The sequence below is a fragment of the Williamsia sp. Y712 genome, from assembly GCF_059445525.1.
This window is the reverse complement of record NZ_JCAIUN010000001.1, coordinates 2,100,314-2,155,788: the sequence shown is the minus strand read 5'-3', so window position 1 is coordinate 2,155,788 and position 55,475 is coordinate 2,100,314. Positions and strand designations below refer to the sequence as shown.

General features: G+C 64.2%; 63 protein-coding genes and 1 pseudogene (2 of these 64 running past the window's edge). 17 read left to right on the top strand and 47 right to left on the bottom strand.

The window, feature by feature from the left end:
- A protein-coding gene (locus AC1D75_RS09805) for an imine reductase family protein (protein ID WP_495515049.1) crosses the window boundary here: on the bottom strand, positions 1-771 show its 5' portion. It extends 132 nt beyond the left edge of the window; 771 of the gene's 903 nt are visible here — the first part of the coding sequence; it begins with the start codon at positions 769-771; the stop codon falls past the left edge of the window.
- Between the two features lie 81 nt (positions 772-852).
- Here AC1D75_RS09805 and AC1D75_RS09800 point away from each other — a divergent pair, with 81 nt between their 5' ends.
- The gene (locus AC1D75_RS09800; RefSeq protein ID WP_495515048.1) at positions 853-1,182 is read left to right on the top strand and encodes a winged helix-turn-helix transcriptional regulator; all 330 of its coding nucleotides are present in this window, start codon (positions 853-855) and stop codon (positions 1,180-1,182) included.
- Positions 1,183-1,199: 17 nt separating this feature from the next.
- Here AC1D75_RS09800 and AC1D75_RS09795 read toward each other — a convergent pair whose 3' ends face one another.
- Positions 1,200-1,679, bottom strand: a complete 480-nt coding sequence (locus AC1D75_RS09795; protein WP_495515047.1) for a hypothetical protein — start codon at positions 1,677-1,679, stop codon at positions 1,200-1,202.
- 117 nt (positions 1,680-1,796) lie between these two features.
- Between AC1D75_RS09795 and AC1D75_RS09790 the strand changes: the two genes are divergently transcribed.
- Positions 1,797-2,834, top strand: a complete 1,038-nt coding sequence (locus tag AC1D75_RS09790; protein WP_495516029.1) for a diacylglycerol/lipid kinase family protein — start codon at positions 1,797-1,799, stop codon at positions 2,832-2,834.
- Positions 2,835-3,103: 269 nt separating this feature from the next.
- Positions 3,104-3,358, top strand: coding sequence for a WhiB family transcriptional regulator (locus AC1D75_RS09785; protein WP_023955875.1), 255 nt, complete (start codon positions 3,104-3,106; stop codon positions 3,356-3,358).
- 223 nt (positions 3,359-3,581) lie between these two features.
- On the opposite strand, the gene AC1D75_RS09780 is transcribed toward AC1D75_RS09785, so the two are convergent.
- Positions 3,582-5,090 (bottom strand): sensor histidine kinase, encoded by a 1,509-nt coding sequence (locus tag AC1D75_RS09780; RefSeq protein WP_495515046.1) that lies wholly within the window; start codon positions 5,088-5,090, stop codon positions 3,582-3,584.
- Positions 5,091-5,127: 37 nt separating this feature from the next.
- On the bottom strand, positions 5,128-5,346 hold the full coding sequence (locus AC1D75_RS09775; protein WP_495515045.1) for a biotin/lipoyl-binding carrier protein: 219 nt from the start codon (positions 5,344-5,346) through the stop codon (positions 5,128-5,130).
- A gap of 121 nt (positions 5,347-5,467) precedes the next feature.
- On the opposite strand from AC1D75_RS09775, the gene AC1D75_RS09770 reads away from it, so the two are divergent.
- On the top strand, positions 5,468-5,542 hold the full coding sequence (locus AC1D75_RS09770) for a 50S ribosomal protein bL37 (protein ID WP_369758845.1): 75 nt from the start codon (positions 5,468-5,470) through the stop codon (positions 5,540-5,542).
- 52 nt (positions 5,543-5,594) lie between these two features.
- On the opposite strand, the gene rsrA is transcribed toward AC1D75_RS09770, so the two are convergent.
- On the bottom strand, positions 5,595-5,906 hold the full coding sequence (gene rsrA / locus AC1D75_RS09765) for a mycothiol system anti-sigma-R factor (protein WP_495515044.1): 312 nt from the start codon (positions 5,904-5,906) through the stop codon (positions 5,595-5,597).
- On the bottom strand, positions 5,903-6,637 hold the full coding sequence (locus AC1D75_RS09760; protein ID WP_495515043.1) for a sigma-70 family RNA polymerase sigma factor: 735 nt from the start codon (positions 6,635-6,637) through the stop codon (positions 5,903-5,905). The genes rsrA and AC1D75_RS09760 overlap by 4 nt, the downstream gene beginning before the upstream one ends.
- 129 nt (positions 6,638-6,766) lie before the next feature.
- Here AC1D75_RS09760 and AC1D75_RS09755 point away from each other — a divergent pair, with 129 nt between their 5' ends.
- Positions 6,767-7,249 (top strand): aminoacyl-tRNA deacylase, encoded by a 483-nt coding sequence (locus AC1D75_RS09755; protein ID WP_495515042.1) that lies wholly within the window; start codon positions 6,767-6,769, stop codon positions 7,247-7,249.
- Between the two features lie 10 nt (positions 7,250-7,259).
- On the opposite strand, the gene AC1D75_RS09750 is transcribed toward AC1D75_RS09755, so the two are convergent.
- On the bottom strand, positions 7,260-7,670 hold the full coding sequence (locus AC1D75_RS09750) for a winged helix-turn-helix transcriptional regulator (RefSeq protein ID WP_495515041.1): 411 nt from the start codon (positions 7,668-7,670) through the stop codon (positions 7,260-7,262).
- A 127-nt stretch (positions 7,671-7,797) separates the two neighbouring features.
- On the opposite strand from AC1D75_RS09750, the gene AC1D75_RS09745 reads away from it, so the two are divergent.
- Positions 7,798-8,700 carry an NADP-dependent oxidoreductase gene (locus tag AC1D75_RS09745; RefSeq protein ID WP_495515040.1) on the top strand — a complete coding sequence of 301 codons (903 nt, stop codon included), beginning with the start codon at positions 7,798-7,800 and terminating at the stop codon, positions 8,698-8,700.
- 4 nt (positions 8,701-8,704) lie between these two features.
- Here the strand turns inward: AC1D75_RS09745 and AC1D75_RS09740 are convergent, their stop codons facing one another.
- The 4 genes from AC1D75_RS09740 to AC1D75_RS09725 form a co-directional block, all read right to left on the bottom strand.
- Positions 8,705-10,033 carry a diacylglycerol/lipid kinase family protein gene (locus tag AC1D75_RS09740; RefSeq protein ID WP_495515039.1) on the bottom strand — a complete coding sequence of 443 codons (1,329 nt, stop codon included), beginning with the start codon at positions 10,031-10,033 and terminating at the stop codon, positions 8,705-8,707.
- A 10-nt stretch (positions 10,034-10,043) separates the two neighbouring features.
- The gene (locus tag AC1D75_RS09735; RefSeq protein ID WP_495515038.1) at positions 10,044-10,439 is read right to left on the bottom strand and encodes a DUF5313 family protein; all 396 of its coding nucleotides are present in this window, start codon (positions 10,437-10,439) and stop codon (positions 10,044-10,046) included.
- Positions 10,436-11,176, bottom strand: coding sequence for an SOS response-associated peptidase (locus tag AC1D75_RS09730; RefSeq protein WP_495516028.1), 741 nt, complete (start codon positions 11,174-11,176; stop codon positions 10,436-10,438). Before AC1D75_RS09730 ends, AC1D75_RS09735 begins: the two co-directional genes overlap by 4 nt.
- Before the next feature lie 104 nt (positions 11,177-11,280).
- Positions 11,281-12,030 (bottom strand): hypothetical protein, encoded by a 750-nt coding sequence (locus AC1D75_RS09725; RefSeq protein ID WP_495515037.1) that lies wholly within the window; start codon positions 12,028-12,030, stop codon positions 11,281-11,283.
- A gap of 133 nt (positions 12,031-12,163) precedes the next feature.
- Between AC1D75_RS09725 and aroA the strand changes: the two genes are divergently transcribed.
- Together aroA and rsgA are read left to right on the top strand one after the other, a co-directional pair.
- Complete coding sequence (gene aroA, locus AC1D75_RS09720; RefSeq protein WP_495515036.1) at positions 12,164-13,426, top strand: 3-phosphoshikimate 1-carboxyvinyltransferase; 1,263 nt, start codon at positions 12,164-12,166, stop codon at positions 13,424-13,426.
- Positions 13,423-14,415, top strand: coding sequence for a ribosome small subunit-dependent GTPase A (gene rsgA, locus AC1D75_RS09715; protein ID WP_495515035.1), 993 nt, complete (start codon positions 13,423-13,425; stop codon positions 14,413-14,415). The genes aroA and rsgA overlap by 4 nt, the downstream gene beginning before the upstream one ends.
- A gap of 16 nt (positions 14,416-14,431) precedes the next feature.
- On the opposite strand, the gene AC1D75_RS09710 is transcribed toward rsgA, so the two are convergent.
- Positions 14,432-15,685, bottom strand: coding sequence for a fatty acid desaturase family protein (locus AC1D75_RS09710; RefSeq protein ID WP_495515034.1), 1,254 nt, complete (start codon positions 15,683-15,685; stop codon positions 14,432-14,434).
- 112 nt (positions 15,686-15,797) lie between these two features.
- Complete coding sequence (locus tag AC1D75_RS09705) at positions 15,798-17,105, bottom strand: fatty acid desaturase family protein (protein WP_495515033.1); 1,308 nt, start codon at positions 17,103-17,105, stop codon at positions 15,798-15,800.
- 417 nt (positions 17,106-17,522) lie between these two features.
- Here AC1D75_RS09705 and AC1D75_RS09700 point away from each other — a divergent pair, with 417 nt between their 5' ends.
- Positions 17,523-18,962, top strand: a complete 1,440-nt coding sequence (locus tag AC1D75_RS09700; RefSeq protein WP_495515032.1) for a DEAD/DEAH box helicase — start codon at positions 17,523-17,525, stop codon at positions 18,960-18,962.
- 71 nt (positions 18,963-19,033) lie between these two features.
- Here AC1D75_RS09700 and AC1D75_RS09695 read toward each other — a convergent pair whose 3' ends face one another.
- The 10 genes from AC1D75_RS09695 to mtrA form a co-directional block, all read right to left on the bottom strand.
- The gene (locus AC1D75_RS09695) at positions 19,034-20,155 is read right to left on the bottom strand and encodes a ferredoxin reductase (protein ID WP_495515031.1); all 1,122 of its coding nucleotides are present in this window, start codon (positions 20,153-20,155) and stop codon (positions 19,034-19,036) included.
- A 128-nt stretch (positions 20,156-20,283) separates the two neighbouring features.
- On the bottom strand, positions 20,284-20,823 hold the full coding sequence (locus tag AC1D75_RS09690; protein WP_495515030.1) for a DUF6912 family protein: 540 nt from the start codon (positions 20,821-20,823) through the stop codon (positions 20,284-20,286).
- A gap of 34 nt (positions 20,824-20,857) precedes the next feature.
- Positions 20,858-22,294, bottom strand: coding sequence for a wax ester/triacylglycerol synthase family O-acyltransferase (locus AC1D75_RS09685; RefSeq protein WP_495515029.1), 1,437 nt, complete (start codon positions 22,292-22,294; stop codon positions 20,858-20,860).
- 129 nt (positions 22,295-22,423) lie between these two features.
- The gene (locus tag AC1D75_RS09680; protein ID WP_495515028.1) at positions 22,424-22,999 is read right to left on the bottom strand and encodes an Rv3235 family protein; all 576 of its coding nucleotides are present in this window, start codon (positions 22,997-22,999) and stop codon (positions 22,424-22,426) included.
- 183 nt (positions 23,000-23,182) lie between these two features.
- Positions 23,183-26,029 carry a preprotein translocase subunit SecA gene (gene secA, locus AC1D75_RS09675; protein WP_495515027.1) on the bottom strand — a complete coding sequence of 949 codons (2,847 nt, stop codon included), beginning with the start codon at positions 26,027-26,029 and terminating at the stop codon, positions 23,183-23,185.
- Positions 26,030-26,227: 198 nt separating this feature from the next.
- The gene (gene hpf / locus AC1D75_RS09670) at positions 26,228-26,884 is read right to left on the bottom strand and encodes a ribosome hibernation-promoting factor, HPF/YfiA family (protein WP_495516027.1); all 657 of its coding nucleotides are present in this window, start codon (positions 26,882-26,884) and stop codon (positions 26,228-26,230) included.
- A 440-nt stretch (positions 26,885-27,324) separates the two neighbouring features.
- A complete protein-coding gene (locus tag AC1D75_RS09665) occupies positions 27,325-28,023 on the bottom strand; it encodes a ComF family protein (protein ID WP_495516026.1) in 699 nt (232 codons plus the stop codon).
- A 133-nt stretch (positions 28,024-28,156) separates the two neighbouring features.
- Complete coding sequence (lpqB, locus tag AC1D75_RS09660; protein ID WP_495515026.1) at positions 28,157-29,926, bottom strand: MtrAB system accessory lipoprotein LpqB; 1,770 nt, start codon at positions 29,924-29,926, stop codon at positions 28,157-28,159.
- 49 nt (positions 29,927-29,975) lie between these two features.
- The gene (mtrB, locus tag AC1D75_RS09655) at positions 29,976-31,619 is read right to left on the bottom strand and encodes an MtrAB system histidine kinase MtrB (RefSeq protein WP_495515025.1); all 1,644 of its coding nucleotides are present in this window, start codon (positions 31,617-31,619) and stop codon (positions 29,976-29,978) included.
- Positions 31,616-32,293, bottom strand: coding sequence for an MtrAB system response regulator MtrA (gene mtrA / locus AC1D75_RS09650; protein ID WP_495515024.1), 678 nt, complete (start codon positions 32,291-32,293; stop codon positions 31,616-31,618). Before mtrA ends, mtrB begins: the two co-directional genes overlap by 4 nt.
- A gap of 104 nt (positions 32,294-32,397) precedes the next feature.
- On the opposite strand from mtrA, the gene AC1D75_RS09645 reads away from it, so the two are divergent.
- From AC1D75_RS09645 to AC1D75_RS09630, 4 genes are all read left to right on the top strand, one after another.
- Positions 32,398-33,033, top strand: a complete 636-nt coding sequence (locus AC1D75_RS09645; RefSeq protein WP_495515023.1) for a dTMP kinase — start codon at positions 32,398-32,400, stop codon at positions 33,031-33,033.
- Positions 33,034-33,150: 117 nt separating this feature from the next.
- Positions 33,151-33,663 carry a nuclear transport factor 2 family protein gene (locus tag AC1D75_RS09640; protein ID WP_495515022.1) on the top strand — a complete coding sequence of 171 codons (513 nt, stop codon included), beginning with the start codon at positions 33,151-33,153 and terminating at the stop codon, positions 33,661-33,663.
- Positions 33,664-33,838: 175 nt separating this feature from the next.
- Entirely contained in the window at positions 33,839-34,651 is an 813-nt protein-coding gene (locus AC1D75_RS09635) for an Rv0361 family membrane protein (protein WP_495515021.1), read from the top strand.
- A gap of 45 nt (positions 34,652-34,696) precedes the next feature.
- Positions 34,697-35,404, top strand: coding sequence for a hypothetical protein (locus AC1D75_RS09630; protein WP_495515020.1), 708 nt, complete (start codon positions 34,697-34,699; stop codon positions 35,402-35,404).
- Positions 35,405-35,496: 92 nt separating this feature from the next.
- On the opposite strand, the gene ahcY is transcribed toward AC1D75_RS09630, so the two are convergent.
- From ahcY to AC1D75_RS09550, 16 genes and pseudogenes are all read right to left on the bottom strand, one after another.
- A complete protein-coding gene (gene ahcY / locus AC1D75_RS09625; protein ID WP_495515019.1) occupies positions 35,497-36,972 on the bottom strand; it encodes an adenosylhomocysteinase in 1,476 nt (491 codons plus the stop codon).
- 40 nt (positions 36,973-37,012) lie between these two features.
- Complete coding sequence (locus AC1D75_RS09620; protein WP_495515018.1) at positions 37,013-37,672, bottom strand: TetR/AcrR family transcriptional regulator; 660 nt, start codon at positions 37,670-37,672, stop codon at positions 37,013-37,015.
- A gap of 35 nt (positions 37,673-37,707) precedes the next feature.
- A complete protein-coding gene (locus AC1D75_RS09615) occupies positions 37,708-37,887 on the bottom strand; it encodes a rubredoxin (RefSeq protein ID WP_495515017.1) in 180 nt (59 codons plus the stop codon).
- The gene (locus tag AC1D75_RS09610; protein ID WP_495515016.1) at positions 37,884-38,054 is read right to left on the bottom strand and encodes a rubredoxin; all 171 of its coding nucleotides are present in this window, start codon (positions 38,052-38,054) and stop codon (positions 37,884-37,886) included. The genes AC1D75_RS09615 and AC1D75_RS09610 overlap by 4 nt, the downstream gene beginning before the upstream one ends.
- The gene (locus tag AC1D75_RS09605; RefSeq protein WP_495515015.1) at positions 38,051-39,307 is read right to left on the bottom strand and encodes an alkane 1-monooxygenase; all 1,257 of its coding nucleotides are present in this window, start codon (positions 39,305-39,307) and stop codon (positions 38,051-38,053) included. The genes AC1D75_RS09610 and AC1D75_RS09605 overlap by 4 nt, the downstream gene beginning before the upstream one ends.
- 174 nt (positions 39,308-39,481) lie before the next feature.
- Positions 39,482-41,023: an APC family permease gene (locus AC1D75_RS09600; protein WP_495515014.1), complete on the bottom strand. Its 1,542-nt coding sequence runs from the start codon at positions 41,021-41,023 to the stop codon at positions 39,482-39,484.
- A gap of 142 nt (positions 41,024-41,165) precedes the next feature.
- A pseudogene (locus tag AC1D75_RS09595) lies at positions 41,166-41,330 on the bottom strand (cation diffusion facilitator family transporter); the annotation flags it as partial.
- Positions 41,331-41,566: 236 nt separating this feature from the next.
- The gene (locus AC1D75_RS09590) at positions 41,567-41,851 is read right to left on the bottom strand and encodes a WXG100 family type VII secretion target (RefSeq protein WP_495515013.1); all 285 of its coding nucleotides are present in this window, start codon (positions 41,849-41,851) and stop codon (positions 41,567-41,569) included.
- Positions 41,852-41,894: 43 nt separating this feature from the next.
- Complete coding sequence (locus tag AC1D75_RS09585; protein WP_495515012.1) at positions 41,895-42,233, bottom strand: WXG100 family type VII secretion target; 339 nt, start codon at positions 42,231-42,233, stop codon at positions 41,895-41,897.
- Positions 42,234-42,348: 115 nt separating this feature from the next.
- On the bottom strand, positions 42,349-43,191 hold the full coding sequence (locus tag AC1D75_RS09580) for an ESX secretion-associated protein EspG (protein WP_495516025.1): 843 nt from the start codon (positions 43,189-43,191) through the stop codon (positions 42,349-42,351).
- A gap of 5 nt (positions 43,192-43,196) precedes the next feature.
- Positions 43,197-44,231 (bottom strand): PPE domain-containing protein, encoded by a 1,035-nt coding sequence (locus AC1D75_RS09575; RefSeq protein ID WP_495515011.1) that lies wholly within the window; start codon positions 44,229-44,231, stop codon positions 43,197-43,199.
- 16 nt (positions 44,232-44,247) lie between these two features.
- Entirely contained in the window at positions 44,248-44,553 is a 306-nt protein-coding gene (locus tag AC1D75_RS09570) for a PE family protein (protein WP_495515010.1), read from the bottom strand.
- Positions 44,554-44,572: 19 nt separating this feature from the next.
- Positions 44,573-45,904: a hypothetical protein gene (locus AC1D75_RS09565; protein WP_495515009.1), complete on the bottom strand. Its 1,332-nt coding sequence runs from the start codon at positions 45,902-45,904 to the stop codon at positions 44,573-44,575.
- Between the two features lie 30 nt (positions 45,905-45,934).
- The gene (locus tag AC1D75_RS09560; protein WP_495515008.1) at positions 45,935-46,252 is read right to left on the bottom strand and encodes a hypothetical protein; all 318 of its coding nucleotides are present in this window, start codon (positions 46,250-46,252) and stop codon (positions 45,935-45,937) included.
- A 138-nt stretch (positions 46,253-46,390) separates the two neighbouring features.
- Entirely contained in the window at positions 46,391-46,711 is a 321-nt protein-coding gene (locus AC1D75_RS09555) for a YbaB/EbfC family nucleoid-associated protein (protein ID WP_495515007.1), read from the bottom strand.
- Entirely contained in the window at positions 46,708-47,019 is a 312-nt protein-coding gene (locus tag AC1D75_RS09550; protein ID WP_495515006.1) for a hypothetical protein, read from the bottom strand. Before AC1D75_RS09550 ends, AC1D75_RS09555 begins: the two co-directional genes overlap by 4 nt.
- Before the next feature lie 238 nt (positions 47,020-47,257).
- Here AC1D75_RS09550 and AC1D75_RS09545 point away from each other — a divergent pair, with 238 nt between their 5' ends.
- Both AC1D75_RS09545 and AC1D75_RS09540 read left to right on the top strand, forming a co-directional pair.
- Positions 47,258-48,730, top strand: coding sequence for a MinD/ParA family ATP-binding protein (locus tag AC1D75_RS09545; protein ID WP_495515005.1), 1,473 nt, complete (start codon positions 47,258-47,260; stop codon positions 48,728-48,730).
- A gap of 27 nt (positions 48,731-48,757) precedes the next feature.
- On the top strand, positions 48,758-49,261 hold the full coding sequence (locus AC1D75_RS09540; RefSeq protein ID WP_495515004.1) for a TM2 domain-containing protein: 504 nt from the start codon (positions 48,758-48,760) through the stop codon (positions 49,259-49,261).
- 107 nt (positions 49,262-49,368) lie between these two features.
- On the opposite strand, the gene truA is transcribed toward AC1D75_RS09540, so the two are convergent.
- From truA to infA, 8 genes are all read right to left on the bottom strand, one after another.
- Positions 49,369-50,274: a tRNA pseudouridine(38-40) synthase TruA gene (gene truA, locus AC1D75_RS09535; protein WP_495515003.1), complete on the bottom strand. Its 906-nt coding sequence runs from the start codon at positions 50,272-50,274 to the stop codon at positions 49,369-49,371.
- A gap of 19 nt (positions 50,275-50,293) precedes the next feature.
- Positions 50,294-50,857: a 50S ribosomal protein L17 gene (gene rplQ, locus AC1D75_RS09530; protein WP_495515002.1), complete on the bottom strand. Its 564-nt coding sequence runs from the start codon at positions 50,855-50,857 to the stop codon at positions 50,294-50,296.
- A 53-nt stretch (positions 50,858-50,910) separates the two neighbouring features.
- On the bottom strand, positions 50,911-51,966 hold the full coding sequence (locus tag AC1D75_RS09525) for a DNA-directed RNA polymerase subunit alpha (RefSeq protein ID WP_020109366.1): 1,056 nt from the start codon (positions 51,964-51,966) through the stop codon (positions 50,911-50,913).
- 90 nt (positions 51,967-52,056) lie between these two features.
- Complete coding sequence (gene rpsD, locus AC1D75_RS09520) at positions 52,057-52,662, bottom strand: 30S ribosomal protein S4 (RefSeq protein WP_495515001.1); 606 nt, start codon at positions 52,660-52,662, stop codon at positions 52,057-52,059.
- Between the two features lie 24 nt (positions 52,663-52,686).
- Entirely contained in the window at positions 52,687-53,094 is a 408-nt protein-coding gene (rpsK, locus tag AC1D75_RS09515) for a 30S ribosomal protein S11 (protein WP_020109368.1), read from the bottom strand.
- Between the two features lie 3 nt (positions 53,095-53,097).
- Complete coding sequence (gene rpsM / locus AC1D75_RS09510) at positions 53,098-53,466, bottom strand: 30S ribosomal protein S13 (protein WP_482135384.1); 369 nt, start codon at positions 53,464-53,466, stop codon at positions 53,098-53,100.
- A 180-nt stretch (positions 53,467-53,646) separates the two neighbouring features.
- Complete coding sequence (gene rpmJ / locus AC1D75_RS09505; RefSeq protein ID WP_026917227.1) at positions 53,647-53,760, bottom strand: 50S ribosomal protein L36; 114 nt, start codon at positions 53,758-53,760, stop codon at positions 53,647-53,649.
- A 137-nt stretch (positions 53,761-53,897) separates the two neighbouring features.
- Complete coding sequence (infA, locus tag AC1D75_RS09500) at positions 53,898-54,116, bottom strand: translation initiation factor IF-1 (protein ID WP_020109371.1); 219 nt, start codon at positions 54,114-54,116, stop codon at positions 53,898-53,900.
- Between the two features lie 341 nt (positions 54,117-54,457).
- On the opposite strand from infA, the gene AC1D75_RS09495 reads away from it, so the two are divergent.
- Together AC1D75_RS09495 and AC1D75_RS09490 are read left to right on the top strand one after the other, a co-directional pair.
- Positions 54,458-54,829 (top strand): L-rhamnose mutarotase, encoded by a 372-nt coding sequence (locus AC1D75_RS09495; RefSeq protein WP_495515000.1) that lies wholly within the window; start codon positions 54,458-54,460, stop codon positions 54,827-54,829.
- 112 nt (positions 54,830-54,941) lie between these two features.
- Positions 54,942-55,475, top strand: the start of a protein-coding gene (locus AC1D75_RS09490; RefSeq protein ID WP_495514999.1) for an MFS transporter. It continues 852 nt past the right edge of the window; only the first 534 of its 1,386 coding nucleotides appear in the window; its start codon is at positions 54,942-54,944; its stop codon lies beyond the right edge, outside the window.

The following is a 55,475-nucleotide window of genomic DNA, read 5'->3' as shown; positions in this document are numbered from 1 at the left end:
GGATTCACGACTCGATTCGACGATGTGCTCCAGAAATCCCAGGCACATGTCCAGACGCGCTTGGCCGCCGTCATACCGGCGTCGTTCCCACGACGCCGAAAGGCCGGGTAGCGAGGCGCCGAGCGTTTCGACGATGCCCTGCGCGTAGGGCAGGAAGCGGCCCGGATCGATGTTGTACGCAGCGGCGAGCGCAGTGGCATGCGAGTGGGCGTACATACCGGCGAAGTAGATGTCGAGCATCGCCAGGTCGAGGGCAGGCGGGACGGCGTGATCGGTTCCCACGACATCGCTGGTTCCGCCAAAAGAGTCGTACAGCGGCCCGAGGGTGGCCAGATCTTCGGCGGCCCCCGCGTAGATCACCATCGCTTGTGCACTCCCGACCATCGGGGTGGGAACCATGATCGCGCCGGTGACGTATCGGATGCCCAGCGCCGCGGCCCGCGCCGCGGATGCCTGCGCCTGCGCCGGGGTCGCGGTGGAGAGGTTCACCACCACCCGACCGGCGAGTTCGGGCGCGATCTGTTCGATCACGCTGCCGCTGGCGTCGTGATTTCGTACGCAGATCACCACGATGTCGGAGCCGGTGATCGCAGCGGCGAGGGAATCGGCAATCGTGATCTCGCCGGTGAAATCGAGTTCTTCTCTCGTTCGCATGGTCCTGTTCCAGGCGACCACGCTGTGACCGGCCGGCACCGCGGCACGGGCTATAGCCGCCCCCATCGCGCCGAGACCGAGGACTGAAATGGTTGCAGGAGAATGGTTTTTGTTCATGCCAACCATGCTGCGCGACCGTCTGTCCACGGTCCAGTACGTACAATTTTGTGCGTACGAACTTGTCGGTGAGGAGTGATCATGGCAGATCGGTCGAACGAGCAGTGCGGTGTCAACGTTGTGTTCGAACTCATCGGTTCGAAGTGGAAACCCACCATCATGTGGCTGCTGAGCGAGGGAGACCATCGCTTTGCCGAGTTGCGTCGCGCGATCGGCGGGATCTCCGAGAAGGTATTGGCGGCCCAACTACGCGAGTTGGAAAGCGCCGGACTGGTGATACGGACCGCTGGTGAAGGCTTTCCGCTGCGGGTCGACTACGCACTCAGCGCCCGAGGTAACGAACTCAACGATCTGCTGACTCCGGTCGCCGAGTGGGGCGACCGGTTCGTCGCCGCAGGTGCCCGGGCGTAGCTACCGCGAACAGCGCCTCAGCGACGCTTTTTCCGGCGCCGTTCGAAGGTCTTCGCGACGGGCTTGGCTTCGACGTCCGCTTCGTCTTCCTCACCCGGGTTGATCTCATAGGCCTGCGCAAACCACTTCATCGAAGAGGGGCTGAACAGGAAGTACAGTGCGATCACCAGGATGACCAGCACCGGCGTACCGATGATCGGAAGCTCGCTGTCCGTTATCAAGGCAAACGCCACAGGCACCAACAGCACCTGGGTCATCACCGCGATCGCCCGGCCCCAGCGGCGACCGGTCAGCAGCGCGATGCCGCCTGCCATGACACCACCACCGAGGATCGCGAACCAGGCCGCGGTGCCGTAGCCGCTGATGAAATCGCCGTCTTCATGACCCATCAACTCCCGGACAACCATGTAGATCGCGGCCGCGACGCCCAGAGCGCCCTCGAGTGCGACTATCGCGCCGGCTCGACGAACATTGATCGGTGGAGTGGATTCAGACACCCGGCCAGCCTAATGGTCGTTCGCGCCGAGGTGCTGCCAGGTCCTTTCCGGACGCCGTGACCGGCGCAAAGGGCCAGATCCGCCCTTCTGGCATTAGGCTCAGTTCTCGTGCGCGCGATGCTGATCGTCAATCCCTTTGCCACCTCGACCACCGAGGCCGGCCGGGACGCGCTGCTGCATACCCTCGCCGCATCGCTGCGCCGCCCCGAAGATGGCCGCAGTTCGACAGCGGAGACGCAGCGCAGCGGAGGTCGACCGGAGGCCGCGGAGACGCAGCGCAGCGGAGGTTGGCCGGAGTATTTCGATGTGCGGGTCGAACACACCACCCACCGCGGTCATGCCGGGGAACTCGCCGCGCAGGCCCGTGCCGAGCGATACGACGTGGTGGTGGTTCACGGCGGTGACGGCAGCGTCAACGAAGTGGTCAACGGGCTGCTCGATCCCCCGTCGGCGCCCGAGAGTGGCAATCCCTCCCCGGCACTTGCGGTGGTCCCCGGCGGTAGCGCCAACGTATTCGCGCGCGCACTGGGCATCGACGCAGATCCGCTCAAGGCGACCGGACAGCTCGTCGACCTTCTCTCGACCGGGCAGCGCCGTCGAGTCAGCTTGGGGCACACGGACAATCGGTGGTTCCTGTTCAACGCCGGACTCGGTGTCGATGCCCGGGTGGTGAAGTCCATCGAGGAGCAGCGCAACGCCGGACGGCGTGCGACCTCCACGCGTTACCTGTGGACTGCGGTGCGGACGTTCATCGGTGCAGCACGAAGCAAGCCCACGTTGACCGTCACCATCCCCGACGCCCCGCCCCTCGAGGGCGCCCATTTTGCCTTCATCTCGAACTCCAGTCCCTGGACATATCTGGGTACCCGACCCATCGAAACCAATCCGGACACCAGTTTCGATGGCCGACTCGGCGTGTTCGCCTCGACGTCAATGGCCCCGATCCGCAATTTGCCTCTGGTCCGGCAGTTGTTGTCTGCGAAGGCAAAACCGCACGCCAAGCACTTATTGCGCGCCGACGATGTCGAATATGTCGAGATTCACAGCTCCGAACCCATCGACATGCAGATGGACGGCGAATACCTTGGCACCCGGACGGCACTGAAGTTCGGCTGCCGTCCGGCTGTGCTCGAGGTCATTTCTCCCAAATCGTGAAGTTACGATCCTACGACACCGGAGAGATCCAGGTCACATTGACATTCGTATGTGATTCTCAGGATAAGTTCGCCGCACAGTAGTACAACGGTGTAAGGGCATATATAGGCACCCCCTACACAGTGATGTTGCCCACGTGTTAAGGGAACATCATTGACATCATCTGGATTCGTGAAAGTATTCACAAGCAACAGTGCGGAAACAAAACATACGCACAAATGAACAGACGGTTACGAGCGGCGCAGAGAAGCGCCTGAAGGAGCAGTGGGATGGACTGGCGTCACAACGCAATTTGTCGCGACGAGGATCCGGAGCTGTTTTTCCCGGTGGGAAACAGTGGACCGGCCATCGCGCAAATTGCTGATGCGAAGCTCGTCTGCAACCGCTGCCCGGTTACAGCAGATTGCCTCACGTGGGCACTGGAGTCGGGACAGGATGCAGGCGTCTGGGGCGGAATGAGCGAAGACGAGCGACGCGCGCTGAAGCGGCGTAATGCCCGCAGCCGCACTCGCAGCTCGGTCTAGACCCCGGAATCAAGGCGGTCACAGCCCAGCGACCACCTCGACGACAAACCAACCCGGTGGCTTCAAGCCACCGGGTTTGTGTTGTCTATGGGCACAAGGTGTCACGGGTCACGTCTTCTGATGCGGTAAAGGTCTTTTCGATGCAGCATCCGAACTGATCCCGTCCCGTCACTATCGATTCGGCGCACCGATCAGGGCAGAATCCGTTCTCCCGCCGGGTCTTTCAGCCCAAAGGGACGGTGAGGACCGCATCGGTGCCACCGGCCGCGCCCGGGCGCAGTTCGAGTTCACCGGCCAGCTCGATCCGCACCAACGTGTGAACGATCTGCAGGCCAAGGCGATCGGACTGCCGCGGATCGAAGTCCGGGTCGATGCCGACTCCGTTGTCCTGCACGGTGATCACGAGTTCCCTTGTGCTCCTGGATGTGTCGATCAACACCCGACCGGATTGTTCAGGCGCAAAGCCGTGTTCGACGGCGTTCTGGATCAATTCGGTGAGCACCATCACCACCGGCATCGCCAGATCGGACTTGAGCACACCGATTTTGCCGATTCGTCGCACGGTGACCGCGGTGCCACCTGATGCCACGTCGGCCATCACGGGCACCAACCGGTCGATGACCATGTCGAGATCGACTTCCTCGTCCACACTGCCCGAAAGCAATTCGTGCACAAGGGCGATGGCTGCAACCCGCCTGACCGCCTCCCCCAAGGCCTGTCGCGCTTCGTCATTGGTGGTGCGCCGCGCCTGCAGTCGCAGCAGCGCGGACACACTCTGCAGATTGTTCTTGACGCGGTGGTGGATCTCGCGGATCGTGGCGTCCTTGCTGATCAATGCGAGGTCGCGACGCTTCACCTCGGTGACGTCGCGCACCAGGATCACGGCTCCGACGAGTTCACCACGGGGCCGCAGGGGTACCGCACGGATCAGGACGGTCGCGCGGCGGGCATCGGCCTCGATCCGCATTCCCGCTTCACCGTCGACCGCCGCCCGCAACATGGCGGCGGCTTCCTCGGACTCGAACGGATCGCTGAGGAGGCTGACCGTCACCTCGGCGAGGTCGTTGCCGCTGAGCTCGGACGTCCAGCCCATGCGGTGATACGCCGACAGCGCGTTGGGGCTGGCGTATTGCACAACCCCATGCTGATCGACCCGGATGAACCCGTCGCCGGCCCGAGGCGTCGACAGGCCCCTCGGGTTGCCCTCGTTCTGAGGAAACGTCCCTTCGGACACCATCTGGCACAGGTCGTACGCGCAGTCCTGGTACGCGAGTTCCAGCGGGGACGGCATCCGCGGCTGGGTCAGATTGATAGCGCGAGCGAGGACCGCCACCACCGCGCCCTCGAAACGAACGGGAACGGCTTCACGCCTGATCGCCACGGATCCGACCCAGGTCGGATCTTCTTCGCGAAGGATTCGGCCATGCCCGAGGGCTCCGAACACCTGCGGGTTGTCCGCCTCTGAGATCAACGTACCCACGCCATCGGCGGGGAAGACTGTTGGTGCAGTGTTGGGTCGGCATTGGGCCACACAGACCATCTGGGGCCCGGCAGCACCATCTCTCCCAGGGTCTGACGCCCCGGTCGGGTTTTGCGACTGCACCCACATCTGGAAATCCGCGAAAGACAGATCGGCAAGCAATTGCCATTCGGCCACCACACGTTGCAGGTGTCCGCCTGCGGAGCCGGACAGTTCCGTGTGTTCCGCGAGCAACTCCGAAAGAGTCGACATCAGTGCCGAGCCCGTCTATCCGCCGGTTTTCCCAGCGTCAGTTGTCGATGACCGCGATGAGGTCACCGGCCTGGATCACGTCTCCGACGTGGACCTTGACCTCTGTGATCGTGCCTGCTTCTTCGGCCAGCACCGGGATCTCCATCTTCATGGACTCCAGCAAGACGAGCGTGTCACCGACTTCGACCGTCTGACCGGTACTGACAACCACCTCGAGAACGCTTGCAACGATTTCCGCCACAACTTCTTCTGCCATCGCCATCCTCCAGGTGTTCGGTTACGCCGGGTATCAACCTAGCGCAGCACCTTGCGCCCGGGCGATTCTGATCAACCGCCGTGCTCGTGTCACAATGGAGCGCTGTCGAAAGGAGACTGCCATGGGAAAGCGTGGACGCAAGAAGCGGGCTCGCAAGAAGAATGCGGCCAACCACGGCAAGCGCCCCAACGCCTGAGCGTTGAGGCCCTTACCGGGTTTGGATCCCTGGCAGATTCGTAAGTTAGGTTCTATCCCCGCGTATCGCGGACGATGACCGTCTTCCGAATCTCCAGGGTCAACCGTTCCCGCAACCCTTTCGGTGCCTGATCTCCGCCGCATTTGCGGCTCACCAGAGACTTCAATTGCTGCTCGATCCCGTAGTGCTCGAGGCACGGCGTGCAGCCATCGAGATGCGACTGCAATCGAGCTCGCGCATGCTGGTCACACTCGTTGTCCAGCAACAGCCAGACATCGGCGATGACCGCCGAGCAATCGAGCTGCTGGGTCTCGTCAAATTCCTGTTCGGCGTTCGATCCGCCGGCTACTTCTCCGGTACTCATCCGGCAACCTCCTGTTTGTGACCGGATTGGCCATCGGCCGACCGGCCGGAAGTTCCTCTGTTGAAACCACGCTCGCGAGCGACGTCACCGAGCAGTTCACGCAGCTGTTTGCGGCCACGGTGCAGTCGCGACATCACGGTCCCGATCGGGGTGTCCATGATCTGGGCGATTTCTTTGTATGGCAATCCCTCGACGTCGGCGTAGTAGACCGCCATCCGGAAATCTTCGGGGAGCGCCTGCAGCGCCGCCTTGATCTCGTCGTCGGGCAGCGCGTCGAGCGCCTCGATCTCGGCGGATCGCAGACCCTGCGAGGTGTGCTCGGCCGTGGCGGCCAGCTGCCAGTCGGTGATCTCATCAGTCGGGTACTGCGCAGGTTGACGCTGCTTTTTGCGGTACCCGTTGATGTAGGTGTTGGTCAGAATCCGGTAGAGCCACGCCTTGAGGTTGGTCCCCTCCTTGAACGAGTGGAAGGCCGAGAAAGCCTTCACATACGTCTCCTGGACGAGATCCTCGGCATCGGCCGGGTTCCGTGTCATCCTCAGTGCGCCGCCATACAACTGGTCGAGCAATGGCAATGCATCACGCTCGAACCGCGCATAACGTTCTTCCGAGGTCTCTGGGTGGACTTCGGGTGTTTCGGCTTCGGTCACGACAATCCCTTCGAGACCTGCGGGAAAAACAGGTCTGTCGAGCAAGCCTACCGACCCACGCTGCTGCGAGTTGCTGTACACACCACACCTCCTTCAGCTGAGGTCAACAACGACTCGAAGCGACTTGTTCCGAAACCACATCTCTTTTGCCCACGATGGGCCGATGCTTGCCACCGATCGCCCCGGTCTGATCTGAGAGAATCGACAGCCATGGCAGCGACCGCGGCGATCAGCGCTCTAGAAAAGGCCGGGGTACGGCATCAGGTGCACAAATACGAGACCCGCTCCGATGGCGACTGGGGCCCGGAAGCCGCCGAGCACCTGCGGATATCGGTCGGCGCCGAGCCGGAGCAGATCTTCAAGACGCTGGTGATCGACGTCGGCGGAACCTTGGCGGTGGCAGTCATCCCGGTTCCCGAGCGGCTCTCGCCCAAAGCCGCGGCGAGCGCACTGGGCCTGAGTGGAAAGGCCGCCATGGCCGACCCGGCGGCGGTGGTGCGGGTCACCGGTTATGTCCTCGGCGGGGTTTCACCGGTCGGGCAGAAGAAGCCGCTGCCGACGGTCATCGACGAGACCGTCGATCTGTGGGATTCGGTGTTCTGCAGCGGCGGCAAACGGGGCCTGGAGATCGAACTCGCGCCTGCCGACCTTGTCTCGGTCACCGGTGCGGTGGTCGCGGACGTCCTCTCCTGAGGGCGCCGCCCTAGGACTGCTCTTGCAGTCGGCGGTCGTAGTCTTCACGGGCCTCGAAAACCTCGTCCATGTGTATCTCGGCCCAGTCTTTGACCCCACGCATCAGCTCTCGGAGCGAGTGGCCCAGCGGCGTCAGCGAATAGTCAACTCGCACAGGAACACCCACGCTCACCTCACGCGTGAGGAGTCCATCACGTTCCAAGGTGCGCAGCGTCTGGGTCAGCATCTTCTGACTGACGCCTGCCACTGCCCGTGACAATTCTGAATACCGCATCGTCCGGTCCCCCAGCGCCACGACGATCAACGCGACCCACTTGTCGCTCATCCGATCGAGCAGCATTCGGCTCGGACAGTTCGCGACGTACGCGTCGTACTCCCGCTTCGCCTGCCCGCGGCGATCGGCAGCCGTCATCGTCGGCATCGGACTCCCCTTTCGGATCGTTACGCACCTTCAGGTGCCTACTTTCCATTAGAGAGTGCCATCGGCATCGTGGAGATCGCAAGGCCAAAACACGAAAAAGCCGCGAACACGAGATGGGAACGAACTCATGCGAACGATCATCACCACAGGCACAGACGACTTCACGATCGTCGACCGGCCGACGCCCGAACCAGGTGTTGGTGAGGTCCGGATCCGGATGGGCGCGGCATCGGTCAATCCGGTGGACATCGGTACGGCACATGGCGTCTTCCACCGCCTCGGAATCATTCCAACCGGTACCGCGGTAGGACTCGGCTGGGACGTCTCCGGGGTTGTCGACGCGCTCGGCCCCGGCGTCACCGGACTGACCACCGGGACGGCGGTCGCCGGATTGCGCGTCGGGATCGGACCGGAGATCGGCACCTACAGCGAGTACGTCGTGCTTCCCACCGATGCAGTCACGCAGGTGCCCGCGGGACTCGATCCGGCGAAAGCCGCCGCGGCGCCGCTGATCGCGCTGACGGCAGCCCAGTCGATCGGACTGTTGAATCCCGATGGTCAGCGCTTGCTGATCGTCGGGGCGTCCGGCGGGGTCGGCGGTTGCGCCGTCCCACTGGCCGCCCGCCGCGGAGCCACCGTCACCGCGGTCGGCAGGCCCGACGATGTTGATGACCTGCGCCACCGCGGCGCCACCACCGTGGCGACCACGGTCGCCGATCTGGCAGGCCTGCGCTTCGACGCCGTCTTCGACCCGGCCGGGGTCGGCGTCCCGCTGCTGGATCTGATCGTCGACGGCGGACGTTACTTGGGCACCGCTCCCCGCAATGCACCCGCGCCGACCCGCGGGATCACCAGTGGCTGGATCGAAGTGCAGGCCGACGGCACCGAACTCACCCGGCTACTCGACGACGTCGCGGCGGGTGTGCTGCCCGTCCGTGTCGCAGGCGAGTTCCCGCTCGGGGAGGCGGCCAAGGCGCACCGGGCGTTCGAGGACAAGTCGGTGTCCGGCCGGTGGCTGCTCCGGGCCTGATTTCTCAGAGCCACGCCAACTGACGCAGACGCACCCAGTCGAGCGGGCGCTTTGGCGGCCTGACACCGGGCCGGTGCCGTGGCACGCGAACCCGCAGCGCTTGCGGGCTGATCGTGCACCGCACCGGAGTCGAGAGGACGAGAGCCTCCCCGTCGACCCCGACCGGGATCTGCGGCTGGTCGGCGTCGACGACCACTTCGGACCCGGTGTGCTGCGTCAGACCGTGTTGCCGCGTCCGGTTCAGCAGACCCACCGCTTGCAAAGTGCTGCTCACCGACACCACGACGATCCCGAGGGTGCCGGTGTCCAGGCGGGGCCTGCGCCCCAGACCGGCCAGATCGTGGATCTCGTAGGCGCCGTTGCTGACCAGGACGGCCTGCGGCTCGGTGATGGTCGCATCGCCCGTACGGACGAGCAATCGTGGACCGCGGGAGCCGGAGATCAGGTCCGGGAGCATCGCCAGCATCGTGCCGGTCTTGTCATCGCGGTATGCCGGGCTCTGCACCACCTCGGCGTAGGCACCGAAGGACGCGTTGTTGACGAATGTCCTGCCGTTGACCGAGCCGAGGTCGACCCTGATCTCCACGCCGTCGGTGAGTGCGTCGAGGCAGGTGGACGGATCGTCGCGGTCCAGGCCGAGGTCGAGCGCGAAATGATTGCGGGTTCCGGCGCTGATCACCAGGAACGGCAGGTCGTGTTCGGCCGCGATACCGGCCACCAGCGCCTGGGTGCCGTCGCCACCCGCCACCCCGAGCAGGTCGGCGCCGCGCTCGACCGCCTGCCGGGTCAGTGCCGCGATGTCGACCATCTCGGGACCGTCGAGCATGGCCACCTCGACACCCAATGCCTCGGCACGCCTTTGCAATTCGAACTTCTCCACTTTTCCGCCACCCGAGCGCGGGTTCATCACCACAAACGGATGCTTCGGCGGCGGGACCTCACGCTCGGGCATCATCCAATCGTCACGATCGCGGACCAGCGCAGCCCTGGCACAGGCGCCGGCCAGCAGCGCGAGGGCCAGCACCACCAGCACCACCCACAGAAGATGCTCGCTGATGAGAAAGACCAGCAACGCGATCGGAATCACGATCGACACCGCGAGCGCGAGCCACCGGATCCGGCCGCGCACGCTGAGGAACCAGAAGACCGCGGCAAGCCCGATCACCAGCGCACCGACCGTCGCGATGAACACGATCAGGGTCTTGAGGCCGGCGAACACCACCAGCACGATCGCCGCGGCGACCACTGCCGCGATGGCGGCCCGCGCCAGCCACTGTTCGCGAAGGGTCTCGGCATCGACCTTCGGCTCCGGCTTCTCGTGTTCGTGTGCCATTGCGCCCCGTTCAGTTGGGTGTTCGTGGGTATTTCGCCTCGTACTCACTCTTGGTGATCTCTTGCCGGGCACGACGTTTGACCCCGATCAGATCCCCGTCGACGCCGTTGGTGGTCAGCAGGTGTCTGCGGTAGATGCTCATCAGCGCGATCTCGAAGTACACCAGCGGGATGAGCAACAGCGCGATCATCCCGAGGCGATACACCACCGGCCCGGGCACAAACGAGAAGGCGATGAAAATCGGCAGGAACGGCAGGACCCCTCGAATGATGTAGCGGCGCATACATCCCGGTCCGGTCACATCCCGGATCACCCAGTCCCGCATCGAGTCCGGCAACGGTCGGCCGAGAAGGTACTTGATCAGTTGAAAAGGGTTGGGGCGGGTCTGGCTCCGGTCGCCGCTCACACCGGCTCGATGAGATCGGCGCGGTTGTTGCGAACGCTGTTGACATCGGTTGACACGCGATACGGCACCAGATGGGGCTCTGGTAGGGCTTCGAGCAGGTCCTTTGCCACCGAGGGCTTTCCGCTCGTGCAGTCGAGCCAGTCGTCACGCAGGTCCGGTGTGACGATCACCGGGGTGCGGTCGTGGATGTGGCCGAGCGCGTCGGTTGCCGGACGGGTGATCACGGTGGTGGTCCACAGCCAGCGATCCGGATCGTCTTTGGCCTTGCCCGGGTCGGGCCACAGTTCATAGAGGCCGGCGAAGCCCAGGATCGGGGTGTCGGGGTCGTGCAGGAAGTACGGCAGCTTCTTTCCTTCCGGGTCCTTCGTCCATTCGAAGAAACCGGCAGCAGGAAGGATGCACCGGCGCCGGGCAGCGGCAGCCTTGAAGGAAGGCTTCTCGGTCAGCGTCTCCGAGCGTGCGTTGATCATCCGGCTGCCGATACCCGGATCTTTGGCCCAGCTCGGGACGAGTCCCCATCGAAGCGCGCGCAGCTGTCGGACGACCTCGGGCTCGGTGTCTTCCTGACTGTCGGGATCGGGGCGTGATGGCCGTTCCAGGATCACCGGCACCGCCTGGGTGGGTGCAACGTTGTACGAAGCGCTCGCGAGTTTGCTCGCATCGTCCTCCGCCAACGCGGCGTCAAATGCCGCAACCAGATCTGAGGTACTCGCCGTTGTCGCATATCGCCCACACATGGCGGTCATTATCCACCCAACAGCCCCGGGCACAGCGCCAATCGGACCGCCCCCGGCCATCACCAGGGGCGGTCCAAATCGGTCGAAGCGGTCGGGGTCGATGATTATTGCGCCGCAGCGTCTTGCACAACCGCGATCTGCTTGTTGAGCAACTCGACCAGGAATGCCTCGTCCGCGTTGTTCCAGCTCGAGGCGTTCTCACCGGTGAGGGTGATCTGAACGCTCACCGTGGTGCCATCGACGTAGGCACCGGTGGAACGAATCGTGATCGGGACAGTCTGCTCACCCACGGTCGCCGTACCCGTACTGATGATGGTCTTGGCCGGAACGGTCGAACCCTCGACGTCCTCCACCGAGTTCTCCATCTCGGCAACAAGCTCGGTGCCGTCATCGAGCGGGCCTCGCATGGTCATGGCCGGGCAGGTGTCGACCTGACTCGCAACGGTCTCGAGGTCACTGGTCTCGCCCAGGATCACCTGGGTCTCGATGGAGGTGCCATCTTCCATGTCGAACTCGACCCGGGCGCGGTCGTATTCGTCGGTGCCGTCTTCTTCCTCGACGATCGCCGCACAATTGGCAGGTGTGACCTCGGGGTCGCTCGACTTGTCCGCGTCGATCGCGGCCTTGTCGAGGATGACGTACTCGCCGGTGCCAGGGAAGTCCGATTCGGGCAGCATCAGATCTTCGACGCGCACGTCGAGCTGCGCCGCTGTGGCCTCCGCGGAGGTCGACTCCGCGGCACTCGTGGTGGATTCGGCGCTGTCGTCCGAGTCGTCCGAACAGGCTGACAGTGTCAAAAGCGCTGCCGCGCAGAGCGCAACGGCCGCTCCGCTGCGTGAAAGTCTCATGTTCATGGATCGAACATAGCGACCAAAAGGGCACCGGACACGTGATGTCCATTGATTGACCGACCGCGTGACCGGCCCGGATCCACACCTGGTGAACAGGGGAAACAAGGGGCCCTGGCCAACATGAAAGACTGTCGGGGTGACTTCATGGAACGCACCGTTCGCGCCTGACCCGCTACACGCGACGGTCGCGCTGCCCGGAAGCAAGTCGATCACCAATCGTGCCCTGGTCCTGGCGGCGCAGGCCGACGGCCCGTCCACACTTTCCGGCACGCTGCGCAGTCGCGACACCGACCTGATGCTCGACGCACTGGCCGCCCTCGGGGTCCTGGTCGACGCAGACCCCGACGACGCCACCACGGTGACCATCACGCCCGGCCCCTTGCACGCCGCGAAGATCGACTGCGGACTGGCCGGAACGGTCATGCGGTTTGTGCCACCGTTGGCCGCATCAGCCCGCGGCGAGGTGCACTTCGATGGTGACGAGCAGGCCCGGTCACGGCCGCTGCACACCATTCTCGACGCGCTGCGCGACCTCGGTGTCCGCGTCGACGGCAACGCCCTGCCGTTCACCATCGACGCCACCGGATCAGTGCGTGGCGGAGCCGTCACCATCGACGCGTCGGCTTCCTCACAGTTCGTCTCCGGGCTCCTCCTCGCCGGCGCCGGCTTCACCGAAGGCATCACGATCACCCATTCGGGCAAACCCGTCCCCTCGATGCCGCACATCGCGATGACCATCGAGATGCTTGCGGCAGCCGGCGTTGCCGTGGACACCTCGATCCCCGACCGCTGGCACATCGATCCGGGCCCGGTTCGCGCGGTGGACTGGCAGATCGAACCGGATCTGTCGAACGCGGCGGCTTTCCTCGCCGCCGCTGCGGTGACCGGTGGGAGCGTCAGCGTTCCACGGTGGCCGAGCGCCACCACTCAGCCCGGAGCCGCGATCGTCGACATTCTCGAGGCGATGGGTGCCCGCACCGACCTGACCGACGGACTGCTCACCGTCACCGGACCCCAAGTGTTGCAGGGGATCACGTGGGACATGAGCGCCATCGGCGAGTTGACCCCGACGGTGGCCGCGATGTGCGCGCTGGCCGAGGGCACCTCGACACTGTCCGGTGTGGCACACCTTCGCGGCCACGAAACCGATCGACTTCACGCGCTGCGCACCGAGATCAATCGCCTCGGCGGGGCCTGCCGCGAAACCGACGACGGATTGATCATCGAACCGGCACCACTGCACGGCGGCCTCTGGCAGTCGTACGCGGATCACCGGATGGCAACCGCGGGAGCATTGATCGGTCTGGTCACCGAGGGCGTCGATGTCGACGACATCGAGACGACGGCCAAGACCCTGCCCGACTTTCCGGCTATGTGGGCGAGGATGATCAGCGCTTGAGCAAAAGGGAGTACGACGAAACCGATGTCCGGGTGCGCCCTGGCCGGAGCAGTCGGCCACGCACCAAAACCCGGCCCACCCACGACGACGCGGCCACCGCGATGGTGGTCTCGGTCGACCGGGGCCGGTGGGGTTGTGTACTCCAAGACAACCAGGACATCCGGGTTGTCTGTATGCGGGCCCGTGAACTCGGCCGGACCCCGATCGTTGTCGGCGACGACGTGTCGGTCGTCGGTGACCTGTCGGGTAAGGCGGACACCCTGGCCCGGATCGTGCGGGTCGCACCCAGGCGAACTGTGTTGCGGCGCACTGCAGATGACACCGATCCGTATGAGCGGATCGTGGTCGCCAACGCCGATCAGCTGTTGATCGTCACAGCCCTTGCCGATCCGCCACCACGTACCGGATTCGTCGAACGAGCCCTGGCCGCAGCCTATGTCGGAGGACTACAACCGGTCCTGTGTCTGACGAAGAGCGATCTGGCCGACCCGGAGTCATTCCGTTCATCCTTCGCCGACCTGGATCTGCCGGTGCTCCTCGCCGGCCGCGACGACCCCTTGGAGCCGGCACAGAAACTCCTCGCGGGTAAGGTCACCGCGCTCATCGGCCACAGCGGCGTCGGTAAGTCGACCTTGGTGAATCGCCTTGTGCCCGACGCCTATCGGGCCACAGCCGTGGTGTCCGGTGTCGGCAAGGGACGGCACACGTCCACCCAGTCGGTGGTCCTGCCACTACCCGGTGGCGGGTGGGTGGTCGACACCCCCGGCATCAGGTCGTTCGGCCTGGCCCACATCGGACCCGAGGACGTGATCAAGGCGTTCGACGATCTCAGCGAGACCATCAAGGACTGCCCTCGCGGCTGCACGCACCTCGGGCCGCCCGCCGATCCCGAGTGCGCCCTCGACTCCTTGACCGGCCAACACCATCGACGGGCCATGGCCGTTCGCGAACTCATCAGCGCGCTCAGCGTCGCCAACCATTGGGACTAGCCGGACGCACTCAGAATCAACTGGAGCGCAAGGTCTTTCGACGTGCCTTGACTTCTGCGATCGCAGTCTTCAAGCCCTCACGCCTGCCTTCGCCCGCCGCCACGATCCGCTTTCCACGGTCGGCCGCAGCTGCCCGGAGACCGGCGAACTTCTTCTCCGAGGCCGTTTCCGGGGCGTCGTCAGCGGTGGCGGTCAGGTACTTGTCCGGCAGCGACAGCTTCGCGATCGTCCGGAATGTCTGCCAGTACTGCACCAGGATCGGACCCGTGGTGTACGGCAGGTCGTACTTCTCGCACAACTGCCGCACCCGGACCGCGATGTCGGCGTACCGATTGGACGGCAGGTCGGGAAAGAGATGGTGCTCGATCTGGTAGCAGAGGTTGCCACTCATGAACGCCATCGGACGCCCGGCGTTGAAGTTCGCAGACCCGAGCATCTGACGCAGGTACCACTGCCCCTGCGTCTCGTTGGCGATCGACTCCTCGGTGAACTTCTCTGCACCATCAGGGAAATGGCCGCAGAAGATCACCAGGTAGGCCCAGAGGTTGCGGACCAGATTGGCCGTCAGGTTGGCCGTCAGTGTCTTTCGCGCCGCCCTGCCCGACAGCACCGGGAAGATCACATAGTCCTTGGCCATCTGCCGGATGATCTTCTTGCTGAAGTCCTTGATCTGGGGAACCGCGATCTCCGCCGGTTTCTTACCCTCCAGATAGTCCTTCAGTTCGATGTCATGCAGCCCGATCCCCCACTCGAAGGTCGCGGCCAAGAACAGATTCGCGATGGGCTGATAAGCGTGCTTCCACTGCCATTCCTCGTCGCGGGTGACCCGCAGCAGTTGGTAGCCGATGTCGTGATCCATGTCCATCACGTTGGTGTACTTGTGATGGATGTAGTTGTGGGAGTGCTTCCAGTGGCCCGAATAACACACCATGTCCCATTCCCAGGACGTGGAGTGGACCTCGGGATCATTCATCCAATCCCACTGGCCATGCATGATGTTGTGGCCCAGTTCCATGTTCTCGATGATCTTTGCCGCCGAGAGAAGCGCCGTGCCCGACCACCAGAAGAACCGGTTGCGGCTGCCCAGCAACGCAATCCGGCCACTGACCTCGAGGACACGCTGGGCCAGGATGGTGCGTCGAAGATAGGTGGCATCGCGTAGTCCGCGGTCGGATTCGATCTCTCGGCGCAGCGCATCGAGCTCAGCGCCCAGTGCCTCTACATCCGACTCGGTCAGATGCGTGTATTCGTTGATATCAGTGATTGCCATCGCGCCTGGTAACTCCTTGGTGGCGTTGATCCTCGGGCCGGGTGAGCGCTGAGCTCACGGCCAACCGCCATTGTCCTTCTCCAGAGTACGGTGTTCGGGCGTCGGGAGCCGATCAGGCAGCCCGCGCCCGCACATCCTTCGACTGGCGTTGACCGCCGAGTGTTGCCACCGATGAACGTCGCCGACGGAGTTTGCCGATCGCCGTACGCAGACCTCTCCGACGACCGGTGGCCGGATCGACCGTCGCGGCGAGCCGCTGCTCGGGATCGGACTTGAAGCGTCGCTCCGATGCCGTCTCGGGAGCGTCGTCGACGGTTCCCTTCAGGTACTTGTTCGGCAGTGACAACTTCGCAATTGTCCGCCAGGACTTTGCGTACTGCAGCAGGAACGGCCCGGTGGTGTACGGCAGGTCGTACTTGTCGCACAGAGCGCGGACGCGGACAGCGATCTCTGCGTACCGGTTGGACGGCAGGTCGGGAAACAGATGGTGCTCGATCTGGTAGCTGAGGTTGCCACTCATGAACGCCAGCGGCTTGCCGCAGTTGAAGTTCGCACTGCCCAGCATCTGCCGCAGGTACCAGTGGGCCTGTGACTCGTCTTCGAGATCCTGCTTCGTGAACTTCTCGGCCCCATCGGGGAAATGTCCGCAGAAGATGACCGCGTTGGTCCAGATGTTGCGAATCGTGTTGGCAGCAAACGTCGCGGTGATCGCCCGGGCCCAGCTGGTGCGCGAACGCGTCACCGCACCGACGAGCGCCGGGTACACCACGTAGTCTTTGCCGACCTGCCTGCCGACCTTGATCCCGACGTCACGCAGGTCCTTCTTGAAGGCGACCTTGTCCGGGTGCTTACCCGCGGCCGCACGTCCGAGTTCGAGGTGCTGAACCGCAACGCCGTACTGGAAGAACAGCATCAGCAGGGTGTTGTAGGCGATGTTGCCGAGATTGAAGGGCTTCCACCGCTGATCGCGCGTGACCCGGATCAGGCCGTAGCCCACGTCGTCATCCATACCGAGCACATTTGTGTACTTGTGATGGATGTAGTTGTGGGTGTGCTTCCAGTGCGCGGACGGACCGGTGTTGTCCCATTCCCATCCGGTGGAGTGCACCTCGGGATCGTTCATCCAATCCCACTGGCCGTGCATCACATTGTGGCCGAGCTCCATGTTCTCGACGATCTTGGAGACACCGAGCACTCCGGCGCCGAGCGCCCAGACCTTGCGGTTGGCGGCACCGAACAGCAGCGCGCGTCCAGAAAGTTCCAGCCCACGCTGGAAGCGGATGGCGTTGCGAATGTATGTGGCGTCGTGTTCACCGCGTTCGTTCTCGATGTCGCGACGGATGGCGTCGAGTTCGCGGCCAAGCGCCTCGACGTCGGCCTCGGTCAGGTGTGCGTACTCCGGGATATCGGTAATTGCCACCGCTTCGAACCTCTCGTCGGGGGTAATAATGCGAGGTCAGCGCTGACGACAACCAACCTACGGACACGTAACTTACGCAATCGTAGGTTACGTCCCGGGAGGTGTCCAGCGCTGGGTGAGACTGATCTCACCTGGCTTCGGATGGGCGGAAAACGGGCCGGTCGGGCTATGCTGATTGGGTACTTCGCGCAAGATGCGCGGAACCGTCGTGGAACTGCTTCCTCGTGACGTGGCCCCCAGGGAAACCCGGACCACACTCATTGCGAGTTGATCAACCCCACTGAGCTATTCACACGGCGATCGTTACTGCCCACCGGCCTGCGGTGTCCGACTTCCGTCGGCCAGCAGATCAGGGCAGTCGCGCCACCCAGCGGTGAATCGTGCTCGAGACGCCGCGTAAATCAGAAACGTGATTCTTTGAATTCTGTATCCAGTCCTGCCACAACAACTTTTGCTGATCTCGGCGTACCCCCGAGCCTGGTCAAGTCGTTGACGGCCGGTGGCATCACCTCCCCCTTCCCCATCCAGGCAGACACCCTGCCCGACAGCCTTTCGGGCCGGGACGTACTTGGCCGCGGAAAGACCGGCAGCGGCAAGACGCTTGCCTTCGCCATCCCGCTCGTCGCTCGCCTCGCAGCCGGCTCGTCTGCCGGCGCCGGCCGCCCCCGTGGCCTGATCCTGGCTCCGACCCGTGAGCTCGCCACGCAGATCACCGCTGTGGTGCAGCCGATGGCACAGGCCCTCGGCCTGACCGTGACCACCATCTTCGGTGGTGTCCCCCAGGGTCGCCAGGCTTCGGCACTGCGCGCAGGCGTCGACATCGTCGTGGCCTGCCCGGGCCGCCTCGAAGACCTGATGCGCCAGCGCCTCGTGCGTCTGGACCGCGTCGAGATCTCCATCCTCGACGAGGCCGATCACATGGCCGACCTGGGCTTTTTGCCCGGCGTCACCCGCATCCTGACCGCCACCCCTGAGGGCGGCCAGCGACTGCTGTTCTCCGCGACCCTCGACAACGGTGTCGACAAGCTGGTCAAGCGCTTCCTGAACCAGCCGGTCATGCACTCGGTCGACGAGGCCACCTCGCACGTCTCCGCGATGACCCACCACATCTATGAGGTCGCAGGCGCCGACGCCAAGAAGGGCGTCGTCTTCGCACTCGCCTCGGGCAAGGGCCGTCGAATCCTGTTCATGCGGACCAAGCACCAGGCCCGCAAGCTGGCCAAGCAGCTGACCGACGCCGGCATCCCCAGCGTCGACCTGCACGGCAACCTCTCGCAGGGTGCCCGCGACCGCAACCTTCTCGCGTTCTCCAGCGGAAAGGCGCGCGTCCTGGTCGCCACCGACGTCGCTGCCCGCGGTGTGCACGTCGATGACGTCGAACTCGTCGTCCACGTCGACCCGCCTGCCGAGCACAAGGCGTACCTGCACCGTTCGGGTCGTACCGCGCGCGCAGGCAGCGCCGGTGACGTCGTCACCCTGACACTGCCGGAGCAGCGTCGCGACATGTCGCAGCTGCTGCGCAAGGCCGCCATCAAGGCCACCCCGATCAGGGTGACCGCTGATTCGGCAGAGCTCAAGACTTTGGTCGGCGAGACCGCCGATCTGATCGCTCCGCCCGCCATCACCTCTGTTCCCAACCGTTCGGTGAAGTCGCCGGGCAGCCGCTCCAATGGCGCCCGTCGAGTTCGTCCGACCTCTGATGGCTCGGCTCCGTACGAGGGTCGCGGCCGTGGACAGAGCGCCCGTTCGCAGGGTGGTCGCGCGGCAGCAGGCCATTCCGAAGGCGGCCGTAGCCGTACCGGATCGACGCAGGGCGGCGCACGTCGCAGCCAGCCGCGTGCGAGCACCGCTCGCTAGTCTCCACCAGAGCTGAAATGGGGCCCAAGTGAAAACTTGGGCCCCATTTTTTGTGTCGGTACGCGGCGGGATCAGACCTCCAGGGTGCAGTCCCCGGCCGCGACACTGATACAGGTCTGAATACGTTCTCCGGCAACATGTTCGGCACCACTGCGCAGATCCCGGACAACACCCTTGTCGAGCATCACAACACAGCTCTGGCAGATACCCATCCGGCAACCGAACGGCATCTGCACACCGGCATCCTCGCCGGCGGTCATCAACGTGGTCGCACCGTCGACGGTGGCGGTGCGCCCGGTCTTCGAGAATGTGACCGTGCCACCTTCGGCACCGACCTCACCACGCTCGAGCGCAAATCGCTCGATGTGCAGATGATCCCGCAATCCGGCCTGCGTCCACATCTGGGTCAGCGAATCCAGCAGCGCGGCCGGACCACATGCCCACGTCTGCCGCTGCCCCCAGTCGGGACACAGTGCGTCGAGTGCCTCCGGGTCGATCTTGCCCTCGGCTCGCGTGTGCTGAATGTGCACCCGCAACAGGCCGTCGGCCTCGAACTGCTTGAGCTCGTCGGCGAACATCAGGTCTTTGTCGGTGGGCACCGAATGGATCAGCTGGACGTCGGTGTGCTGTTTGCGCGACGACATCGTCCGCAGCATCGACATGATCGGCGTGATGCCGCTGCCCGCGGTGACGAACAACAATTTCTCGGGCAGGTCCGCCGGAAGTACGAACTCCCCCTGGGGCGCAGCCAACCGCACCACCGTGCCGGGCTCCAGACCATTGACCAGGTGTCCGGACAGGAAGCCCTCGGCCATGGCCTTCACCGTGATCGACACGACCTTGCCATGGGTATCGGAGGTGGTCTGCGGCACCGAGGTCAGCGAATACGACCGCCAGGTCCAGCGACCTTCGACCAGAACGCCGATGCCCATGTACTGCCCGGGGTGGTAGTCGAACGAGAATCCCCAGCCCGGCTTGATGACAAGTGTTGCCGAGTCAGCGGTTTCGGGCCGGACCTCCACGATCTTGCCGCGCAGTTCCCGCGCCGACCACAGCGGATTCGCCAGGTGCAGGTAGTCATCGGGGAGCAACGGTGTGGTGACACGCGCCGCCGCGGCACGGACAAGGTTGACCGCCCGGCTACGGCTCGCGATATCGCGAACCGGCTCCTCGAATCGTTCACGCCAACCCATCAAGTGCCTCCATTCGACAAGCTACGGTCGAGCTTCACCTCAGCTCGGATGCTGCTAACTTACGCTACCGTAGGTTAGGGTCCGGACACAGTGCGAGAGGCCGGGGTCACTGCACAGATACGACGCGCTCAGAGAAGTTCCAGCAGGAACGGGAGCTCCTGGGTGGCGTACCAGCCCAGGTCGAAGTCTTCGACGTCGCCGATGGCCAGTTCTGCGTCCTCGTCGCCCAGATCCGCAGCATCGACGACCTCCATCGCCCGCAAGACCTTCTCCTCGGCGTCGCTGCCATCGACCAGCAGGGATGCGACCGCCGAAAGCGGCACCACCTGAAAGGCTTTCACCACCGCGACGTCGATATCGGGACGAAGCTTCACCTCGTCGATGTCGGCGGCGATCACCACTCGCCGGGGCGGAAGCAGCGTCGTCTGACCTGACTCGTCGTCTTTGTCGACGGAGCCCTCTTCGTCTCGTTCGGCGGCGAGTAGCCGGAGCGAGGCGCGCGCGGCCTCCCGGATCGCGGCCTCGGCAAGCTCCTCGTCGTCGCCGTCGAGATACGACTCGCGTAGCGCAGGTGTCAGTGCAAACGCCGTTCCACCGACGGGCACGAACTCACCGGTGGTATTCAGTTCTGTCAGCATCGACAGGGTGGCGGGTAGATAGATTCTCATCGGGCCTTTCCAGGGTGTGAACGCGGTGGGGATGTCACCGTTGTGGGAGCAATTCTTCGAACGAGTCCGTGAGGTATTCGGCCATGGCGCCGAGATCCCACATCACCCGGCGATCGGCGTTGAAGCCGAAGCAGATTCGGCCGTTGTACGACGTCAGCCCGATTGCCAGTGCACGTTTGCGGACCAGGACCGGGACGGGATAGATGGCCAGGATCTCGTTGCCGCCGAGGTACTGCGCCGAGCGCGGTCCGCGGGCAATGGTGATCGGCACGTTGAACGACCGGCGCGACAACGACGCCGCCGCCCGCGCGCTCATCGCGTGGAACGTGGCGGGCCCGATTTCCGGGATCCACGGTTCGACCGCAGCCGACCAGTTCCGGTTCGAATGCGAGTGCCGTTCCGCCAGCTGCGCGACCTGCGACAGCCGCACGGCCGGATTCGGTTCTCCCACCGGGAGATCGGTGACAAATCCCTGTAGCCCGCCGACCATCCACGACGCCGACGACGATGCCCCCTGCGCATCGAGGTCCGAGTCGAACTCGGGTTCGTCCTCCCCCGCCGGATACGCCGACAGTGGCACCATGACACGCACGGTCTCCACTTGATCAACGGCCAGCGACCGCGAGAGCAGCCAGCGCCGGATCGCGCCTGCGATGGCCGCCAGGAGCACATCATTGGGGGTACAACCGTGGCGCTCGGCGATGTCCACACAGTCCTCGGCCGAACAGGACGCCACGGTGAAACGGCGGGTCGGGGCCGTGGCGCCGTTGAGTGGACTCGACGGTGCGGAGGTGGTGGCCATCTTCATCACCGATTCGACCCGGCGGAATGCGCCGGTCAGGGCCTGACCGGCCGACGCCAGTTGGTTGGACGCCGCCCGCACCTGGTCGACCATCTCCCACGGCCGGGTAAGGACATCGGTGATCGCACCGACCACCAGTTCACCACTGCCCGGTTCACGGTCGGGCAGCCACAGATCCTCGGGCATCGACGGTGACTCGCGGGTGTCGTCGACGATGATCTGATTGATCTCGAAAGCCTCCGACCCGTCGACCAACGCGCGATGGGTCTTGGTCAGGATCGCCATCCGGTCATCGGACAGACCCTCGACCAGGTACATCTCCCACAGTGGCCGAGTGCGCTCGAGTGGGCGCGACATCAGCCTGGCAACAAGGTCATGGAGCTGATCGTCGGCGCCCGGACTCGGCAGGGCAGAGCGGCGGACGTGATAGGTGATGTCGAACTCGTGGTCATCGACCCATACCGGACGGGCCAGACCGAGCGTGACCTCACGAATCTTCTTCCGGTACCGCGGGACCAGCTGCAGCCGGCTCTCGACGGTACGCAGCAGCCCCTGGTAATCCAGACCCCCGGCGCGACGTTCCAGGATCAGCAGCGAACCCACCTGGGTTGTCGACCCGCGGTCATCGAGGTAGTAGTACATCGAATCCTGAGGCGACAGCCGGTTCACAGGGCCAATCGTAACCGCCGGGCCCTCGCCGGGTCGCCGCGAACCGCCCGCGCAGTGCGGCCCGAGCACTCGTCGTCAACCGACCCCCCGGCGGCGCCGGTCGTCATCCCACCCCGGCGGCGCCGGTCGTCATCCCACACTGACCGAGACGAGGACACACCGTCGTGCCTTGCGCCGCGGACCCCCGGGGGTGGCGGGACGAATGGGCATCAGCCGGCGCTCGACGCGGGCGCCCATCGCCTGAACGCGCTCGCCCCTGCGGTAGACGACGGTGATCTCGGCGACGTCAGGGCTCGTGTGCTGAGTGTGCAAGCGCAGCAATGTGCACGCCGGACCCCTCGATTGATCGGCGGCCAGCAACACCCGGAATTGGTCGGCGATCTTCGGTACGGCCACCTCCGCCAGTTGTGCAAACGGCCGCCGACCTCCCATGACCTCGAGCAGCACCGTGGTCGCATTGATGGCAAACCGGCGCAGCTCGACGTCGACGGGCTCGGTCTGCGGAACCGGAGTGCGTTGGGCCGCACGGACTTCGATCCGGGTACCCGATGCCGGCACAGCTGCACTCGACCCGAGGCCGAGCGGCGGTGTCTCGCTGAAGGGCACCCGGCTGATCCGCAGGCCCCCGAGGCCGCCGGCGCCGTCCCCGACAACACCTGCCCCGACCGCGCCCTGGCCGGTCTCGGCGATATCCGTTGTTGTCATGGCGCCCCCCGGCTGTGTCCGCCCATGACCGGCGACGGCCGGCCCGATAGCCGGAAAACCCGGATACCAGCAGTACGACGTGCACTGCCCGGTCCTGGTTCCTTCGGAACCGGGAACGGAGGTATCCGGGTTGTCGAGCGTCCGTGCCGTCAGCGCCGGTTGTTCAGCGCTGCCTTGGCAGGGTCAGTGCTTCTTGCGTGTCTTGGGCGGCTTCGCAGCACCCTTCGATCCCGACCGCGCAGCTGCGCGGCGTTCCTTGCGGGTGCCTGCCTGTCCATCAGTGGATCCGCCCGTGGACGCACTCGACCGGCGCACCGTGGTGCCACCGGTTTCGGATGGACCACTGAACGTCAGACCGGCATTGGCCGACCCGTCATCGATTCCCTTGGCTCGCAACGCTGCCGGAGCCGCCGGTGCTGCCGGACGAGCAGGAGCGACCTGTTCGGTTGGCAGCGGGGCCGGGGCCGCCGGGGCCTTTGTCATCGATGCCGGAGCCGCTGCTGCGGCGGCGGCCGGCTGGGCCGGGGTGGCCTCGACACTGACGTTGAACAGGAATCCGACCGACTCCTCCTTCAGTCCGTCGAGCATGCCGATGAACATGTCGTAACCTTCGCGCTGATACTCGACGACCGGATCGCGCTGCGCCATCGACCGCAGGTGGATACCTTCACGCAGGTAGTCCATCTCGTAGAGGTGGTCACGCCATTTCCGGTCGAGAACGCTGAGCAGGATGGTGCGTTCGAGCTGACGCATCGCGGTGGGACCGGCGATCGTCTCGATCTCCGCCTCACGCTTGTGGTACGCCTCGCGGGCATCGGACACCAGGATCTCGCGCAGTTCCTCGGAGGTGATGTCTTTACGCTCACCGAACTCGTTCTCTTCGAGCAGGTCCTTGTAGTCCAGCTCGATCGGGTACAGCGTCCTCATGGCGGTCCAGAGCTGTTCCAGATCCCAGTCCTCGGTGTAGCCCTCGGACGTGGCGCCGTCGACGTAGGCACCGACCACGTCTTCGATCATCCGCTTGACCTGCTCGCTGTGATCCTCACCCTCGAGGATCGTGCGACGCTCGGCGTAGATGACCTTGCGCTGCTCGTTCATCACCTCGTCGTACTTGAGGACGTTCTTACGGACCTCGAAGTTCTGCTGCTCGACCTGGGTCTGCGCGCTGCGGATGGCCTTGGTGACCATCTTCGCCTCGATCGGGACGTCGTCGGGCAGATTCACCCGGTTCATGATCGATTCGAGTGCGGCGCCGTTGAACCGGCGCATCAGCTCATCGCCGAGGGACAGATAGAAACGGGACTCGCCCGCATCACCCTGACGGCCGGAGCGACCACGGAGCTGATCGTCGATTCGCCGTGATTCGTGCCGTTCGGTTCCCAGCACGTACAGACCGCCGAATTCCTTGACCTTCTCCGCGTCGTCGGCAACCTCCGCCTTGACCGCGGCGAGCACCTCGTCCCAGGCGGCCTCGTACTCGTCCGGGGTCTCCACCGGATCCAGCCCGGCCTTGCGCAGACGGATGTCGGCAAGGATGTCAGGGTTACCGCCGAGCACCACGTCGGTACCACGGCCGGCCATGTTGGTGGCAACGGTCACCGCGCCACTGCGACCGGCCTCGGCGATGATCTGTGCTTCTTGTTCGTGGAACTTCGCGTTGAGCACGTTGTGCGGGATGCCCCGCTTCTTGAGCTGCCGGGCGAGATATTCCGACCGTTCAACGCTGGTGGTACCGATCAGAACGGGTTGGCCCTTTTCGTGCCGCTCGGTGATGTCATCGACCACCGCGTCGAACTTCGCCTCTTCGGTCTTGTAGATCAAGTCGGTCTGATCCACCCGGAGCATCGGCTTGTTCGTCGGGATCGGGAGCACACCCAACTTGTAGATCTGGTCGAGCTCGGCGGCCTCGGTCTGTGCCGTACCGGTCATACCCGACAACTTCTCGTACATGCGGAAGTAGTTCTGCAGGGTGATCGTCGCCAGGGTCTGGTTCTCGGCCTTGATCTCGACCCGCTCCTTGGCCTCGATGGCCTGGTGCAGGCCCTCGTTGAAGCGCCGGCCCTCGAGTACACGACCGGTGAACTCGTCGACGATCAGAACCTCACCATTGCGGACGATGTAGTCCTTGTCGCGCTCGAAGAGTTCTTTGACCTTGATCGCATTGTTGAGGTAACTCACCAGCGGCGAGTTGGCGGCCTCGTACAGGTTGTCGATGCCCAGCTGGTCCTCGACGAACTCCACACCCGCCTCGTGCACGCCGATCGTGCGCTTGCGGATGTCCACCTCATAGTGGACGTCTTTCTTCAAAAGCGGTGCGATGCGGGCGAACTCGGCATACCACTTGCTCGACGAATCGGCGGGACCCGAGATGATCAGCGGGGTCCGGGCCTCGTCGATCAGGATCGAGTCGACCTCGTCGACCACCGCGAAAGGATGGCCACGCTGGACCAGATCACCGAGCGAGTGGGCCATGTTGTCGCGCAGGTAGTCGAACCCGAACTCGTTGTTGGTGCCGTAGGTGATGTCGGCGGCATAGGCCTCACGACGCGCAGACGGGGGCATCCCGGTCAGGATCACCGCGGTATCGAGGCCCAGGAATCGGTGGACGCGGCCCATCCACTCGGAGTCACGCTTGGCCAGGTAATCGTTGACGGTGACCACGTGGACGCCCTCACCCGCCAGCGCATTGAGGTAGGCAGGCAGAACACAGGTCAGGGTTTTGCCCTCACCGGTCTTCATCTCGGCGATGTTGCCGAAGTGCAGGGCGGCACCACCCATGATCTGGACGTGGAAGTGCTTCTGCGACAGCACCCGCCAAGCAGCTTCACGGGCTACGGCAAAGGCCTCGGGCAGCAGATCGTCGAGGGTCTCCCCGGCGGCGATCCGTTCCTTGAACTCATCGGTCTTTGCCCGGAGTTCGGCATCTGACAAGGCCTCGGTCGCTTTGTCGAGCGTCTCCACATGCGTAGCGATTGCATCCAGGCGTTTGACCATCCGGCCTTCGCCGACGCGCAGCAGCTTGTTGAGCACTGGTAATTCCCTCGATCCGGTCGAATACACACGAAATCCGACCTGCAGATTCCCGCAGGTCGGACTCCATGGTAGCGAGCGCCTCGGCCACCTGACTCACGCGAGGCGAATCAAGGCTTACGGCCGCGCCTTCAGAGCAGGCTATTCGAGCCGCCCGTCGTGCTTTCCGGCGAGGCGATCAAGCCCCACCGCCGAGCGTCAGGCGAGGCGGATCAACCCGTAGTTGAACGCATGCCTGCGGTAGACGACGGTCGGTTTGTCGGTTTCCTTGTCATGAAAAAGGAAGAAGTCGTGTCCGACGAGTTCCATTTCGTAGAGTGCGTCGTCGACCGTCATCGGCACGGCGGGGTGCTCTTTGACTCGGACGATGTGTCCTGGACCGGCTGCCTCGGGATTCTCCGCGGCCCAGCGGTCTTCGTCGCTCTGATTCGCCGGGGCCTGGCCGTTCAACGTCGGATCGGCCGCTGCCGTGGCCTCGGCTACGGATATGGGTGTTCTCAGTCCGTGGTGGACCTTGCGACGATCTTTTGTCCGGCGGAGGCGCGACTGGAGTTTTGCCAGTGCGGCATCGAGTGCGGCGTAGAAGTTGTCTGCGCAGGCCTCTCCTCGAACCACCGGGCCTTTGCCAACCGCGGTGATCTCGAGTCGCTGGCAGATCTTGGACTGACGTCGATTTCGCTCGTGGTGAAGCTCGACATCAAATCGGAAGATCGTCGGGTCAAACCGTTCCACCCGGGACAGTTTGTCCATCACGTGTAAGCGGAAGTGGTTGGGGATTTCAACATTGCGGCCGCTGACCTGCACTTCGGCGTCAGGGCGGGAGAGTTCATCGGACGAATCGGTTCGGACGTAAATGCCCGGATCAAACGGATCGGTTCGGGTGATGGTGTCGGGACTCGTGCTGGAATCTGTGCTTTCTTCAGATTCGGAAACGGCTACTTTGCCGACGCTTGTCGTCACTTGCGATACCTCCTGGCTCGGTGAACTAAAGATCCCGGCCACCGCAGCGCACGCGCTCAGGCAACCGGTCTATGAGTTGGGCTCTCACCTCCCCCCGGCCACCACTTGCTTCGGCAACCTTTGTGCGGCTAACTGACGCACCTTCGACCGTAGTCCTCCGGCCAACTGTTCGCCACATATTGGCCGTTGGCCGTTCATCGGTACGTTGACCGGACAATCCGACTCGATGACTTTTCGGAATTCCTGAATGACTTTGGCCACCAGATCGTTTCGACGGGAATGTCGGTGTGGGAAATGTTGGCGCGGGAATTGTCGGGCATGGACTCGCCGATGACTCACGCTGCGGCAACGACGAGAACGAGGTGCACCTCGACGCCGGCGCGGGCGAGGACCGCCACGGACTCCGCCGCGGTCGCACCTGTCGTCAACACATCATCGAGTAGGACAACCGCGGCGTCGCGAGTGCGAGCCGTCGCCGCACCCGGACCGAGGTTTCGGCGGAGCCTGATCGCGCCGTCCAGGTTGTCGCCGCGCTGCCCGGCCGACAGGCGTGCCGAATCACGCGCCCACATCGAGGTGACGAGCATCGGCGTCACCGCCACCGGGCCACCTGATGCCTCGCCACACAATGACCGGGCCGCGGCGACGGCGATCGCCGTCACCGGATCGCCGCCGCGACGACGCGCGGACATCGGCCGGGTAGGCGCCGGGATCAACACCAGCCGATCGGCAGCAGGCAGCTCGGACCAGCGGTCGAGGGCGAGCAAACCGGCGGCGATCGCCCGGCCCAACGGAACGGACAGATCACTGCGGCCACGCTCCTTGAGCTCGAGGATCGCTTGCCTGCGAACGCCTGTGTACCGCCCCAAGGCGTATGCGGGGATCGCCAGGGCCACCCGGGTCCGGACCTCGATCGGGGCATCGGCGATCTGGGCAGCACACACCCGACACCACCGGGTCCCGGGTCTGGCACATCCACCGCAGTGCAACGGGACCACCAGATCCACCAGTGCCGGCCACACCCGCTCGACCATGGTCGGAAATGATGCCACCGGCGCCCGGAACCGGCGCCCGGACGCGGGCCTCGCGCAGCGAAATCATCCACAGTTCGCCACGCCGTCCACAGGTATTGCAGACCTGGTGCGTCAGAACTCGATGTGGCCGAATCTAATGCGGCAGAACGGGTATCGCCGACGAGCCCATCGTCGGCGGCACCTCACTCCAGTACTGATCCGGCTCGTCGCTGGTACCGCCGAGGCGCAGGACACCGCGGCTGTCTGCGGCATAGATGGTCGACGGACTTGCCACCACCGCCGTCACGGGCGGGGTGAGGTTGCCACTGGGCAGCGCTCCGGGCGGCATCCCGTCGATCCGTAACTGCACCACCGGACCTTCGGCAGAACTGCGTCCGATCACCAGCATCTCGCTGCTCAGCCAGTCCAGCGACACCGCGCCGACGATGTTCAGTGCCCCGGCCCCGAGCGGGTTGGCCAGCAGCAGTCTGCCGTCGGCCCGGTCCTCGATGATCGCGAGTACCACCTGTCCACCGACGATCAGCGCTGCGCGAGCACCGTCCTGAGAAACCTGCAATTCGGTGATCGGACCTTGCGCAACCGCGCGGATCGCCGACGAGTCCACTTCCCGCTCGGTGACCTGACTGTTGCCCGACATCTGCGTGACCTGGGTGACCCGGTTGTTGTCGACAACCGCCCACACCGTTTGGGAATCACCGGCAAACGACGGCCGCGTGATGGTGCCGCCCTCGATGACCGGGGTCACGCCGGCACCGTAATCACCGATCGAGAGCGCCAGTGCAGGCGCCGGGCCCGGGGCCGGGTTCTGCGACACCACCGCCACCCGACCACCGTCTGCCGAAAGGTCTGCAGAAACCAGGTTCCGAGACTCCCCCAACGTGCCGGGAACCGGGGTCAGTGCGTCGTCCGCGACCACCTGCAGCGATCCACCCTCCACGACATGCAGGCCGACGGGACTGGCCGGCGGATTCGGATTGAGCGACTCCACGTCGTTGGTCTGCCATCCGTTGGCGTGACGTTCGTTCAGCGGCGCACCATCGGCGTCGATCACATACGGACCACTGATGTCGGCGTCACTGAGCGTCCAGATGATCTGCGCCGCCAGGCGGTTACGTTCGGCACCGCCCAGGCCATTGAGACCGACCAGGTCGATCCGGATACCGCCGCCACTGAGCGACTCGATCGACCCGCGCAACGAGGACCGGGCCGGGAACTCGTTGATGACCGCGCCGCGCAGATCATCGACGGGTCCGGCGATCAGCAGTCCGATCAGCTGGTCCGCCAGCTGATCTCCGCCGGTGTAGAACCACCGGGGATCGGCGACCAGGTGCTGGTCGTCGTAACTCGGGTAGTAGAGCACGTGCGGCCGATACGACAACTCGAACTGCTCGCGATCCATCAGGACACCGGCAGGCAACGGCCCGTTGATCCGCCATTCCCCGTCAACCCGCGTCAACGACAACTGGATCTCGATGCGCCCCGAACTCGGGATCAGTTGTCCGCTCGGCTGCAGTTCGCCGGTGTCTTCCCCGTTGACGCGGACCGTGATCGTGTCGTCGGTGCGCTTGTCGCTCAAGACGTTGATCTCGTCGAGCAACAGGGCACCACCCTGGTCGTCCCAGGAGTCCGAGGCATCCTGGGTCAAGAACTGTCGCGCTGCGAGGTGCCCGGAACCCGGCTGCACCGAGGCTTTGAGGAAGCTACGGACCAGCGACTCCGGGTCCATCCCGGGGCTCGGTGTCGGGACGTTGGTGCTCGGCGGTTTGCGCTCGAGCGAACCGAGCGGTTGCGGACTGGAGTTGTTCGGGATCGAGACACAGGCCGACAACAGGCACACCAGAACCGCCATCACCCCGGCACACAGGCTGCGTCGACCGGCGCGATGCCGTGTCACGCCACTCATCGACAGCTCGCCTCGCCATGCTCGTCCTGCTGCCACATGTCGCTGAACCTCACTCATCGGAGGGCCCCGGATCACGGGGTGCGCGGCGCGACCCCGGCGGTTTGAGCGGCAGCGGGCTCCCAAGCACCTTGTGCCCGCGAACCAGTGGCAGGGTCAACCGGAAGCACGCACCCTTGCCCGGTTCGCCCCACGCCTCGAGACGGCCCTGGTGCAGTCGCGCGTCCTCGACGCTGATGGCCAGCCCAAGGCCGGTGCCACCGGACCGACGGAATCGGGATGGATCGGAACGCCAGAATCGATTGAACACCAACTTCTCCTCCCCTGGCCGCAGACCGATGCCCCCATCGCGCACCGTGATCGCCACCGCGTCGCCATCGCTTCGCATGGTCAGCGTCACCGGCTTCTGGTCGCCGTGATCGATGGCGTTGGCCAGCAGGTTCCGCAGGATTCGCTCGACCCGGCGCGGGTCGACCTCGGCGATGACCGGTTCGTCCGGCAGATCCAGGATCAGTTCGGTGTTGGTCTCTTCGGCGAGATGCCGGACAGTCTTCACCGCGGCGTCGATCGGGATGGTCATGTTCAGCTTGTCGGCCGACAACTCGGCAACACCGGCGTCGTGGCGGGAGATCTCCAGCAATTCGCCGAGCAGGGTCTCGAACCGTTCGAGCTCCATGTCGAGCAGTTCGACGGATCGCTTCAGAACCGGTTCGAGCTCTTCGCGACTCTCGAACAGGACATCGGCTGCCATCCGGACCGTCGTCAACGGTGTCCGGAGTTCGTGGGAGACATCAGAGGTGAACTGCCGCTGCAACCCACCGAACTCTTCGAGGTGGGAAATCTGTTTCGAGAGACTTTCTGCCATGTCGTTGAACGACATCGCCAATCGGGCCATATCGTCTTCGCCGCGGACCGGCATTCGTTCCTTGAGCCTGCCGTCGGCAAAGCGAACCGCGATCCGCGACGCGGAACGGACCGGGATCACCACCTGGCGGGACACCAGGATGGCGATGGCGGCCAACAGCCCGAGCAGCACCAGGAAACCGGTGAAGATCGTTCCGCGGACCAGGGAAACGGTGCTCTCTTCATTGGTCAGCGGAAAGACCAGATAGAGCTCGAGGCCGGGGATGTCGGTGTTGGTCGGAGTACCGATGATCAGCGCCGGGTTCTGCTGTCCGTTCGACCCGGTGACCGACGAATACCGGTACGCCATCTGGCCGCCCTGAACCATCTGGCGAAGGTTTTCGGGGATCTCACCGATCGGCCCGACGCCGGTCGGACCGGTCGGGCCCGAACTCGGCACCAGCAACACCGTGTCGAACGTACCGACCACACCTGAGCTGTCGCCGGAATCGATGCCCCGGTCGGTCAGGATGGATCGCGTCTGGCGCAGGCGGTTGAGCAACGAGGCGTCCGAGTCGGCCCCCGACAGATCACGCTCGACGGCCAGACGGGTGCGCTCGAGCTCTTCGGTGGCGGCCTGGAGCTTGAGGTCGAGCAAACGGTCCGTGATCTGACTGGTCAGCACAAACGCCAGGATCAGCACCACGACAAACGACAGCACAAGGGTCGACACGACCACTCGTAGCTGCAGGGATCGACGCCACAACTGGCCGACAAACTTGCCGACCGAGCCCACCCGACGCATCGCCGGTCCGAAGGTCCCGTTGATGCGACGCCGCGGGCGTCCGATCACGGCGGTCCGGCCTTGTAGCCGACCCCCCTCACGGTCAGGACGACCTCAGGGTTCTCCGGATCTGTTTCAACTTTGGCCCGTAGGCGCTGCACGTGCACGTTGACCAGCCTAGTATCGGCCGGATGCCGGTAGCCCCACACTTGCTCCAGCAGCACGTCACGGGTGAAAACCTGCCGCGGTTTACGCGCCAACGCAACCAGTAGGTCGAACTCGAGCGGCGTCAGAGAGATGGGCACGCCCTCGCGGGTGACCTTGTGCGCCGGGACGTCGATCTCGATGGGACCGATGGACAGCAACTCGGCGGGTTCATCCTCCGTGCGCCGCAACCGGGCGCGTACCCGGGCGACGAGTTCCTTGGGCTTGAACGGCTTGATCATGTAGTCGTCGGCACCGGACTCGAGTCCGAGAACCACATCCACGGTGTCCGACTTCGCCGTCAGCATCACAATCGGCACACCCGAATCTGCACGCAACACCCGGCATACGTCGATGCCGTTCATGCCGGGCAACATCAGGTCGAGCAAAACCAAATCGGGCCGGATCTCCCGCACCGCTGTCAGGGCCTGGGTGCCATCGCCGACGACAAAGGGCTCGAACCCCTCTCCGCGCAACACGATGGTCAGCATCTCCGCCAATGCCGCATCATCGTCCACAACCAGAATCCTGGGTTTCATTGCCACATCGTGTCACCGAATCGTTGCAATGTGTGGTTGACGCGCCGACTTCCCCACGGCCCGGATGCAACACCAGCACTCCCCCGACGGTTAGTCTCGGTGGTGTGGGCGTATTGATAGCAGTAGAGGGCTTGGATGGCGCCGGTAAACACACTCTGGTCACCGGTCTCGTAAACCGTTGGGCCACAGAGGGCTATCGCGTTGCAACCATGACCTTCCCAAGGTATTCCGAATCAGTGACCGCCGACATCGCCGCAGAGGCATTGCACGGCGAACACGGTGATCTGCGGTCCAGCGTGAACGCAATGGCGTTGCTATTTGCGCTCGATCGCCGCGATGCCGACGCCGAGCTGCGGAAGTTGTTGTCCGCCAACGACGCCGTGATCCTCGACCGGTATGTCGCCTCGAACGCCGCCTACAGCGCGGCCCGACTCGGCGAAGCTGCCGACGGCGACGTTGTCGAGTGGGTCACCGCCCTCGAGTTCGGACGGTTCGGACTGGCCGTGCCCGACCATCATCTACTGCTCGACGTCCCCACCGAGCTTGCGATCGGGCGGGCGAAGTCGCGCGCCGAGGCCGACGTCACGCGCAGCCGGGACCATTACGAACGCGATCACGATCTGCAGGAACGCACCGCGCTGGTGTACCGCGGTCTGGCCGAGCGCGGCTGGATGTCTCCGTGGTCACGACTTGGTTCCGAACCCGACCCCACCCTGGCCGATCGGCTCATATCCATCTGATATCGATCGGATTTGGTCACAACCCCATCAAGAGACCGTAACGCCGACCGTGACGTGCACAGATCGACCGCGCCAGATCACTAACGTCGGGTGTAGCCGCGTTGATGGGAGGTTGTGATGATTCATCTCCCGGTCCATGTGGGCCACGGCGGTTCCCACTCCATCCCGCCGATACCCGTGCGCCCCACCGCCGCGATCGCGGCGGGTGTGCTGGTGGTCAACATCGCGCTCCTGTGGCTGGCGTTTGGTCTCCGCACCGGCCCAACGAGTGATGCCGACCAGATCGAGGAACTCGTACATCGGCAGATCACCGCCCTCAACAACCGCGACGCGGCCGGCTTGCAACTCACCTACTGCGCCGAGAGTGGACCGATCGGCGCGCGGATCGTCGAGAGCCTCGGTCCCGCAGACGCCGGCAGCACCATCGCTGTAGCCCAGATAACCGACATTCGGTTCATCGGTTCGCCACCGGCAGATCTGGCGACCGCAAGCATCACGCTGACCGTCGTCGGCGCCGAAAACCCGGCGCTGGCCACACAGCCCCGGAGCGTCTCGTACTTCAAACGCGAGGAAACCGGCTGGAAGATGTGCCAACAGAACGATCAGCAACAGACCACGCGATATCTTTGATCGCCCGAAGCGCCTCAGAAGCACATGGACGACCCCCTGTGATCCGATCAGTGCGGGGCATCGCCGACGGTGTTCGGCGCAGGCCTCCCGACGTAGAGTTCCCAGTCAGCAATCACACCGGTTCAACCACCCCCTGCCCTGGTTCCGCCTGCCCTGATCCCACCCGGAGGCCTCGATGACGCAACCACCCAACGGTCCATACGGACCCGGCGACAATCAGGACGACAAGGGTTGGGGTCAGGGTCCGGGCAGCAACCCGGATCAACCGGGCCGGGGCGATCAGCCGTCACCCGAACCCACCTGGGGCGGAACGGCCGGGCCCGAACCCACCTGGGGTGGAGCGCCGGGCGCCGGGGCCGATTGGGGCCAGAGCCGGCCACCCCGGTACGAGCCGACGACCGAGTACCGACCTGATCAGTACGGCGCCGGCGCGACGCCACCGCCGGCAGGACCGGGTGGAGCCGGACCGGCCGGGTACGGCCCCCCACCCCAAGGTCCGAAACCACCGAACAAAACCCCGTGGATCGCCGGGATCGCCGCCGCCGCAGTGCTCGTGGTGGTACTTGCGGTCGTACTGTTCGTGACCCTCGGCGGCGACGAGGACACCGACCCGATCGTCGACCCCGGGCAACTGACCACCACGTCATCGCAGTCGTCGATGGCACAGGCCGAAGAGCAGATCGAAGACGCGATCCGGACGTACACGATCGCGTTCAGCGACGCCGACTGGGAGACCGCGCTGTCGGTCACCTGTGGCGCCGAGCAGGACATCATCCGCGACCTGCAGTCAGACACCGGCGTCCAGCTGAACGGGATGAAACTGAACTCGGTCACCGGGATCGCGGTCGACGGCAACACCGCCGAGGCAACGGTGTCTCTGACATACGTCGACCCGGCCGACCAGAGCCCGGTCGAGACGAGCCGCTTCACGTTCACCATGGAGAATCGACTGGACACCTGGAAGATCTGCGACACCCGCGAGATCTGACACACCAGGCTCCGACAACACGGTCAACCCTCAGGGGAGGAATTCTTGAGTTATCCGCCGACGGGTCCATCGGGATGGGGGAACCCCGATCCTCGTCACAATCCGCAGCATCTTCAGCCGCAGTACCCACCACCGCAACCACAGCCGGGATCATGGGCTCCGGGTCACGGCGCACAGCAGTGGGGGCAGCCGGGCCCATCCGGCTCGTGGGGCACTCCACCACCGCGTCCGCCGAGAAACCCGACCGGGCTGATCATCGGTGCGATCGTCGCTGTTGTCGTGGTCGTTGTCGGCGTGGTGATCACCGTGGCCGTGCTGGCGGGCCCTGACAACACCGACAGCGGTGTGGCGGCCGATCCATCCACCGCCACCTCGTCCGCGAGCAGTTCCGCTGCTTCGGCCGATGAGGGTGATCTCCAGGCCGCCGCCGAGAAACGCGTCGAGTTGATCAACACCCAGGACGCGGTGGGTCTGCACCGGATGGCCTGTGAGGCCGATTCGCGCACGGAGTCCACCGCCGGATATCAGGATCTGTTCGACGAGAACGGGCCGATTTCGGCGTCGATCGACGTTCAGGACGTGGTCGTCGACGGCTCCCTCGGCACGGTCGAGGGTGTGATGTCGATCGATCGGGACACCGGCGACATCACCTGGCCGTTCAAGAAAGAGGACGGCCAGTGGCGGTTCTGTCCGAGCCTGTCCCAGAGTCCGACCTCGGATACCGGCGGCGACGACGACATCATCACCGGCTGACCCGGCTGCGCCAGCAGAACCGAAAATGGTGGGTACAGGCGTTCGCCCGTACCCACCATTTCAGGTGTTGAAGAACCTTGCGGCCCTAAAACTCAGTAGCGGTAATGCTCGGGCTTGTACGGGCCCTCGACGTCGACGCCGATGTACTCCGCCTGCTCTTTGGTGAGCCTGGTCAGAGTGCCGCCGAGTGCCTCGACGTGGATCTTGGCGACCTTCTCGTCCAGTGCCTTCGGCAGCCGGTAGACCTCGTTGTCGTACTCGTCGCTCTTGGTCCACAGCTCGATCTGCGCGATCACCTGGTTGGAGAAGCTGTTGCTCATCACGAACGACGGGTGGCCGGTGGCGTTGCCCAGGTTCAGCAGACGGCCTTCGGACAACACGATGATCGACTTGCCATCAGGGAAGATCCACTGATCGACCTGCGGCTTGATGTTGATCCGCTTGACCTCTTTCGACGACTCGAGGCCTGCCATGTCGATCTCGTTGTCGAAGTGACCGATGTTGCCGAGGATCGCCTGGTGCTTCATCTGCTTCATGTGATCGAAGGTGATGATGCCGAGGTTGCCGGTCGAGGTGATGATGATGTCGGCGTTGCCGATCGCCTCCTCGACGGTGACGACGTCATAACCGTCCATCAGCGCCTGCAGGGCGTTGATCGGATCGATCTCGGTGACCTGCACGCGTCCGCCCTGGCCGGCCAACGATTCGGCACAACCCTTGCCGACATCGCCGTAACCGCAGATCAGGATCTTCTTGCCACCGATGAGGACATCGGTGCCACGGTTGATTCCGTCGATCAGCGAATGACGGGTGCCGTACTTGTTGTCGAACTTGCTCTTGGTGACCGAGTCGTTGACGTTGATCGCCGGGAACACCAATTCGCCTGCTGCAGCGAACTGGTAGAGCCGCAGCACACCGGTGGTGGTTTCCTCGGTGACGCCCTGGACCGACTCGGCGATCGTCGACCACTTGGTCTTGTCCGTCTCGAAACGCTCGCGCAGCAGCGACAGGAACACCTTGTACTCGGCCGAATCGTTCTCGTCGACCGGTGGCACAACGCCCGCCTTCTCGAACTGCGCACCGCGCAGAACCAGCATGGTCGCATCGCCGCCGTCGTCGAGGATCATGTTGGCCGGCTCACCGGGCCAGGTGAGCATCTGCTCGGCAGCCCACCAGTACTCCTCGAGGCTCTCGCCCTTCCACGCGAAGACCGGCACACCCTTGGGCTCGTCGACGGTGCCGTAAGGCCCGACGACGATGGCCGCGGCGGCTTCGTCCTGGGTGGAGAAGATGTTGCACGACGCCCATCGCACCTCGGCACCGAGTGCCACCAGGGTCTCGATCAGCACCGCGGTCTGCACCGTCATGTGCAGCGAGCCCGAGACACGAGCACCCTTGAGCGGCAGTACATCCGCATATTCCCGACGCAACGCCATCAAACCCGGCATCTCGTGCTCCGCGAGCCCGATCTCTTTGCGTCCGTATTCGGCCAGCGAAAGATCCGCCACCTTGAAGTCGATGCCGTTGCGGCTGTCCGCGGTGAGCGGGCCGTTCTGGACCGATGTCATATACCACTCCTCAAAGTCCCACTGGATATTGCCTACCAGGCTAACCCGTGGTCGAACGAGCGCCACCCCCGGCTGCGGCATCGACAACCGGGTCGAAGATCTCGGCCAGATCGTCTGCGACATCGCGGTCGGCCTCCGGCGGCATGGACACATAGCTCAGTGCCATCCGGACCATCGCGCGAGCGATCCGCACGGCCGCGGTTTCGTCGGCTCCGACCCAGCTGCGCTGCAGGAGTTCACTGATCCTGCTGCTGGCCTGGTCGATCAACGGCCCGGCATCAGTGGTGATCAGCCGCAACAGATCCGGTTTCGCCTGCCCTGTCAACAACGACTGGATCAGCGGGTCCGTGGCAACAGAGGCAAAGAAGTCCGAAAAGCCCTCTGCCAACGCTATTTTGGTCTGTCCCTCGTGCGCGAGAACCGCCTCGGAGATCAAGTCCACCAACTCGTCGGCCAGGCGGAGCGCATACGCGGTCGCCAGTCCCTGCCGGGACCCGAACTCGTTGTATACGGTCTGCCTGCTGACCCCGGCCGCGGCCGCGACATCGGCCATCGTGACCGCCGACCAGTCCTTCGACCGCAACAACTCTCGCATTCCGTCGAGCAGACTGCCTCGCAGTAATCGTTTGGTGGCCTGCGCGAATGGAATTGGCGCAGCCGAGCCCACTGTGGCCGACGTGGGTTCCGAAACCTCTGACATGTCGGCCAGGGTAACGGTCGCGTCGGCCACCGGGGTCACGAGCGGGTGACTTCCTCCATGTAGAAGTCCGCTTTGGCGGCCCCACAATCCGGGCAACTCCAGTCGTCGGGGATGTCCTCCCAACGGGTTCCCGGGGCGATCCCGTCCTCGGGCCAGCCCTTCGCCTCGTCGTATTCGAATCCACACTGCATACAGACGTACAACTTGAAGTTCATGACGACACCGTCTCCTCGAAATCGATCTTCTCCCGGACGCCGCAGTCGGGGCAGGGCCAGTCGTCGGGGACGTCGGCCCATCCGGTCCCGGCCGGAAAGCCTTCGCGCGGCGCGCCGATCGCCTCGTCGTAGATGAATTCGCAGACCGGGCATCGATATGCGCTCATTTCGCGGTTCCGTTCACTTCGCCGAGCATCGACGGGCGGTGCGCGGCAAGTATCTTCTCTCGCCGACGGGGCACGATGTTGGCCAACGACAGGTCGCCGCCATAGTGTTCGACAACCCTGTGGTCCATCACTTTTCGCCACAGCGGCGGGAAGTACGCGAGCGTGATCATGCTGGCGTAGCCGCTCGGCAGAGCGGGTGCGTCCTCAAAACTGCGCAGCACCTGGTACCGACGGGTCGGATTGGCGTGGTGATCGCTGTGACGCTGCAGGTGGTACAGGAAGATGTTGGTGCAGATGTGATCCGAGTTCCAGCTGTGCTCGGGACGGGCGCGCTCATAGCGGCCACTGGCCGTCTTCTGTCGCTGCAACCCGTAGTGCTCGAGGTAGTTCACCGTCTCCAGCAACCCGAACCCGTACACGGCCTGAATGACCATGAACGGCAGGATCTGCCAGCCGAAGATCGCGGTCAGCACGCCCCACCCGACCACTGACATCAACCAGGCGTTGAGGACGTCGTTGCCGATGTTCCAGACCGGACGCTCCAGCCGTTGCATGCGGGTGCGTTCGAGATTCCAGGCCGACTTCAGACTCCCCCACACACTCCGCGGAAGGAACGCCCAGAAGGTCTCGCCGTATTTGGCGCTGGCCGGATCCTCCGGGGTGGCCACCCGTACGTGATGGCCACGGTTGTGCTCGATGTAGAAATGCCCGTAAAAGGTCTGCGCGAGAGTGACTTTCGAGAGCCATCGTTCAAGCGAGTCTTTCTTGTGCCCGAGTTCGTGGGCGGTGTTGATCCCGATGCCACCCATGACGCCGACCGTCAGGGCGATACCCAGCTTCGAGAGGAGTCCGAGGCCGCCATCGATCCCCAGCCAGCTCAGGTCGCTCGCGGTCCACAGGTAGCAGGCGAAGACCAGGCTCGCGAGCTGGAAGGGAATGTACGCGTAGGTGCAATAGCGGTAGTACTTGTCGTTTTCCAGCTCTTCCATCAGCTCCTCGGGCGGGTTCTGGCCGTCGGGCCCGAAGAACAGATCCATGATCGGCAGCAAGCCGTAGACGAGCAACGGACCGATCCACCACCAGACCGGCGCAACAACGCCGGCGCCCAGCCAGTTGAAGCCGGCCACCAACGCGGTCGCGAGAAAGAGCGCGGTCGGCGGAATGAGGCCCAGCAGCCACAGGTGACGCTTTTTGTCTCGCCATTGCGCCACCGACTGCTCGACGGTCGACGATTCCGTAGTGCCCATCATCATCCTCCTGGCCTCTTCAAACTAGAACTTGTTGTGGACACTACCGACGCTGGAGTCGTGTGTCTATACATTGAGTTCGATTTGTAAAGCGACGCACTTCACAAAAAACCCCGATCCGGGAATCAGCCCGGATCGGGGCTTGTCAGATTTCAGGTCAGCCGTCGGCCACCAACGGACTCACTCGGGGGCAACGCCATCCTTGCCTGCCCCTGCGCGGATATCGTCACCGACCTGATCTGGGATCTCACCACGAGCACGCTTCCCGACCATCGAATGGCGCTGGCTGTACAGGAAGTAGAAGGCGACACCGATCACCATCCAGACCAGGAATCGCAACCACGTCAGCGCCGACAGGTTCAGCATCAACCACACGCAGGCGATGATCGCCAGGATCGGGATCACCGGCATCCACGGCACCTTGAATCCACGAGGCAGATCCGGACGGGTCTTCCGCAGCACAATCACACCGGCCGCAACAACCACGAACGCGAACAGGGTGCCCACGTTGACCATTTCTTCCAGCTTGGTGATCGGGAAGAACGCGGCCACCACCGCGACGACCAGGCCCACCAGGATCTGGATCCGGGCCGGGGTCCCGAACCGGCTGGTCTTCGCAAATGACCGGGGCAACAGTCCGTCTCGTGACATCGCGAACAAGACACGAGACTGACCGAGCATCAGCACCATGACAACCGTGGTCAGACCTGCCAGAGCACCGATCGAAATCACCTTCTCGGCCCAGGTCACCCCGTTCAGGCCGAATGCATAGGCAAGGTTCTTGGGTTCCCCGTCGCCGGCTGACGTTGCCAGGTCCTTGTAGCTGACCATGCCCGTGACCACGATCGTGACCAGGATGTAGAGCACCGTGACGATGGCCAGTGAGCCGAGGATGCCGCGCGGCACATCTTTTTTCGGATTCTTGGTCTCTTCGGCGGTGGTCGCGACGACGTCGAAGCCGATGAAGGCGAAGAACACGATCGAGGCCGCCGCCAGGATGCCGTACCAGCCGTAGCTGGAGTCGCCGCCGCCGGTCATGAGCGAGAACAGGGTCGACTCGACGGACCGGCCGCCGGACTCCGACGGCTGTGATTCCGGCACAAACGGCTTCCAGTTGTCGGTGTCGATGTAGAAGAACCCGACAACGATCACCAACAGCACAACCGTGACCTTGACGGCCGTGACCACAGCACTGAACCGGGAGGACAACTTGGTGCCGATGACCAGCAGCACCGTGATCGTGGCGACCACGACCAGCGCACCCCAGTCGACGTCGAGACCAGCGATTTCGGTTGTGCCACCGGAGAATCCGAAGACGGTGCCCAGATAGCTCGACCAGCCCTTGGAGACAACGGCCGCACCGACCGCGAATTCGAGGATCAGGTCCCAGCCCAGGATCCAGGCCAGGAACTCACCGAAGGTGGCGTAGCCGAAGGTGTAAGCAGACCCCGCCACCGGAACGGTCGAGGCGAACTCGGCGTAGCACAGTGCAGCCAAGGCACAGGCCACCGCTGCCATCACAAAAGACAGCGAAATCGCCGGTCCCGCTTTGTCTCCGGCCGTCGACGCGGTGATGGTGAAGATGCCGGCACCGATCACCACCGAGACACCGAAAACAGTGAGATCCCACCAGGTCAAACTCTTCTTCAGCTGCGAACCGGGTTCTTCGGTGTCAGCCATCGATTGCTCCACGGATTTTGTCCGTGTCAGCGGATTGCCCATCACAACTCCTCAAGTGACATGCGTGCATTGCGGCGAATGCAGCCTGCCTGAGAAACTATCCGACCAACCCAGCGAACACTGGTTAATCCACCCGGGATGGCGCGATCATTTTCCGCCCCGGCGAATGACGCAGTCGATCGAGTCAAGAGACCGATCCTCGATCGATATCGGGTTCGAGGTAGATCACCCGCGCGACCGGAACCCGTGCCCGCACGCTCGACTCCGCGGCATCGATGGCAGCGGCGACATCGAGTGCCGAGGACCCCGGTGTGATCGCGATCTTTGCGGCCACCAGCATTTCATCCGGAGCAGTTCCGGATTTCGGGACGTGCGGACGAAGCGCCACCATGAGCCCTCGCCCTTGAGCGGTTTCGATTCCCGGTACGCGGTCGAGAACTGTAGGACTCGAGCGCGATGGCCAAGACTCCCAGCCGCTGACTCCGGCCCGGACAACAAACCCCCTGCGGCACCTCTGAACCACCGAAACCCGCCGGCACTTTCTTCCGGCGGGTCTCGGGTGTCGAGCAGTCGCGGTTGGGCGATCTAGGCGAAGTAACCTGCGGTGCGCTTATCGGCGCCCTGCATCGTCGATCCCGCTTCGCGCACCTTCGTCGACAGGTTGTTCAGCAGCAGACGAGAGTCCGAAAAGCTCGTGTCCCAACGCTGCTGCGCGACGGCGTAAGCTTCGGCACCCTGCGGTGATTGCCAGTTCGAGTGCAGTCGAACGACTTCGGACTTGAGCGTCCCGGCCAGCTCCTCGAGCTGCTTGAAATCCGAATCGAGCTGAGCCGACAGCTCCTCGATCGCGGCAAAGTTGTACTTGATCATGGCATTGTTCCCTTTCAGGCGTTGGTGTTGGAGGGGCCGAGAATCACAGGCTCAGACCGGATCCCCCACCCATGACGGAGCCGATGGTTCCTGCGAGGTCCTGGTCTTCGTTGTCGTAGCCGTTGAATCCACTCTCCAGCGACGCCTTCAGACCGTCGAGAGCAGTCTTGAGCTGAGCCCCCTCGGCCTGCCACGCCGCTGCCGCATCCTGAAACGCCTTGCTGGCGGTGCCCTGCCACATCGCTTGCGCGTCTTCGGCATTCTTGTTCAGGCGTTGCAACACAACACCCATGTCCTCGATGAGCTGCCCCACCGATTTGGTCGTGATCAACGCGTCTGGGACGTCGAGTTTCAACCCGCTGTTACCGCCGTCGGCAGTCATGGTGAATCCCCTTCTTGTGTGATTGCCGCGGTATCGGTTGATATCCGCGGATTTTGTAATCTGCTCCGGTACCACGCCGGTTTGTCACCGGGTGGGCCCCCTCCGGTTGGCCGAATCACGGCAACCACCTCCGAGCCGGCAACGTCTCCATGAGGAGCGTGACAGCCTGGGAGATCCGATGACCGGTACCCGGCGACAATGTCGACCAGACCCGGCCATCGGGAGACATACTGGGGCCGGCGACAATCCGGCCCTTGGCTGTGTCGTAGACCGCCACCGCACCTTCCGAGCGACGCGTCCGTCCCGGCGCGCATTCGATGGCAACGATTTCCGTGTGCGCACAGCAGGTATCGAACGCAACCGCATAGGTCGCGGCATCGGCGGCCGCAACACCCATCGCATGGAGCGCATCGGCGTAATCGGCTGCGGACTGCGCTCCATCGAGCCGATTTTGCAATTCATCGGCGGGCACGCTGACCGACGGAACACTCACCGGAGGAACCTGCGTGGCCTCGGCCGGTTCGAGCAAACGTGCAACGAGCTGACCCACCTCGAGGTCACTGCCGATCGCAATGTCGCGGAGCACCAGACCCGATTCGGTCTTGGTCGCCAACACGTGGTGATCACCACGCCGCGCAAGGCAGATCCGACGAATCGAAGTATCCCGGTGGCAACGGATCTCGAGTAGTACGTCGGGGATCGACAGTATCGTGAGCGCCTCGGCCAGTGCGTCGGTGACACCCACCCCGCCTGCCGGGTCCGGGTCGACGGTCAGCCATCCGGCAGCGCTCAACTCCGCTGCTGCGGCAACACGCGCCTTCTCGCGCTCGTCGACGTACTCGTGACAAGGCCCGATCGCGAGCACCGACGGCCACGTCTGGAGGTCGAGAATGTCTGCCACATAGTCGATCTGATCCTGCGAGAGACTGAACTCGCATACCACCGGAGTAGCCCACATGTCGTTCACCCGCCTTGTTCCGTGGCGCCGAGAACCGCCGGCACCGACATGGCGGGCGGCAGGTCGAGAGTTCCGTTGCGGTACCGCGGATCCGGATGATCGCCGACGTTGACTGCCGCAGCAATCGGCGCACCGTGGAAGTCCTCGTCACCCACCCCCGATACGCCCACTGGATCGATGCCGGCTCCGGCGTGTGCGGGGGCTCGGCGCGAGACTGAATCCCCTCCATGACCGGGAGCACCCATCATGGGTGCCATCGGCGCCGCGGGCACCGACGGCCGCGCGGCGGCCGATGTCGACGCCGGTTGCACCATCACGGGCGACGCCGATGAACCCGCAAGAATGGTTGTGGCATAACGCGTCTGCTGACGCGGAACGGAAACCGGCGCGTATCCACTGATACCACCGGGCACCGCCCCGGCCGCGGCTTCCGGGCGTGCCGGTACCGCCCGGGCTGCCTCCCGAACTGCCTGTTCGGCAACCAGCGCATCGGGTGAGACGATCTCGGCCGGGCGCGGTACCGACCACCCGCGCGAAACGGGTTCGGTGGCTGCCTCGTAGGTTTCCATGACCCGCGCGGCACGTTGCTTCTGGTCAGCCGCTGCCCGCTCGGCATCGGCTGCCACACCGCCGACGGGCGCACCCGTCGCGGCACCGACGGCCACGGCCGTCGTATGGATGTCTTCGGTGATCTGCAGTTCCGGTAGTCCAGGCATGCCGATCCGGGCCACGGTGGTCGCGGCCGCCTGTGCGCCCGCACGTGCTGCACTGTCTGCGGCGGCAGCGGCAGCATCGGAGAACCAACCGGCGAACGAGGCCAGTTTCCCGAAAGCCTCATCACTGGAAGCTGATTCCCAGGAGATGCCGAGCTTGGCCAGGATCCGAACGTAGTCGACACCCGCGTCGGTGAGCAGTGCCGAGACCTGCGCCCAGCCGAGTGCGGCAGCGATCAGCGGGCCGTCACCGGCACCGGCACCCAGATCGGTTGCCAACTGCTTGGTGGGCCTGGCCTCCCACACGACATTCGTGAATCCGGTCATGATCATGTCCCCGGCGTCAGAGCCGGAAGGTCCCCTCGATGTCGGCCTCGACCGTGCCGAAATCACGCGCCTGGGCGCGCAGCACCGCAGCGATCTTTCGGAGTTCGTGCACACCGGCGGCCGCAGTGTCGGTGAAACTCTCCGCGACGGCACCGAATGTGGTGGCAGCGGTGGTCGACACCTCGTCGCGACCTGCCGCCGCCACCACGAGTGCCGGACGGTGAACGGCCACACCCTGTTCGAGCTCATTTGCCAGCCGGTCGAGATCACCTGCGGCTCGCAATAATTCGCCCGAGTCGACGTTCAACTCACCTGTGGACATCGTTTCCCCCATGTTCGTGTCAGGCTTCTTGGTTGTGGTCAGGCTGGTTGCGGTCAGGCGGACCCAACCGCAGACGTACGTCCGGCGTCGGTGTCGCTTCCGGCGTCTGGGTTTCGCCCAGGACCGCGGGAGCAACAGCCGGCATCTCGCCGATGATCCTGGTGCCGTTGAGTTCGGTGACGAGATAGTCCGCGGCCTCGTGCTGATCATCAGACGCACCGGCGCCGCGTCCGGCTCCCATCCCGCCGCCACCCATCGGTGCCATCGGCCCGGTCGTGCCGGCAGGAACCACCGTGTTCTGATTCCTGTTGACCGGTCCACCACCGGATTCCGGTGCCGAGCCGCCGAGCAGTCCCGGCGTTGTCCGTGCACTCAGCGGGCTGGGGCCGCTACCGCCGCCGCCACCGCCTCCACCGCCGCCGCCCCCGCGGCCGGCGGACATCCCACCACCGAGACCCGCCGGAACAGTCTTGGCTTCGTCGATGTCTTTGCTGTCGTACGCGGTTTGCAGTTGAGCCTGATGCGATTTCATGAGTTCGGTCGCGGCCTTTGACGACATGGTGCCGAGTTGTCCCACGCCGGTCATCATCGGTTTGCCGACCGAGTCGAGCACCGTGCTGGCAATCGAAAAGGGTGATGCTCCCGCTGCGGGAGCACCTGTCACCGGCACCGGTTGTCCGGTCGCCATCATGTGCGTTGTCGGCGCCAGCAATTGCGCTCGGGTGGCGGCAACCACCGCGGTCGCCTCGGCCAGGCCATCAGCGGCCGCTGCCAACGCCACGGCCTGGCCGGGCGGTGTGACCAGAAACGGTGCAGAAGCGGTGATGATGCCAACCGTTTTCGCGATGATTCCCTGGACGAGCCCGAGGCCGACGCCAACGATCGCCGCGGCTCCTTGGGTGTCGGCCGTCATCGTGGTGCCCTGTGTGGACAAGGCCGCGGTGTCGGCGCCGGCCTGCACCCCCTTGGCGGTCGCCGCCGTGGCGGACTGCCCGCTCCACACCTGATCGAGAACTTTCAATGCGCCGGAACCCATCGACATCGACGTGTCCAGGATCTGCGAAAGAGCCTCGAAGGTCATGGTGGGGTCGAAGTCGCCTCCACCGAGGTCGCCCGAGCCGAAGCCGCCCAGCAGATCAGTCAACGGTTTGAGCAGGACGTCGAGGTCGAGCGGCGGCAGCGGCGGCAGATCTGGCAGTGGCGGCATCCCCGAAAACACCGGGAGCCCGGGCAGGCCAAGGTCTTTCAAGACCTGACTGACCGGGGTGTCGAGTATCGGCCCGAGTGGACTCGATTCGACCAGTTGGCGGATCGTCGGATCAAGCGGCGGCGGTACAGCTGCCGATGGCATCGTCGGAAAACTCACGTGGCCCGATCCGGTCTACAGCGCAGCCTGCACGGCGGCGAAACCCCGGCCGCTGCCGTCGTCCGCCTCAGCGATCTGCGCGGCCGTGGCAAACGCGGCTGCCGCGCTTCCGGCGTGGACCGCAGCGAGTTGCCCGACCCCGAACAGATGACTCGCCTGCGCCTGTGCGAACGCCAGCAGGAACTCCTGCCCGATCAACCCGAACACCGGCACCATCTGAGCGATGTTCGCGGCGGCGTTGATCGAACCCGCACTGGCAACCGCTGCCGACATCAAGGCAGCCGTGTCCCCATATGCCTCGATTGCCGCCGGTACCGCTGTTACGTCAGACATTTGTCCCCCCGTTTTTCGAAAACATGTGTACTACCCCAACCCCTCGGATTGCCCGACTCTCGCAACCCGCCACTCCCACAGTTCGGCGATAAGACGCCTCCCGGGCCGCAACGGTTCCCTCCCGCGGCGGCGCACCGCTCATGTCGGTCGGCTGTTCACCAGATCGGCAAAAGATTCGTTGAACTCCTCGAGGATCTCACCCCGGCGGGCGAACGCGCGCCCTGCCGCGACACCGGCCGTCGCGACGATCAGGTCCGAAAGCGCGCCGGCCCCGAGCTGCGGAGCCGTTGGCGCGAACCACAACCCGGTCAGCTCACCGATACCATTCACCTCCGCGGTGACATGGTCTCCGGGCGAGGTCTCACGTGCGGAGATGGCGGCCAAACGTTCATTGACCTCGTGTAACCGATCGAGCTGTGCCCGGGCCCTGGCCTCGAGTTCATCCATCGCGGAGCTCATACCGACCTCATCCAGCTGCCCGGTTCGCCTGCGGTGGCGTCGTCCTCGTACTCGGCCCTGGCGAGATCATCGGGCCGAGGCAGATTCATCTGTTCGATGATGTCGGCGCCGACGCCCGCCGCGCGCAACTCTTCCCGACGCGCGACGCCGGCGTTCATCGCCGCCTGCCGGCACAGCCGGAGTACCTCCGCGGCGAGTATCGCCGGGTCCTTGTGCAATTCGGCAGGTTCGATCCGTACCGACATCGGCAGGCCCTGTTCCGTCGTGACGACAGACAGGCCTCCGGTGCGTGAAGTTGCAGCAGCCATGGTTCCCCCTCAAGAACTCCCCTTGGCGACAGATAGTACCCACAACCTGAGACACTGCGGAGATGCGGCACGGCATGGACATCCGCTCCACCCGACCACGGGAGATCGTGGTGGTCTATCATCGCCGGTATCCAGGGGTGGCGGGGTGGATTCGATATATGGAACACCTGGGGCTTTCATCGCTGGCAAGGCGAAATGCAACTGGTTAGACGAAGTGCAACAACGGGGGGCTGTTTCTGTGAGCTACAACAATGCCGACGTGCCGGCGGCACCACCATGGCTTCAGAGCGCGGCGGACATCGATGTCGCAGCGTTCGAGCGCGCCGATCAATCACCAACGGCGCCGCAGGCCCCGGACGTACCGGCAACGCCAGAGGCATCCGTACCCACACCACCTCACGCCGCCGCATCACCGCCGAGCCCACCCGGACCCGAGACACCACCGGTGACGGCGCACTCGGGCCGCCATGGCCATGCGCCCGATGCCGTCGGTGCGGACCCGTCGCAACCCGCTCCCCCGCCACAACCCCCGGTCGAGCAGCAGTTCTGGCCGCCGCACCAACCGCCGGCTGCGCCCACCTGCCCGGCGGGGCCAGGCCCCTATGGCGGCGGCAATCCGTACGGTGAATCCCCTCCGCCCCAGGGCTTTCCGCCAGCAGGCATCCCGCCGCAGAGCAATCCGGCGGGGCCGCCCGGCTACTTTCCGGGACAGCAGCCGATGCCCCCGCACCAGCAGTACGCCCCCGGGCAGCCACCGGCGCCCGCACCGACGAGCCTCGACGAAGTGGCACTGCTCCGAAAAGCTCGCCGCGCACCGGCCAGCGGATGGCGGCGGACCGTACACAAACTATCGGCGGGCACCATCAACCCCGGCGAATCCCCGGACGACCTCGTCTACAAACAACTACTCGAACGCGTGAATCAGCCCGTCCGCGGCGACTATCGAATCGCGGTCCTCTCACTCAAGGGCGGCGTCGGAAAGACCACGACCACAGTCGGTCTGGGCTCGACATTCGCATCGCTGCGTGGCGATCGGGTGATCGCCGTGGATGCCAATCCCGACCTGGGCACTCTCGGGCAACGCATTCCGCAGCAGACCCGATCGACGGTGCGCGATCTGCTCGCCGACGAATCGATCTACCGCTACTCCGACGTCCGCGCGCACACGTCCCAGGCGCCGAGCCGCCTGGAAATACTTGCGTCCGAACGTGATCCGGCCAAGGCCGAGGCCTTCAGTGAAGCGGACTACCGCGGCGTGATGACGGTGCTACAGCGCTTCTACAACATCATCATCACCGATTGCGGCACCGGCCTGAGCCATTCGGCGATGAACGGTGTGCTCGACATGGCCAACTCACTGATCCTGGTGACCTCCCCTGCCATCGACGGGGCACGCAGCGCCGGAGCGACACTCGACTGGCTGCAGGCCCACGGGTTCGGGCATCTGGTGTCAGGAGCGGTCGTGGTTCTCAGCTCGTCACGGCCCGGCGCATCGACCATCGACACCGACCAGCTCAGCGCCCACTTCCTGACCAGATGCCGCGCCGTACAGCAGATCCCGTTCGACGACCACCTCGCCGAGGGCGCCGAGGTCGATCTCGATCTCCTCAGCAAGGACACCCGTCGCGCACTGGTCGAGATGGCCGCGACCGTGGCAGACGACTTCCCCTCCACCACGATGCGACGCGGAGACCCGTACTACACGTCCTGATCACCCGACACCTCAGACAAGGACACCGTGAACCATCCGGGCCCCTTCGACGGTTCTCAACAACCGGATTGGCAGAACCCTGCGCAGTCGTTGCCAGGGATTCCGCCTGCCTACCCGGCGCCATATATGCCACCGGCCGGCACAGACCCGCACGCCGCGGCATATCCTGTCATGCCTTATGGCCAACCGATATACGGTGCACCGGCCTATGGCCACCCCGGTTTCGGATTCGACCCCACCGCACCCTATGGTCGCGATCCGTACAGCGGAGAACCGTTGTCGGACAAGTCGAAGATCTCGGCAGGCTTACTGCAGCTGTTCCTCGGCGGATTCGGTGCGGGTCGCTTCTACCTGGGACACAACGGAATCGCAGTTGCCCAGCTGATCACGCTCATCCTCGGGTGGTTGCTGGCAATCATCCTGATCGGCTACCTCATCCTGCTCGGGCTGAGTATCTGGGTCTTCATCGACGCGATCATGATGTTCACCGGCGGCGTCCGGGACTCGCGGGGATTCAAACTCAGAAACTGATCGCGACCAGGGTCTCAACGATAGGAGCCAATACCGCGAAAGTGTGCCGTTCTGGCGAACAAAGCCCCAGGTGAACACCGCCAGAAGGCCACATCATCGGGGGTGGGTCAGTCTCCGCAGCAGCCGGACGGTTCGATCGCGGCCCGCGTCTCGCGAGTGATCGCATTACGTTGCGCCAGTGCACTATCGGGTGGATAGTCCACACCGATCAGCGTCAAACCACATGCAGGCGCCACCGGGACCTCACTGGAGCGCGCCCGCTGCTGCAGCAGTCCCGCGCACCAGTCCACCGAGCGACGCCCTTCGCCGACGGTCGCCACGGCACCGACCAGTGAGCGAACCATCGACCAGCAGAACGCATCCGCACTCACCTGTGCGACCAGAACGCCATAGTCATCGCGCATCCACGTGAACTGCTGGAGATCCCGAACTGTCGTGGCGCCCTCGCGGCGCTTGCAGAATGCCGCGAAGTCGTTGAGGCCGAGCAGCGTTGAGGCCGCTTCCTCCAGGAGGTCGGCGTTGAGCGGCCGACTCCAGGCGGCTGTGGTGCGCGCGACCACCGGCTCAGCGCCCCAGGGATCGTCGGTCAGTCGGTATTCGTAGTGGCGGCGCAGGGCAGAAAAGCGCGCGTCGAACTCCGCGGGCGCTTCCTCGATGTCCTTGACCCGCACATCGGTGGGCAGCATCTTGGCAAGCCGCCGAACGAGTTTGGCCGGGTCCCCGTCTATCGACCGGGTTTGCAAGGCAACTTCGGGCACATCAAAATGTGCCACCTGCCCGGTGCCGTGAACGCCGGCGTCGGTGCGGCCGGCAACGGTGAGCGTCACCGGTTCCCGCAGCACGGTGCCGAGGGTCTCCTCCAGCACGCCACACACTGTTCGCAGGCCGGGTTGTCTGGCCCAGCCCGCGAAGTCGGTTCCGTCGTAACCGATCTGCATCCGCAGCCGGACGAGCGGTCCCTCGAAATGACGAGACCCGCCACCGGAAAATCCGGTGGCGGGCTCTTGGGTCACTGACTCGCTCAGTGACCGACTACTTCTCGTCGGTCTTGGCGTCAACAGCGGTGGCAGCAGTCGACTCTTCGTCGACAGCCTCGGCCACAGCTTCAGCGTTCTCAACCTCGGCGTCGGTGGCGTCGGCTTCAACAGCCTCGACCACGTTGTCCTCGGTTGCGGCTTCTTCAGACTTCTTCTTCGAGGCCGCTGCGCGGGTGGCGCGATCGGCTTCCGACGAAGCGGTCTTGTCCCGAACCAGCTCGATCACTGCCATGGGGGCGTTGTCGCCCTTGCGCGGCAGAGTCTTGACGATGCGGGTGTAGCCGCCGTCGCGGTCCGCGTAGAACGGGCCGATCTCGGCGAACAGGGCATGCACGATGTCCTTGTTGCGGATGACCTTCAGCACCTCACGGCGATGAGCCAGGTTACCGGCCTTCGCGTGGGTGATCAGCTTTTCCGCGTACGGGCGGAGACGCTTTGCCTTGGTCTCGGTGGTGGTGATCCGGCCGTGCTCGAAGAGCGAGGTGGCGAGGTTCGCCAGCATCGCTTTCTGGTGCGAAGCCGACCCGCCGAGGCGGGTACCCTTTGTGGGCTTGGGCATTTCGAACTCCTAGGGTTCGCTCTCGACCTCTCGGCCGTGAGCTGGGGGTCTTGTTAGAGCTGTTCGGTTTCTGCGAAATCCTCGCCGGCATCGGCGTCGGAGAAGGAAGTGTCATCGGTCCAGGTACCGGTCGCGACGTCGTATCCGGCCACCTGGGACGGATCGAAGCTCGCGGGGCTGTCCTTGAGTGCCAGGCCGAGTGCGTGCAGCTTGACCTTGACCTCGTCGATGGACTTCTGGCCGAAGTTGCGGATGTCCAGCAGGTCCGATTCGGTCCGGGCCACCAGCTCGCCGACGGTGTGCACTCCCTCGCGCTTGAGGCAGTTGTACGACCGAACGGTGAGTTCGAGGTCTTCGATCGGAAGGCTGAACGACGCGATGTGATCGGCCTCGGCGGGCGAGGGTCCGATCTCCACACCTTCTGCTTCGATATTGAGTTCACGGGCCAGACCGAACAGCTCGACGAGGGTCTTACCGGCCGAGGCCAGTGCGTCCCGCGCGGAGATCGAGTTCTTGGTTTCCACATCGAGAACGAGCCGATCGAAGTCGGTGCGCTGCTCGACGCGGGTGGCCTCCACCTTGTACGTGACCTTGAGAACCGGCGAGTAGATCGAGTCGACCGGGATACGGCCGATCTCGGCGCCGGACGCCTTGTTCTGGACGGCGGGGACATAGCCGCGACCGCGCTCGACGACGAGCTCGATCTCCAACTTGCCCTTGTCGTTCAGGGTGGCGATGTGCAGGTCCGGGTTGTGCACGGTGACACCGGCCGGGGGCACGATGTCGGCACCGGTGACAGCACCGGGGCCCTGCTTGCGCACGTACATGGTGACCGGCTCGTCCTCTTCGGAGCTCACGACCAGGCCCTTGAGGTTCAGGATGATGTCGGTGACGTCTTCCTTGACTCCGGGGACGGTGGTGAACTCGTGCAGGACTCCGTCGATCCGGATGCTGGTGACAGCGGCTCCGGGAATCGACGACAGCAGGGTACGGCGCAGCGAGTTGCCGAGCGTGTACCCGAAACCTGGCTCGAGCGGCTCGATGACGAACTTCGAGCGATCTCCCGAGATGATCTCTTCGGACAGTGTGGGTCGCTGTGAAATCAGCATTGAAACTTCTTCTCCTCTTGGACGCCCGCTATATGACGGCCGATTAGGTGCCGAACGCGCTGCCGGACATATGGATCCGACAACCGGCGATTACTTCGAGTAGAACTCGACGATGAGCTGCTCGGACAGAGGCACGTCGATCTGTGCGCGCTCGGGCTCCGAGTGCACCAGGATGCGCAGCGTGCCGGGCACGACCTGCAGCCAACCCGGAGCCTTGCGATCGCCCTGGATCTCCTTGGCGATCTGGAACGGAACAGTCTGCAGCGACTTCGGGCGGACATCGATGATGTCGTAACGAGAGACGCGGTAGCTGGGCACGTCGACCTTCACACCATTGACGGTGAGGTGGCCATGGCTGACCATCTGACGCGCCTGGCGGCGGGTACGAGCGAGTCCGGCGCGGTAGACGACGTTGTCAAGACGGGTCTCGAGCAGACGCAGCAGCTCGTCACCGGTCTTGCCGTTACGACGGTTGGCCTCTGCGTAGTAGAGACGGAACTGCTTTTCCATGACGCCGTAGGTGAAGCGAGCCTTCTGCTTCTCCTGCAGCTGGAGCAGGTATTCGCTCTCCTTGATCCTCGCGCGACCATGCTGGCCGGGCGGGTAGGGGCGACGCTCAAACGCCTGGTCTCCGCCGACGAGGTCGACGCGCAGACGACGAGATTTGCGGGTTGCGGGTCCGGTATAACGAGCCATTTTTTAAAGTCCTCTTCTTTCCGATTAAACCCGGCGCCGCTTGGGCGGGCGGCAGCCGTTGTGCGGCTGCGGGGTGACATCGGAAATGGTGCCGACCTCGAGGCCAGCGGCCTGAAGTGATCGGATAGCAGTCTCACGACCCGAACCCGGGCCCTTAACGAAGACGTCGACCTTCTTGACGCCGTGCTCCTGCGCCTTGCGGGCAGCGTTCTCGGCAGCAAGCTGTGCCGCGAACGGGGTGCTCTTACGCGAACCCTTGAAGCCGACATGTCCGGACGAAGCCCAGGCGATGACGTTTCCGGCAGGATCAGAGATCGAGACGATGGTGTTGTTGAACGTGCTCTTGATGTGCGCGCTGCCGTGCGGGACGTTCTTCTTCTCGCGACGACGAGTGCCCTTCTTGGGGCCGGCGCTACGTGACTTAGGAGGCATGGATTACTTCTTCTTCCCGGCGATGGTCTTCTTCGGGCCCTTGCGGGTCCGAGCGTTGGTCTTGGTGCGCTGTCCGCGAACGGGCAGGCCACGACGGTGACGCAGACCCTGGTAGCAGCCGATTTCGATCTTGCGACGAATGTCGGCCTGCACCTCGCGACGCAGGTCACCTTCGACCTTGACCGAGGATTCGAGGTATTCACGAAGCTTCAGGACGTCTTCGTCAGTGAGGTCCTTGGCGCGCAGGTCGGCCGACAGGCCGGTGGCAGCAAGGATCTCCTTGGAGGTGGTACGACCAACTCCATAGATGTACGTGAGTGCGATCTCCAGGCGCTTTTCGCGCGGAAGATCAACACCAGCAACACGTGCCATGTGGCGTTTCCTTTGGTTCTCGGAGGTCTGCTCCCAATCCGTCCCCGACTCTTGCAGGGCCCCGGCCTCCGTGCCGGGGGTAGGCGGACTCCTGTGTGAGTCCGCTGGTGTTGAGAGGTCTTCTTTTGTTGCCTGTATGAAGTTGTGTCGCTCTTACAAGCGATCGGGTCGAAGTGCTGATCAGCCCTGACGCTGCTTGTGACGCAGGTTCTCGCAGATCACCATGACGCGGCCGTTACGCCGAATCACCTTGCACTTCTCGCAGATCGGCTTGACGCTCGGTTTAACCTTCACGTCACTCTCTCCTTTGCCTGTGCTGAGACCGACCTTGGTCGCTCAGCACGGATCTACTTCAAAGCACAGGGCACAGCCTTATAGCCGCACCCCAGCTGGTTGTCCTACCCGGAGGGGTCCGGGAAGTCTGTTGGGTCTTACTTGTATCGGTAAACGATCCGGCCGCGAGTCAGGTCGTAGGGCGAAAGCTCCACGACCACGCGGTCTTCCGGCAGGATGCGGATGTAGTGCTGCCGCATCTTGCCGCTGATGTGGGCGAGTACCTTGTGGCCGTTCTCCAGCTCAATGCGGAACATCGCATTGGGCAGGGGTTCGACAACGCGGCCCTCCACCTCGATGGCGCCTTCTTTGGCCATAGCCTCCACGATTCTGGTGTGTTGACCACACCTGAACAGTTGTCTTCGATTACCGTCATGACACACACGTGACCCGGGCTCTTTTGGTGGCAGTCGGCAGGCGTATCGAGCAAGCTCTGCAAATCTGGGCACGAAAACAATCCGGCGCGCGTGCGCACCGTTGATCAACATTACGCTGCCGCGCAGCTCAGGACAAATAAGCGCATTGTCCGGTGGACCCGGGTACCCCCGAAGCTCCCCCGATCGCCCCGATTCCGGTCTTGACGCGATCCTTCAGTTCAGTTTACGGTGACCGCACTCACGGATTGAAACGTTTCAAACTATCGATTGGCGACGGGCCCATGCAGCACGAACAACCGGAAACGGTTACCGAGACATCAGCCGACATTCCACGTCAGCGGGTGTGTTTCACCATGAACCTGCGGCCCGACCGCATCGACGACTACCTCGCTGCCCACGAGAATGTCTGGCCGGAGATGCTCGACGCACTGCGCGAGACCGGCTGGTCCAACTACTCGTTGTTCCTGCAGCCCGGCACCGGACTGGTGGTCGGGTACGTGGAAACCGAGAACTTCGACCGGGCCCGCGAACTGATGGCCCAGACCGCGGTGAACACCCTGTGGCAGGCCACCATGGCGCAGTACTTCGCCGATCCCACGTCCGGCCCCGACACCACGATGGCCGAGCTCGACCACTACTTCCATCTCGCCTGACCGATTCTTCATCCGGATCGGATCTATCGGCCGTGTCACATTCGGCACCCACCCGAGCGCTTCGTCCGAGCCGGACCAATTACCCTGCGCCCACACCCCATGAGGAGAAACCATGAAACTCGGGGCCAAGAAAACCACCGGTTGGAAGGCAACGATCTCTGTTGCCATGTCCAACTACATCGAAGCCGGATCGATCATCGCGATCGCCACCAGCCTCGGTTTCTGGCAAGACGAGTTCGGCATCAGCAACTTTGCTGTCGGCTTGCTCGCCGCACTGAGCGCCAACGCGTTCGGCGCCGCCGTCGGTGCGGCCATCGGCGGTCCACTGTGTGATCGCTACGGACGCAAGGCGATCTACACATACGACCTGATGGTCTACATGGTCGGCGTGCTGATCGCGGCCTTTGCCTTCAACTTCGGCATGTTGATGATCGCGTTCGTAATAACCGGTCTGGCTGTCGGTGCAGGCGTTCCGGCGTCGTGGACCTACATCGCCGAGCAGGCCCCTTCGGGTGCCCGGGCCAAACACGTCGGTACCGCTCAGCTCGCCTGGTCGGTCGGCCCCCTGATCGGCTTTGCCCTGGCCGCCGCACTCGCACCGCTCGAGCTGCTCGGTTCACGCCTGATATTCCTGCACCTGTTCGTG

Excerpts from the sequence above, each read along its gene's own strand:
- AC1D75_RS09800 (WP_495515048.1), top strand. The coding sequence starts at position 853 with ATGGCAGATCGGTCGAACGAGCAGTGCGGTGTCAACGTTGTGTTCGAA.
- AC1D75_RS09790 (WP_495516029.1), top strand. The coding sequence starts at position 1,797 with ATGCTGATCGTCAATCCCTTTGCCACCTCGACCACCGAGGCCGGCCGG.
- AC1D75_RS09785 (WP_023955875.1), top strand. The coding sequence starts at position 3,104 with ATGGACTGGCGTCACAACGCAATTTGTCGCGACGAGGATCCGGAGCTG.
- AC1D75_RS09780 (WP_495515046.1), bottom strand. The coding sequence starts at position 5,090 with ATGTCGACTCTTTCGGAGTTGCTCGCGGAACACACGGAACTGTCCGGC.
- AC1D75_RS09775 (WP_495515045.1), bottom strand. The coding sequence starts at position 5,346 with ATGGCAGAAGAAGTTGTGGCGGAAATCGTTGCAAGCGTTCTCGAGGTG.
- rsrA (WP_495515044.1), bottom strand. The coding sequence starts at position 5,906 with ATGAGTACCGGAGAAGTAGCCGGCGGATCGAACGCCGAACAGGAATTT.
- AC1D75_RS09755 (WP_495515042.1), top strand. The coding sequence starts at position 6,767 with ATGGCAGCGACCGCGGCGATCAGCGCTCTAGAAAAGGCCGGGGTACGG.
- AC1D75_RS09750 (WP_495515041.1), bottom strand. The coding sequence starts at position 7,670 with ATGCCGACGATGACGGCTGCCGATCGCCGCGGGCAGGCGAAGCGGGAG.
- AC1D75_RS09745 (WP_495515040.1), top strand. The coding sequence starts at position 7,798 with ATGCGAACGATCATCACCACAGGCACAGACGACTTCACGATCGTCGAC.
- AC1D75_RS09740 (WP_495515039.1), bottom strand. The coding sequence starts at position 10,033 with ATGGCACACGAACACGAGAAGCCGGAGCCGAAGGTCGATGCCGAGACC.
- AC1D75_RS09730 (WP_495516028.1), bottom strand. The coding sequence starts at position 11,176 with ATGTGTGGGCGATATGCGACAACGGCGAGTACCTCAGATCTGGTTGCG.
- AC1D75_RS09725 (WP_495515037.1), bottom strand. The coding sequence starts at position 12,030 with ATGAACATGAGACTTTCACGCAGCGGAGCGGCCGTTGCGCTCTGCGCG.
- AC1D75_RS09710 (WP_495515034.1), bottom strand. The coding sequence starts at position 15,685 with ATGGCAATCACTGATATCAACGAATACACGCATCTGACCGAGTCGGAT.
- AC1D75_RS09695 (WP_495515031.1), bottom strand. The coding sequence starts at position 20,155 with ATGGGTTGGCGTGAACGATTCGAGGAGCCGGTTCGCGATATCGCGAGC.
- AC1D75_RS09690 (WP_495515030.1), bottom strand. The coding sequence starts at position 20,823 with ATGAGAATCTATCTACCCGCCACCCTGTCGATGCTGACAGAACTGAAT.
- AC1D75_RS09680 (WP_495515028.1), bottom strand. The coding sequence starts at position 22,999 with ATGACAACAACGGATATCGCCGAGACCGGCCAGGGCGCGGTCGGGGCA.
- AC1D75_RS09665 (WP_495516026.1), bottom strand. The coding sequence starts at position 28,023 with ATGGTCGAGCGGGTGTGGCCGGCACTGGTGGATCTGGTGGTCCCGTTG.
- lpqB (WP_495515026.1), bottom strand. The coding sequence starts at position 29,926 with ATGAGTGGCGTGACACGGCATCGCGCCGGTCGACGCAGCCTGTGTGCC.
- mtrA (WP_495515024.1), bottom strand. The coding sequence starts at position 32,293 with ATGAAACCCAGGATTCTGGTTGTGGACGATGATGCGGCATTGGCGGAG.
- AC1D75_RS09640 (WP_495515022.1), top strand. The coding sequence starts at position 33,151 with ATGATTCATCTCCCGGTCCATGTGGGCCACGGCGGTTCCCACTCCATC.
- AC1D75_RS09635 (WP_495515021.1), top strand. The coding sequence starts at position 33,839 with ATGACGCAACCACCCAACGGTCCATACGGACCCGGCGACAATCAGGAC.
- ahcY (WP_495515019.1), bottom strand. The coding sequence starts at position 36,972 with ATGACATCGGTCCAGAACGGCCCGCTCACCGCGGACAGCCGCAACGGC.
- AC1D75_RS09620 (WP_495515018.1), bottom strand. The coding sequence starts at position 37,672 with ATGTCAGAGGTTTCGGAACCCACGTCGGCCACAGTGGGCTCGGCTGCG.
- AC1D75_RS09615 (WP_495515017.1), bottom strand. The coding sequence starts at position 37,887 with ATGAACTTCAAGTTGTACGTCTGTATGCAGTGTGGATTCGAATACGAC.
- AC1D75_RS09610 (WP_495515016.1), bottom strand. The coding sequence starts at position 38,054 with ATGAGCGCATATCGATGCCCGGTCTGCGAATTCATCTACGACGAGGCG.
- AC1D75_RS09605 (WP_495515015.1), bottom strand. The coding sequence starts at position 39,307 with ATGATGATGGGCACTACGGAATCGTCGACCGTCGAGCAGTCGGTGGCG.
- AC1D75_RS09600 (WP_495515014.1), bottom strand. The coding sequence starts at position 41,023 with ATGGGCAATCCGCTGACACGGACAAAATCCGTGGAGCAATCGATGGCT.
- AC1D75_RS09590 (WP_495515013.1), bottom strand. The coding sequence starts at position 41,851 with ATGATCAAGTACAACTTTGCCGCGATCGAGGAGCTGTCGGCTCAGCTC.
- AC1D75_RS09585 (WP_495515012.1), bottom strand. The coding sequence starts at position 42,233 with ATGACTGCCGACGGCGGTAACAGCGGGTTGAAACTCGACGTCCCAGAC.
- AC1D75_RS09580 (WP_495516025.1), bottom strand. The coding sequence starts at position 43,191 with ATGTGGGCTACTCCGGTGGTATGCGAGTTCAGTCTCTCGCAGGATCAG.
- AC1D75_RS09575 (WP_495515011.1), bottom strand. The coding sequence starts at position 44,231 with ATGACCGGATTCACGAATGTCGTGTGGGAGGCCAGGCCCACCAAGCAG.
- AC1D75_RS09570 (WP_495515010.1), bottom strand. The coding sequence starts at position 44,553 with ATGTCCACAGGTGAGTTGAACGTCGACTCGGGCGAATTATTGCGAGCC.
- AC1D75_RS09565 (WP_495515009.1), bottom strand. The coding sequence starts at position 45,904 with ATGCCATCGGCAGCTGTACCGCCGCCGCTTGATCCGACGATCCGCCAA.
- AC1D75_RS09560 (WP_495515008.1), bottom strand. The coding sequence starts at position 46,252 with ATGTCTGACGTAACAGCGGTACCGGCGGCAATCGAGGCATATGGGGAC.
- AC1D75_RS09555 (WP_495515007.1), bottom strand. The coding sequence starts at position 46,711 with ATGAGCTCCGCGATGGATGAACTCGAGGCCAGGGCCCGGGCACAGCTC.
- AC1D75_RS09550 (WP_495515006.1), bottom strand. The coding sequence starts at position 47,019 with ATGGCTGCTGCAACTTCACGCACCGGAGGCCTGTCTGTCGTCACGACG.
- rplQ (WP_495515002.1), bottom strand. The coding sequence starts at position 50,857 with ATGCCCAAGCCCACAAAGGGTACCCGCCTCGGCGGGTCGGCTTCGCAC.
- AC1D75_RS09525 (WP_020109366.1), bottom strand. The coding sequence starts at position 51,966 with ATGCTGATTTCACAGCGACCCACACTGTCCGAAGAGATCATCTCGGGA.
- rpsD (WP_495515001.1), bottom strand. The coding sequence starts at position 52,662 with ATGGCTCGTTATACCGGACCCGCAACCCGCAAATCTCGTCGTCTGCGC.
- rpsK (WP_020109368.1), bottom strand. The coding sequence starts at position 53,094 with ATGCCTCCTAAGTCACGTAGCGCCGGCCCCAAGAAGGGCACTCGTCGT.
- rpsM (WP_482135384.1), bottom strand. The coding sequence starts at position 53,466 with ATGGCACGTGTTGCTGGTGTTGATCTTCCGCGCGAAAAGCGCCTGGAG.
- infA (WP_020109371.1), bottom strand. The coding sequence starts at position 54,116 with ATGGCCAAAGAAGGCGCCATCGAGGTGGAGGGCCGCGTTGTCGAACCC.
- AC1D75_RS09495 (WP_495515000.1), top strand. The coding sequence starts at position 54,458 with ATGCAGCACGAACAACCGGAAACGGTTACCGAGACATCAGCCGACATT.